A 56508-nucleotide genomic window follows, 5' to 3' on the forward strand; every position below is an offset into this window, starting at 1 on the left:
CGCACCCTCCCCACCCACCCAGAGGTGGTCGCGTCACCGGCGGGAGGGGTTGGGCCGTAGGGACGAAGTCCTGGAGGACCGGCCCCGCACCCACCCCCACGCATCCGCGACCCACCCCACAACCTCCCCCGATCCCGCCGAAGGCGGGCCCAGAACCACCGCACCAACTACGGCGCCGCACCCGGCAACGTGGGGCGACCCCCGAAGGGACCCGGCAACGTGGGGAGAACCCCATCAAGGATCTTCGCCCACTGCGCCACCACCCGGTCCCGCCGGGCCGAGTCGTCCGTCAGCAGGTTGGCGAGCCCCAGACCCCGCGCCATGTCCAGCAGCCCCTGCACGGTCTCCCGTACGCCCGGCACCGTCTCGTCGGCCTCCAGCAGCGCCACCGCCGTACGGTGCGCCTCCCGGCCGACCCGCGCCTCCAGGGCCGTGACCCGGTCGCGCAGCTGCTCCTCGTCCGATGCCGCCACCCACAGATGCAGCGCGGCCCGGAACAGCGGCCCGGTATAGAGGTCGACCAGCTCCTCGACGATGATCCAGGTGCGCGCGATCGACCCGGCCGGCGGCAGCTTGTGCGCGACGGCCTTCAGGGCGCCCTGCCGCTTCTCGGCGACATGCTCGACGGCCGCCGTGAACAGGTCCTCGCGGGTACGGAAATGATGCTGGGCCGCGCCCCGCGACACCCCCGCCCGCTCGGCGACGACGGAGACCGTGCTGCCGCTCCAGCCGCGCTCCGCCAGGCAGGAGATGGCCGCCTCCAGGAGCTTGAGCCGGGTGGCGCGGCTGCGTTCCTGCTGAGGCTCCTTGGGGCCGCGGGCCGGGGTCAGCGCGCCCATGCCGGGGCCCGTCGCTCCAGGAAGGCGGTCATGCCCTCGCGCGCCTCGGGGGAGCCGAAGAGCCGTGCCGACTGCTCGGCGAGCGCCTCGGTGTCGCGGTCGAAGGCGCGCAGCACCTCGGCCGTGACCAGCTTCTTCGACGCGGCCAGGCCCTGTGGCGACCCCTTGCGCAGCCCCTCCAGTACGGGCCCGAGACCGGCGTCCACGTCGTCCGCCGCCAGCGTCACCAGGCCGATCCGGGCCGCCTCCGCCGCGCCGAACTTCTCCCCGGTCAGGTAGTAGCGGCCGGCGGCGCGTGGGTCCAGCCGCGGCAGCAGCGGCATGGAGATGACGGCGGGCGCGAGGCCGAGCCGCGCCTCGGTGAAGGCGAAGGTGGACTCCGGCCCGGCCACCGAGATATCGCAGGCGCCGAGCAGGCCCAGCCCCCCGGCCCGTACGTGCCCACTGACCCGGGCGACGACCGGACGGGGCAGCTCCACGATGGCGCGCAGCAGCCGGGCGAGCCCCAGCGGCCCGTCCTGTGCCGCGCCCGAGGTGGCCTCGGACAGGTCCGCGCCGGCGCAGAAGGTGCCGCCGGTGTGGGCGAGCACCACGGCGCGGGTGGCGTCGTCGGCCGCGGCGTCCGCGAGCCCCTGGTGGAGTTCGGCCACCAGGCGGGCGGAGAGCGCATTGCGGTTGTGGGGCGAGTTCAGGGTGAGGGTGGTGATGCCGCGCTCGTGGGAGCGGGCGACGAGGGGTGACGGGGGTGTTTCGGCAGGCGTGGGTGCGTCTGTCATCGGGCCGTCGAGCTCCTTTCCCTGGCGCGCAGTTCGCGCCGCAGGATCTTGCCGGTGGTGGCGCGCGGCACGCTGTCCAGGAACTCCACGCGGCGCACCTTCTTGTGCGGGGCGACCTGCCCGGCAACGTACGCGATGACGTCCGCCTCGCTCAGCGCGGCCCCCGGCTGCCGTACGACGAACGCCTTGGGCACCTCGTTGCCGTCCGCGTCGACGACGCCTATGACGGCGGCGTCGGCGATGGCCTCATGGGTGAGCAGCAACGCTTCGAGATCGGCGGGCGCGACCTGGTACCCCTTGTATTTGATCAACTCCTTCACCCGGTCGACGACATACAGCCAGCCGTCGCCGTCCACCCGCCCGATGTCCCCGGTGTGCAGCCAGCCGTCAGGGTCGATCATCGCGTCCGTCTCAGCGGGCCGTCCCAGATAGCCCTTCATCACCTGCGGGCCGCGGATGACGATCTCGCCACTGTCCCCCGCCGCCAGGTCGTCGCCGGTCTCCAGGGAGACGATGCGCAGCTCCGTATTGGGGATCAGTTTGCCGACGGCGCCCGGTGGCGGGTTCGGCACGTCCAGCGGTACGGCATGGGTGCCGGGCGAGAGTTCCGTCATCCCGTAGGCCTGCCGGACCGTCGGCAGGCCCAGCCGCCGGGAGCAGGCCGCCGCGAGGTCGGCGTCCAGAGGGGCGGCCGCGCAGACGATGTGCCGGAGGGAGGACAGGTCGTAGTCGTCGACCAGGGGGTGCTTGGCGAGCGCGAGCACGATCGGCGGCGCGACATACACGCTGGTGATGCGGTGTTCGGCGAGGGCGGCCAGGAAGTGGCGCAGGTCGAAGCGGGGCAGCACGACGACGGTGGAGCCGTTGCGCAGCGGGGCGTTCATCAGGGCGGTGAGGCCGTAGATGTGGAAGAACGGCAGCACGGCGAGGATCCGGTCCTCGGGGCCGGTGCTGACCAGCGGTTTCAGCTGGGCGAGGTTGGTGGCGATGTTGCGGTGGGTGAGCATCACCCCTTTGGGGGTGCCGGTGGTTCCGGAGGAATAGGGCAGTACGGCCAGGTCGTTGACCGGGTCGAGGGGGACCGATGGTTCAGGGGCGGTGGAGTCGAGCAGGTCGAGGACCGAGCGGTGGCCCTCGGCGCGATCGCAGACGAAGATCTCGGCGATCCGGCCGTCGGCCTGGCGGGCGGCGGCGCGGGCGGTGTCCAGCAGCGCGGCGACGGTGACGATCCAGCGGGCACCGGAGTCCCGCAGCTGCTTGCCGAACTCGCCCTCGGTGGAGAGCGGATGGACGGTGGTGACCGTCGCCCCGCAGCGGGAGGCGGCGTGGAAGACGGCCGGGAAGATCACGGTGTTCGGGCTGTGCAGGGCGAGCACATCGCCCTTGCGGACCCCGGACGCCGCGAGGGCGGCCGCGATCCGGCGGCTGTAGCGGTCCAGCTGGGCGTAGCCGATCGTGGTGCCGTCGGTGCCGTCGATCAGCGCCGGCCGGTCACCGTACTCTGCCGCCTGCCCGAGGACGGCCTCATGAATCGGCAGGTCCACGGGGGCGACGTCCTCGTACTCGCTGCGGAACACCTGGAACACCATGGTGTGGCCCTCCCCTTCAACGGTTTCCAGCGGTTTCAGCGGCGTGCATGCGCCTGCGCCCGGCGGCGACCGGCGGCGACCGGCGGCGATGGACGGTGACCGGCAAGGATGCCGCCCTCAGTACGACTTGGGCAGCCCCAGCGACTGATGCGACACAAAGTTGAGGATCATCTCGCGGCTGACCGGGGCGATCCGTGCGACCCGGGCGGCCGTGATCATCGAGGCGAGGCCGTATTCGTGGGTGAGGCCGTTGCCGCCGAGGGTGTGGACGGCCTGGTCGACGGAGTGCACCGCCGCCTCGGCCGCCGCGTATTTGGCCATGTTGGCGGCCTCGCCGGCGGCCATGTCGTCCCCGGCGTCGTAGAGGTGTGCCGCCTTCTGCATCATCAGCCGGGCCAGTTCCAGCTCGATATGGGCCTGCGCGAGCGGGTGCGAGAGGGCCTGGTGGGTGCCGATGGGCTCCTTCCAGACCTGGCGGGTACGGGCGTAGTCGACGGCCCGGCCGAGTGCGTAGCGGCCCATCCCGAGCGCGAAGGCGGCGGTCATGATCCGTTCGGGGTTGAGCCCGGCGAAGAGCTGGAGGAGTCCGGCGTCCTCGTCCCCGACCAGGGCCTCGGCGGGCAGCCGCACCTCGTCCAGGGTCAGCTCGAACTGCTTCTCCGGGGCGGCCAGTTCCATGGGGATCGGGCTGCGCCCGAATCCGGGGGTGTCCCGTGGAACGATGAAGAGGCAGGGCTTGAGGCGGCCGGTCCGGGCGTCCTCCGTCCGGCCGACGATCAGCGTCGCCTCGGCGATGTCGACGCCCGAGATGAACACCTTCCGCCCGTTGAGGACCCAGTCCGTCCCGCTGCGCTTCGCTCCGCCTCGGCCCTGTTTCGCGATGACGGATGCCGAGCCCCGGCGCGCGGTGGTCGTGATGCGGTGCGAGTTGGACCCGGCATCCGGCTCGGTGATCCCGAACGCCATTTTGCGGGAGCCGTCCGCCAGCCCCGGCAGCCAGGTCCGCTTCTGTTCCTCGGTGCCGAACCGCGCGATGACCGTGCCGCAGATCGCGGGCGAGACGACCAGCATCAGCAGCGGGCAGCCCGCCGCCCCCAGTTCCTCCAGGACGATGGAGAGTTCGGCTATGCCGCCGCCCCCGCCGCCGTACTCCTGGGGGAGGTTCACGCCGAGGTAGCCGAGCTTGGCGGCCTCCGTCCACAGTTCGTCGGTGTGTGTGCCCTCGGCGACGACCCGGGCGAAGTACTCGCGGCCGTAGCGCCTGCCCAGCGCGGCGACGGCGGCCCGCAGATCGCGGTGTTCCTCGGTCTCGATCACAGGGTTGCTCTTGCCATTGCTCATGACGGCTCCTTGTGCGGTGGGTGAGAGGAGGGTGGTGCGGCTCCCGGTCAGTCCGTGACGACGGCGAGCAGCGCGCCCAGCTCGACCTGCCGGCCCGTACGGACGGGCAGGGAGGTGAGGGTGCCATCGGCCGGCGCGGTGATCTTGTGTTCCATCTTCATGGCCTCCAGCCACAGCAGCGGCTGTCCGGCCTCGACCCGGTCCCCCTCGGCGAGTCCCGCCGCGATCCGTACGACCGTGCCGGGCATCGGCGCCAGCAGGGAGCCGGGTTCGGTGCGGGCGGCGGGGTCGGGGAAGCGGGGGAGGGCGGTGAGGGTGCGGGCGCCGAGCGTGGGGGCAGCCCCGCCGGAGGCAGGGGGAGAGTCGACATGGACCCGGTCGCCGTAGCGGGTGACCGTGAACTTTTGCCGCAGGCCGTCGATTTCGAGCACCGTCTCGCCTGCCGCGAGGCCGACCAGCCGTACGTCCGGGAAGCCCTCGGCGACCAGCCCGTCCCGCCCCAGCCGGTAGCGGACCTCGTGCTCGCTGCCCGCGCAGGCGTACGTCTTGACCTGCGGCCCCGACGGCACGTTGCGGAAGCCCCCGAAGCGGGAGCGGCCGTGCGCGTCGACGAGGGCGGCGGCGAGCGCAAAGACCCCGGCGCCGTCGGCCGGCCCGGCCTTGGTCAGCGCGGCGAGGTTGCGGTCGTAGAAGCCGGTGTCCAGCCCGGTGGCGTCGGCGAACTCCGGGTGCCGCAGGGACCGTACGAGCAGCTCGCGGTTGGTGACCGGGCCGTGGATACGGGCCCGCTCCAGGGCGCCCGCAAGCTTGCGTACGGCCTCGTCGCGGGTCGGCGCCCAGGCGATGACCTTGGCGAGCATCGGGTCGTAGTGGACGGTGACGGTGTCGCCGTCGGTGACGCCCGAGTCGAGGCGCACGCCGTCGGGCAGCGCAAGCCGGTGCAGGGTGCCGGTCTGCGGGCGCCAGCCGGCCGCCGGGTCCTCGGCGTAGAGGCGGGCCTCCACGGCGTGCCCGGAGGGGGCGGGCGGCCGGGCCTCCAGCGCCCGGCCCTCGGCCACCCGTATCTGCTGGGCGACGAGGTCGAGGCCGTAGATCTCCTCGGTGACCGGGTGCTCCACCTGGAGGCGGGTGTTCATCTCCAGGAAGTACGCCCGTCCGTCGGACGGGACCAGGAACTCCACGGTGCCCGCGCCCCGGTAGTCGATGGCGCGGGCCGCCTGGGCCGCGGCCTGGTGCAGGGTGTCGCGCAGCGCGTCGGAGAGTCCGGGGGCCGGGGCCTCCTCGATGACCTTCTGGTGGCGCCGCTGGAGGGAGCAGTCGCGGGTGCCGAGCGTCCAGACCGTCCCGTGCGCATCGGCGAGGATCTGCACCTCGACATGGCGCCCGCCGACCACATACGGCTCGACGAACACCTCCCCGTCCCCGAAGGCGGTGGCCGCCTCGGCCGCGGCTGCCTTCAACTCCTCGCCCAGGTCGGCCAGTTCGGTCACCACGCGCATACCGCGCCCGCCCCCGCCCGCCGCCGCCTTCACCAGCAGCGGCAGCTCGGCCTCGGTGACCGTCGACGGATCGACGGGCGCCAGCAGCGGCACCCCGGCCGCCGCCATCAGCTCCTTGGCGCGGGTCTTGGACGCCATCGCCTCGATGGCGGCGGGTGGCGGCCCGATCCAGACCAGGCCCGCATCGGCCACGGCGGCCGCGAATCCGGCGTTCTCGGAGAGGAAGCCATAGCCGGGGTGAACGGCGTCCGCGCCTGCCGCCAGCGCGGCCCGCACGATCAGCTCGCCCCGCAGATAGGTGTCGGCCGGGGCGTCGCCGGGAAGCCGTACGGCCGCATCCGCCTCGCGGACATGCGGCGCGTCGGCATCGGCGTCCGAGTACACGGCGACGGTGGAAATGCCCAGCTCACGGCACGTACGGAAGACCCGCCGGGCGATCTCGCCCCGGTTGGCAACAAGCACGGAACGCATCACTTCTGCCTTACCTCTCACATCCGGAAGACGCCGAAGCCGCCCCGCGCGCCCTCGACCGGGGCGGTGTGGAGGGCCGACAGACACAGGCCGAGGACGGTGCGGGTGTCGCGCGGGTCGATGACGCCGTCGTCGTAGAGCCGCCCGGACAGAAACATCGGCAGCGACTCCGACTCGATCTGCTGCTCCACCATGGCGCGCAGCCCGGCATCCGCCTCCTCGTCGTACGGCTGCCCCTTGGCGGCGGCCGAGGCGCGGGCGACGATCGACAGCACACCCGCGAGCTGCTGCGGCCCCATGACGGCGGACTTGGCGCTCGGCCAGGCGAACAGGAACCGGGGGTCGTAGGCGCGGCCACACATCCCGTAGTGGCCGGCGCCGTACGAGGCCCCCATGAGGACGGAGAGGTGCGGGACACGGGAATTCGACACCGCATTGATCATCATGGCGCCGTGCTTGATGATGCCGCCCTGCTCGTATTCCTTGCCGACCATGTAGCCGGTGGTGTTGTGGAGAAAGAGGAGCGGAATATCGCGCTGATTGGCCAACTGGATGAACTGGGCGGCCTTCTGGGACTCGGCGCTGAACAGCACACCCTGGGCATTGGCGAGAATTCCCACCGGATAGCCGTGCAGCTCGGCCCAGCCGGTGGCCAGGCTCGGCCCGTACAGCGGTTTGAACTCGTCGAAGTCGGAGCCGTCCACGATCCGGGCGATGACCTCGCGGGGGTCGAAGGGTGCCTTGAGATCGCCGGGGACGATGCCCAGCAGCTCGTCCTCGTCGTACTTGGGCGGGGCGGCCGGCCCCGGATCGGGGTGCGCCTTGCGCCAGTTGAGGCGGGCGACCACCCGCCGTGCCTGCCGCAGCGCATCCAGTTCGTCGAGCGCGAAGTAGTCCGCGAGCCCGGAGGTACGGGCATGCATCTCGGCGCCGCCCAGCGACTCGTCGTCGCTTTCCTCCCCGGTCGCCATTTTCACCAGGGGCGGCCCGCCGAGAAATACCTTCGCCCGTTCCTTGACCATGATGACGTGGTCGGACATTCCGGGGACGTAGGCGCCGCCCGCCGTCGAATTCCCGAAGACCACGGCCACGGTCGGAATTCCCGCCGCCGACAGCCGGGTGAGGTCCTTGAACAGCGCCCCGCCCGGAATGAAGATCTCCTTCTGGCTGGGCAGGTCGGCGCCGCCGGACTCGACGAGTGAGATCACCGGCAGCCGGTTGGCATACGCGATCTCGTTCGCCCGCAGCGCCTTCTTCAGCGTCCAGGGATTGCTGGCGCCGCCGCGCACGGTCGGGTCGTTGGCCGTGACCAGGCACTCCACCCCCTCGATCACCCCGATGCCGGTGACGAGCGACGCCCCGACGGGGTAGTCGCTGCCCCAGGCCGCGAGCGGGGACAGCTCGAGGAAGGGCGTATCGGGGTCCAGGAGGAGTTCGATGCGCTCGCGGGCGAGGAGCTTGCCGCGGCCCCGGTGCCGGGCGACGTACTTCTCGCCGCCCCCCGCGACCGCCTTGCCGTGTTCGGCCTCGGCCTCCGCCAGTTTCGCGAGCATCGCCGCACGACGCTCCGCGTACTCGGCGCCCGTGGGGTCGAGCGCGGTGTTGAGCACGGTCAAAGCAGCACCTCCGGTATCTCCATGTGCCGCGAGCGCAGCCACTCCCCCACGGCCTTGGCCTGCGGATCGAACCGGGCCTGCGCCGCGACGCCCGCGCCGAGCAGGCCGTCGATGACGAAGTTCAGGGCGCGGAGGTGGGGCAGGGCATGACGGTCTATGGGCAACTCGGCGCATTCGGGGAGCAGTTCGCGCAGGCGGTCGGTGGTCAGGGTGTGGGCCAGCCAGCGCCATGCCTCGTCCGTACGGGCCCAGACGCCGACGTTCGCCGAGCCGCCCTTGTCGCCGCTGCGGGCACCGGCGACGAAGCCGAGGGGGGCGCGGCGGGTGGGCAGGGCGGGGTCGAGGGGTGCGGGGAGTTCCGGATCGGCAGCTCGCGCCAACTCCCTCGTCTCCACAGCCGGTTGAATATCGACACGGGTACCGTCCGGAAGTACGGCCACATGCGGCACCTCGGCCGCATCCACCGCCACCGCCTCGAAGACGCCGTACGGCGCGCCCTTCCCCGGCGGCGCGGTCACATGGAAGCCGGGGTAGCTGGCCAGCGCCAGCTCGATCGCCGCGCCGCTGACCACCCGCCCCACCGCGTCCTGGTCGGCGTCCCGCACCACCAGCCGCAGCAGCGCGCTCGCCTCCTCCTGGACGTCGGCGTCCGCCCGGTCGGTACGGGCGAGTGTCCAGCGCACCTCGGCGGGCCGGCGGGCCGCGGCATCGAGAGCCGCGTCCATCTGCCCCCGTACCAGCTCGGCCTTGGCGGCGACATCCAGCCCGGCCAGTACGAACGTGACCTCGTTGCGCCAGCCCCCCAGCCGGGTCAGCCCGGTCTTGAGCGTCGGCGGCGGCGCCTCGCCGCGCACCCCCGCGATCCGGACCCGGTCCGGCCCGTCCTCCGTCAGCCGTACCGTGTCGAGCCTGGCCGTCACATCCGGGCCGGCGTACCGCGCACCGGCCGTCTCGTACAGCAGCTGGGCGGTGACCGTACCGGGGGTGACCGCGCCGCCGGTGTCCGGATGCTTGGTGATCACCGAGCTGCCGTCGGCGGCGATCTCGGCGAGCGGGAAGCCGGGGCGGCGGATGTCGTGCGCCGTGAAGAAGGCGTAGTTCCCGCCCGTGGCCTGGGCGCCGCACTCCAGCACATGCCCGGCGACAACGGCGCCGGCCAGCTGGTCCAGGTCCTGCGGCCGCCAGCCGAAGTGTGCCGCGGCGGCCCCGCTGACCAGGGCCGCGTCGGTCACCCGCCCGGTCACCACCACATCGGCACCGGCCCGCAGACATTCCGCGATGCCCCCGCCGCCCAGATAGGCGTTGGCGGTCAGCACCCCCTCGCCCCACTGCCGCCGACCGATCAGGTCGTCGCCCTCCACATGCGCCACCCGCACGGGGACGCCGGCCTTGTCCGCCAACTCCCGTACAGCATCGGCCAGTCCGGCCGGGTTCAGCCCGCCCGCATTGGCGACGATCCGCACGCCACGCTCGGCGGCGAGCCCCAGCCCGTCCTCCAGCTGCCGCAGAAAGGTCGTGGCGTAGCCGCGCCCGGGGTTCTTGAGGCGGTCCCGGCCGAGGATGAGCATGGTCAGCTCGGCGAGATAGTCGCCGGTCACCACGTCGAGGGGGCCGCCGGTGAGCATCTCGCGCAGGGCGTCGAAGCGATCGCCGTAGAAACCGGAGGCGTTGCCGATACGGAGGGTGGCGGGGTCGGCGCCTATGGGGGGCGCGGGGCCGGTGGCCGTACCTGTCGGGCCGCCGGTCATCGCGTACCGCCCGCCGCCACCGGCTTCCGGCCCTTCCCCGGCGGCCCCGCAAAGGCCTGCGCGATCCCCAGCCACCGTTCCGCGTCCGCCCCTTCGGCCCGTACGGTCGGCAGATCGGCGCGGTGCGCCCGCTGGGTGACCAGCAGACAGAACTCCAGCGCGTCCCCCGTCACCCGCTGCGCCGCGGCCTCCGGTCCGTACGCCCAGACCGTCTGCCCGTCCGGCGCCCGCAGCTCCACCCTGAACTCCTCCTCGGGCGGGGTGAGCTGATGAACGGAGTAGGCGAAGTTACGGGTCCGCACCCCGATGCGGGCGATATGGCGCAGCCGGTCCGTGGGGATACGCGTCGCCCCCAGCGCATCGGCGACATCCTGGCCGTGCGCCCAGGTCTCCATCAGCCGTGCGGTCGCCATCGAGGCGACGCTCATCGGCGGCCCGTACCACGGCAGTTTCTCGCCCGCCGGCCACTCCCCGAGCGCCCGCCACAGCGCCTCGCGGCCGGTGCGCCAGCCCTGGAGAAGTTCGGTGGGCGGCGTCTGCGCCCCGGCCCGCGCGCCCTCGTCGACGAAGGTCAGCGGCGAGGCGAGCGCCTCCGGTACGGCTTCCTGTGCGAAGCGTTCCGGATCGGTGGCGGCGAGCAGCGACTTCCGGTCGGTCCAGGCCAGATGGGCGATCTGGTGGGCGACGGACCAGCCCTCGGCGGGCGTCGGCGTGGCCCACCGCTCGGCCGGGAGCCCGGCGACCAGGGCGTCCAGCTCCTCGCTCTCGTCCCTGAGGTCCGCCAGTACGGCGCCGGCTTCGGACACGCGACACTCCCCTCGTCGCGCCAACTGCCGGGCAGACAGGACGCGTTGACATCGGCATACGGATATACGGGTGGGATGCGGTACAGGTGCTGTGCTGGTGCTGGTGCTGGTGCTGGTGCGCTCCGAGCGTGGCAGCGGCGGCGGAAACAATCAAGCACGCCTGCATGATTTTCTGTCCGGGCGCCGCCGGACGCCGTCACCCCCGTCGGCGAATGCGGTGAATCCGGCACGGCACCCGATGAACACGGCCGAACCCTGGGTATCCGCCCACCGCGAACTCCCCCTCACGCCACCCGGAGGCCCCGTGACCACGCCGCCCGCCGCCCCATCGGCCGTCCCCCTCCGCCCCGTTCGTGGCCCGCGCGGCCTGCCCTGGCTGGGCAATCTCCCCGCCTTCGGCAAGGCCCCGCTCGCCTTCCTGACCCGCCTCCGCGACGACTTCGGGGACGCGGTGACCTGGTCGCTGGGCCCCCTGCGCAGCCTGTTCCTCTCCCACCCACAGCACATCGCCGAGCTGCTGGATGCCCGGGAGCAGACCTTCGACATCCTGGAGATCGGCTGGGCGTTCCGGCAGGTGACCGGCGACAGCGTGATCGTCAGCCAGGGCGCGGACTGGCGCCGCAAGAGGGCCCTGGTCCAGCCGACCGTCCGTCCCCGCCAGGTCCGCACGTACGCCACGACCATGGTCGACTGCGCCCGGCTGGCGGCGGAGCGCTGGCAGGACCACGCGCGCCGGGACGAACTCCTCGAGGTACGCGCCGAGATGGCGCTCCTCACCCAACAGGTCGTGCTCCGCACCCTCTTCGGCAACGGTCTCGGCGATCGGTCCAGGGCGCTGGGCGCGGCAATGGAGATCGCCGGGACGGTGATCGGCGACGAGCTGCGCGGCATCAATCTGTTCCTGCCCGGCTGGGTGCGTACGCCGTCCCGTAAGCGGATGCTCGCGGCCGTTGCCGACCTCGACGGCGAGGTCAACCGGCTGATCGGCGCCCGCCGGGCGGAGGGGGCAGCCGCCGGCGAGCGGGACGATCTGCTGAGCCGGCTGCTGGCCGCCCGCGATGCGGAGGGCCGCCCGCTGTCCCCCAAGGAGGTCCGCGACGAGGCCGTCACCCTCTGGGCGGCCGGCCATGAGACCACGTCCACCGCCCTGACCTGGACCTGGTACCTGCTGGCCCGGTCCCCGGACGCCCGCGCCCGACTCGACGCCGAACTCACCCACGTACTCAACGGCCGGCTCCCGACCATCGACGACTACGACCGCCTCCCCTGGACCCGGCACATCATCAAGGAAGCGCTCCGCCTGTACCCGCCCGTCTGGATCATCCCCGCCACCGCCCGCGCGGGCGCCACCCTGGGCGGGACCGCCATCCCGGCCGGCACCACGGTCTGGTGCAGCCCGTGGACCGCCCACCGCGACCCGCGCTGGTTCCACGACCCCACGGCCTTCCGCCCCGGCCGCTGGTCCTCCGATGCCCCCGACCCCGTTCCCGACCACGCCTGGTTCCCCTTCGGCGGCGGCCGGCGCACCTGCCTCGGAGCCCGCTTCGCCCAGGTGGAGGCGGCGCTGCTCCTGGCGACCCTGGCCCAGTACTGCCACCTGGACATCCCCGCCGGCTCGATGACGCCGAAGGCGGGGCTGCTGCTGCAGCCGGCGACGCCGCTACGGGCGCGGGTGCGGCGGCGCGGTGAGGGTGTGTCCGGGCGCGCCGCTCATGGGGTGGGGCGGTAGTGCTTGCGATAGACCTCTATCGCGTATTCGGGCGGCAGGTTGGGCACGTAGCCGAGTTGGCCGTTGTCCTTGGCGATGACCAGATGGCTGCCGCCTTGAGGCGGGGGCGTCGTGGGGTCGGGGCGTGGGGGGAAGGTGGCATGGATGAGGTAGCCGATGTCGAATTCCTCGACGTGGAGGGGTGCCAGGGTGCCGTCTTCGCAGCGGGGCCGGAAGTGCTTACGGGCCGCGGCCAGCGCTTCCTCGGCGCTGGTGGGCACCGGGCGAACGTACTGGGGCTGATAGGTCTGAGGGGGCTGAGAGGGCTGAGAGGACTGATGGGGCTCTGTCATGGGAACTTTGGCGCCTTTCTGCGGTGGTGTGACACCGCGCAGCCCATCGTCACCGATGCGACGGATCTTCGGACGCACTTGGCAGGACTCCGTCCACGGATGCCTCCGGCGGCCGCCTTGGCGGCAGTCCCAAGGGCGCGCCCCGGCTCTCGTCCGGGCGCTCCGCTCAACCGTGCGCCTTCGCCCCCGCGCTCCGTACCGCCCCCACACTCGCCACCACGACCAGCCCGATCGCCAGCACCTCGGCCCAGCCCAGCGCCTGGTGCAGGACGAGGAACCCTGCGGTGGCGGCCGCGGCCGGCTCCAGGCTCATCATCACGGCGAAGCCGGAGGCCGGAAGCTTGCGCAGGGCGAGCAGCTCCAGCGTGTACGGCAGGACGGACGACATCAGCGCGACAGCCGCGCCCAGCCCCAGCGTGACCGGGTTGAGCAGCGCCGCCCCCGCACTGAAGATCCCGAGCGGCAGGCTGAGCACCGCCGCCACGGTCATCGCCAGCGCCAGCCCGTCCGCCTGCGGGAAGCGCTGTCCCGTACGGGCCGAGAGCAGGATGTACGCGGCCCACAGCGCACCGGCCGCGAGCGCGCAGCCCGCGCCGACCAGGTTGAGCCCGTCGAACCCCTCACGCCCCAGCAACACCACGCCACCCAGCGCCAGCCCCGCCCACACCAGGCTCAGCAGCCGCCGTGAGGTGGCCACCGACAGGATCAGCGGCCCCAGGAATTCCAGGGTGACGGCCGCCCCCAGCGGAATCCGGTCGATCGCCTCGTAGAAGAGCGAGTTCATACCCGCCAGCGCGACGCCAAAGGCGAGCACGGTGGCCCAGTCGCCGCGCGTATAGCCGCGCAGCTTGGGACGGCAGGCGATCAGCAGCACCAGCGAGGCGGCGACGAGGCGCAGCGTGACGACGCCCAGCGCACCGGCCCGCGGAAAGAGCAGCACCGCCACCGAGGCGCCGAACTGCAGAGAGATGATCCCGCCGATCACCAGCGCCACCGACCCGAGCCGCCCGCGCGCTCCCGTGGCCCCGGCGGTCCCGGCCTGGGCCTCGGCCGTCAGCACCTCGGGCGAGGCCGGCACGGGCTGCGGGATACCGCCGTCACCGGGGAGCGCGGATGCGGCGGCCGTGGCGCCGGGGAGATCGGAGTGGCGGGTGGGTGCAGAAGCGGAACCGGCCGATATGGGGCCGTCGGGGCTGCCGGGACTGGGATTCACATCCCCCACGCTAAGGCCCGCCCTTCCGGTCCGTGAAATGCCGTTTCCCCTGTTGTTATGCTCCGCACGCATGAGCGTCGAGCTACGTCATTTCCGCTGCTTTCTCGCCATCGCCGACACGCTCAGCGTGACCCGCGCCGCCGAACGCCTGCATCTCACCCAGCCCGCCGTCTCCCGTACGCTCCGCCAGCTGGAAACGGAACTCGGCGTCCGCCTCGTCGACCGCTCCACCCACCACCTCGCACTCACCCCGGACGGCCTGACCTTCCGCGACCAGGCGGCCATCGCGGTCACCGCCTTCGACCGCGCCCTCGGCCAGGCCCACCGCGCCGCCTGGCCGCTGCGCGTGGGCCACGCCTGGTCGGCCGCCGGTACGTACACCCCCGCCCTGCTCCGCCGCTGGCACGAGGAGCACCCCGACACCCCGCTCGAACTCCTCCGCATCGACGACCGTACGGCCGGTCTCGCCCGCGGCGACGTGGACGCGGCCCTGCTCCGCGGCGAGGTACGGACCCCGGGCCTGCTCACCGAGCAGCTCGCCACGGAACCCCGCGTCGCCGGCCTCCCCGCCGACGACCCCCTCGCCCAGCACCCCACCCTCTCCCTCACCGACCTGGCCGAGCGCACCCTTGCCCTCAACACCGTCTCCGGCACCACCACCCTCGACCTCTGGCCCGCCACCGCCCGACCGTCGACCACGATCACCATCGGCAACACCGACGACTGGATCGCCGCCATCACCGGCGGCCGCGCGGTGGGCGTCACCACCTCCGCCACCGCCGGCATGCACCCCCACCCCGCCATGGCGTACATCCCGATCACCGACGCACCGCCCGTCCCCGTCGTCCTGGCCTGGCGCGACGGCCCCGGGCATCCCCTTGTCCCCGACTTGATCAGGCTGGCCCGCGAGGTCATGGGTGAGCGCCACAGCGGTCCGTGATCGCGATCGGGTTCAGCTCGATCCGCAGTGACGCGGTCGAGGCGGGTCGGAGGGGGTTTCCGTTGCCCGGAGCGTGGGGCTTTCTCCTTCGCCCTTCGCTTTCTCTGCCACCACGACAGCGGCACGCGGGCCCAGCGACCGCCCATCCGCCGCACGTATCCCCAACTGCGACGAGACCACCGCAACCAGCTCCCCGTCCTGCGCGAAGGCGATGAGCTCCTGCCGTTCGGGGTCGTCGACGCCTTCGAAAGGCCGGAGGGCGAAGGACCCGAATTCCTGGTGGAGCGCGTCGAGCGACGGGCCGAAGTAGACCTGGTCCCAGGACACGTTCGTCAGGTCCGCGAGCTTCACCACACCATCCCGGCACAGACCCTGCTCGATCTCAGGGTCGAGCGGGTCGGAGGAGTCGATGCCGGTCATCGACTTCAGCATGAAGTAACCGGCCACGGGCACGGCCACCACCAGCGCTACCAAGCTGCCACAGCCGATTCCGATGGCCTTTCCGGCGCCCATCACAAGTCTCCTGAGGGGGCGTAGTCGTACGACGGGGTGGAGCCGATCTTGTCGGCGTGAGTCGTCTCGCCCGGTCGGACGTCGTCCGACCGCTGGAGTTTCTCGTTACGGTCGACCACGACGACATCGCCCTTACGGACGGCCTGCGCGACGAGCTCCGCCAGCTCGTCGTCGTCGGCATCCGGATGCAGTGCCGCGATATTGCGGCCGACCTCATTGTTGTGGAGGTCCATGGCTTCCGAAACCCGGCCCGCTTGGTCCTTATCGGGGGTGTATTCATGCGCCGTCGCATATTTTTCGGTCCATTCAGAACCAAATCGCCGCACCATCAGCGCATTCCAGTACGTGTGGCGGAAGGCGTCCGCATGCCCTTCGAGCTCGCCCTGGCCACCGAAGCGCTCCCGGCACTGGGACCATGCCGCGTTGGCCGCGAGTTCCCATTGCATCTTCTCGTAGGTGGAAAGTTCGGCCATCATCTTCTGCTCGGTGACCGGCTTCTCCGCGTTGATGCCCGGCACATAGGCCCAGATGCCGTCCTTGTTCTGGACCATCTTCTCGTCGCCGACCTGGTACCGGTCCATGATCTCGTCCATGGACGGGCGCAGGGCCTCCGTGAGCACCCGGCCGGCCTCTTCGGCCTTCTTCCGCGCTCGGGAGAGGATCCGGTCGAACTCCGCGACCAGCTTCTCCACCTGGTCGTCGTCGAGCTCGCTTCCCCAGCCGTGCCCCTTCCACTCCAGCTGGATCTCGCCCCAGAAATTCCTGTCGGCCAGCTCCTCGGGCGCCATCTCGAGTTGCTCGGCGATATCGAGGCACCGCATGGCCTGGCGCTGCGCCTCGTCCAACTCGCCGGCGTAGGTGCGCAGTGCCTTGGCCGCGCCGCTCAGACGTGTCTGCAGGTCCTCGGTGTCCCTGATATTGCGGTCGATCTCCGCGCGGAAGCCGTCCGCCGCCTCGCCCTGCCAGTCCGCCAGCATGTTCTTCGCCTGCGTCAGGTTGCCGTGAGCGCTGTCGACGGCTTCCGCCTCGCGATGCAGATCCGTCGCGAATGCGTCAACGGCCGCCGGATTGCCGGGTATCAGCGCGCGTATCGCCGCGCTCGCGGCGCTCATCCGAACACGCTCTTCGGGCCGCCGTCTGCCGCCGGGGCGACATCGAAAGCTCGGGTCGTCGTCTCTTCCGCCGATGCGTACGCAGCACGATTCTGAGCGAGCTTGGTGGTCGTCGCGGCCACGCTCCTCGTGGTCGCCTCCGCGTCCTTGGCCAACCGCCCCGTCGCCTGGCGCACGGCCAGCGCGACCTCGGCCTCGCCGACGTCCGGCACCCCTGCCTGCACGAGTGCCCTTGTGACCTTGGTCAGCAAGGCTTGCGCTTCAGCCAGGTGGCCTCCGGCCACGGCCATCTGTTCCGGCGTGACGCCGTATCCCCTACTCAACTGTCCCCCTCAGTTCGAGTTGCGGTGACCCTAACAAGATGTCATGCCTCGCTGACACGCAAAGGGGCCAGCTGCGACGGTCACCCCATGCTGGTCGGCGGTGGGTCCGGCGGCAGGAATCCCGTTTGTTCTCACGGCAGTTGACGGGGAGGGAGCGAACGGGGATGGAACCCTGGCCCGCGGGGTCGTGGGTGAGCGCCACAGCGGACCGTGATCCCGATCCGGTTCGGGAACCGGTCGGCAAACCTGGTCCGGCAAGCGAAAAAACGGGCTGCACGCCGTTCCTCTTCCTGACCCGTTGCGGTGTCGGCCGGCCCTGTGTCGTCGACGTCAGAAGACCGCCGCACGGAGGGTGCGACGCTGACGCGCAGGGTGTAGCCCTGACCTCGCCGCACGGCCACGCCGTGGTCGAGCGCGGCCCGCTCGGCGGGCTCCAGCTCGGCGGCGCGGAGGAGGCCCTGTTCTCGTATAGCTACGGCCAGGTGGCGTGTAGCCCTGCGTAAGTGCGCATGTGGTATCCGTGACCCGTGTCGCCGAGGGATTGCCAGGACGGCCGGCGGCGCTGAGTGGCCCCCTCACTTCTGGAGACCCGCGGTCGAGTGATTCACGGCGTCGCCCGAATCGATGCGGACAGTACCTGACCTAAACGGGCCGCACTCTGAGGTTGCCGGCGCACCCGGGCCCCGGAGCAGGGGCGGGAGGTACTCCGGCGTGCCTGATGGCCTTCGGCCGTGCAGGCGTCCACACCCCTATTCGATGGAGAGGCGCGATCATCATGTCCCAGGACATCCAGCTGCTGGAGAAGGCCCTGACCCACACGACGCGGCTGCTCGGCAACGTCACCCCGGACCAGTACGAGCGGCCCACGCCGTGCGACGACTTCGACGTGCGGGCCCTGGCCAACCACCTCATGGCCGGCAACCCCTACTACGTCATCCTCGCCCAGGGCGGCGCCCCCGACTTCTCCCTGTTCGCCCAGGACCACATCGGCGAGCGGCAGCCCGGGGAGGTCTACGCCGAGGGGGCCAAGGAGGTCCTGGCCGCCTGGCAGACCGAGGGCGCGCTAGAGCGGCAGATGCCGCTGCCGGGCGGCGGGCTGGGGCCCCGCCTGGCCGACCTGCACCTGCTGGAGGCCGTCCTGCACGGCTGGGACCTCGCCACCGCCACCGGCCAGGACCGCGCCGGCGACCCAGACGCCGTTGAGGCGGTCTTGCGGACCTGGTATGGCAACTACCCCGACGAGATTCGCCCCCAGACGGGCATGTTCGGCCCGTCCAAGGCCACTGCGCAGGACGCCCCCGCGCTCGACCGGCTCGCCGCCTACTTCGGCCGCACCCTCTGACCGGGCGGCCGGGCTCGCGGGGCACGGTCGTCTGATCGGTCTCGGCCCGATCAGACGACCGTTGGCCTTCGGCCTCTGGGGAGTATCCGAACGGAAGACGCACCACCCGTCCCCGTAGTCCTCACCTGGCGGGACAGCCCCGGGCATCCCCGCATTCCGGACCTGGTCCGGCTGGCGCGCGAGGTCCTGGGGTCGCAGGGACAGGTCACCTACCGCAGCGGGCACCGATAGCCCGTACGCACCCGATGCGGGCTGCAGCCCATCAGATTGAGCGAGAGAAATCGCCCACCCGGCATCCACCACCCGCCGACCCGGTCCTCACCGGCGGACAGGACGCGTACGGTCTCGACGTACGACGAGACCGCCGCATACGAACCGTCGAAGAGCTCGGCGTACCGGGCCAGCTGCCCGACGTACCAGTCAGCCCCCTCCACCGGCTCGTGGAACGTCGCTTCGATCCTCTCGGCCGGCTTCAACAGCCAGTCCGCGCACTCCAGCGGCATCACCTGCGCGGAGCGGAACTCCGGGTACCCCGGGCGCCGATGAGCGTCACCCGGCCTCACGAGCACCTCACCATGGTTCACGCCCTACTGACGGCCACAGCCCTGCCCGTCGCCGCAGCCTCCGTTGGGATTGCCGCCCTGCCCGTCGTCGTCCTCGCCGCCGTGCTTGACCGGGTCGCTGCGGTATCGCATGGTGACCTCCTCGGTGCGGTGTCGGCGCGCGGTCGGTCCGCGCACCGTCGTACGCATGCGAGGGCCCCTTGTGGGCCCGCCCGCTCCGGCCGTGTCCTGCCAGGGAATGGCGGCCGGAGCGGGAGTCTCGGTACGGGACCGCCCAGAGCGCTTGACGACTGCGCCTCGTGCGCCCTGCGATGCCGCGCAATAAGGACGTTGAAGTCAGTCACCTTGCTGAAATCCCGCTCCGCTTCGGACCGTTCCCGTCCGCGCTCAAGGGCCAGGCACTCGGGGCACCGGCGTGTGGTGGGAGCGGTTACAGACGTGGGAGTGGCCATGCGGATGCCTCCGTTAGGGGTCTCCCATCCCGAACGCGACCTGTGCCGGCAGCGGAAGGACGGAGCTGCGCTGGGTGAGCCTCTGGGACAGCAGCCCCGTCAATCCGACGCCTTTCGACGAGGCATCCGGCCCCTGGTCGTGTCGGTCCGCGGTCGCCGAAACATGCGAAATGGCCGAGGCGCCGGGTGGGCGCGGGCTGTTGCTGGTGCGGCTCTGCGCGGATCGCTGGGGCGGGCAGCGGCTCGGTGAGCAGCGGTTCGGGCTGGCGGGCAAGCTGCTCTGGTACGAGCTGGCGCCGCGACGGGAGGCGTACGGGGCCGCCGCCTGAGCTTGTGGGTGGCGGGCTGCGCTGACCGTAGCCGCTGCCTGCCGAACGGGACGCGCCCCGTCAGGCCGTACGCCCATCGACGCCCCATCGCCCAGGCCGTACGCATACCGGCTGTTTGTCAGCACTTCTTTGGGCTCCACCGCACGGAGTTGAAGTGGCTCCGTGTGGAAAGAAGTTGATCTGGCTCCACTCGACGAGACCGATCGCGCGACGTGCCCTCTGTGGAGTGAATGCACTGCTCCGTCCGCTGTGTGGCGGCAGGGCTTGTGAGTCGATCACGGTCATGACGGAGGGCCTGGGCGCCCTTGCCGGCGGAGCCATGGGCGGACAGCTCTACGCCGTGACAGCAGACCACCAAGGACGAGGGACGCCGGTGTTCTGGCTGGTGCTGGCCGCCCAGAGTGCGGCGTTGGCCGCCGGTGCGGCTCTCGCGTCACGACGTGCGTCGATTCCCGGAACCGGCTGACCCCTTCCACGGGCCTGATCGGGCGAGCCCGGGGGCCGGCTCCCGGGCGTTACCGGCTATGGATGACCCGCCGCACGGCCCCGGTCAGGATCCACGAGGGTACGCAGATGGCGGTGGAGGATCGCGCGCGCGGCATCGGGCGCCACCTGATCGGGGTGGAGCACTCCGCCGAGGGTCAGGCCGTCCAGGAGCGCGGCCAGCCGCTGGGTCTCCAGTGCGATGTCGAGATCACCGGGGATACCACCGGACCGCTGGGCCTCGTGCAGTACGCGCGCGATCAGCTCGCGCGCCTCCTCATGCATCCGGTGTGCGCAGGGCCGGAATTCCGGGCGGGTGCGCGCAGCGGTGATGAACGCCAGCCAGAGCACCGCTTCTTCGCGACGGGGCTCGTCGAGGGGGAGGAATTCGGCGAACAGTTCCTCGGTGCGGGTGCGGCGGTCGATGCTCGCGCCCGGGTCGAGGAGCTGCTCGGCATGGCTGCGGATCCGGCCGCCGATGCGCCGCCGCAGCTCCTCCATCGTAAAAATCATCAACTCGGTCTGGCTGGCGAAGTAGTGCCGCACGGAACCGAGGGCCAGCCCGGCCTCCTGGGCGACGTTCCGCAGTGAGGCGCTTTCCAGACCCTCCCTGCCCACGATGCGGAGAACGGCCTGCGCGACATCCTGGCGCCGGGTTTCGGCTACGACGACTCTTGGCATGCTGGCTTTTATAGCACAGGCGCGCTAAATTAACTTCACGCCCTGCGGGGGCACGGACAGGCCGGGAACAAAGGGGTGCAGTGGTGGACACATGGTTGCTCATAACGATCATCGCGGTCGGGGCGGTCGCTGTGGTGATCAAGCGACTGATGGGTGAACCCCTCAACGCCCGGGATCTGTTCGCACCACCGCTGGTGCTCACCGGCCTCGGGATCTGGGCTCTGACCGAGGTGAAGGGACTGACCGGTACGGACCTTGGCTGGGTCATCGTCGGTTCGGTGCTCGGTATCGGGCTCGGCGCCGTGCGTGGCGCCACCATCCAGGTCTACCCCAAGGACGGGATCCTCTCTCAGCGCTACACCGGTAAGACGTTCCTCGTCATCATCGGGTCCCTTGCGGCGATGGCCGCCTTCGGCTTCCTCGCGGTGCACCTGGGCATGCAGGCGGAGGCACGGCCCATCAACCTCTCCATCGGCGTCGGATTCCTGGGCGAGGCGCTGGTCGTCGGCGCCCGGGGACTGTCCACGGGAGTCCCCTTCGCGCCCGAGAAGCCGCGCTTCGAGAGGCCGCGCATCTGACGGCCACTCACCTCGACAGCATCACGATGGGCCCGGAGACAGTGACTGTCTCCGGGCCCATCGTCATGGCGGTGTAAGGCGACCGGGGATCGCGCGCGTTACGCGTAGAGCTCCGGGCATCGGCCGCGCAGATCAGCCCGTCCACCGACCGACACCCACCACTCAGCCCCTACGTCTCCCCGCACCCGTCACCCCCGGACTACCCCAACCCCTCCGCCAGCACCTCCGCCAGATGCCGCCCCCGCCGCTCCCCCAGCTGCTCGAGCTGGGTGCGGCAGGAGAACCCATCGGCAAGGATCGCCACATCCGGGTCCGACTCCCTCACGGCGGGCAGGAGTTGGTCCTCGGCGCAGGCGACGGAGACGTCGTAGTGGCCGCGTTCGAAGCCGAAGTTGCCGGCCAGGCCGCAGCAGCCGCCGCTCAACTGGCCGGTGAGGCCCGCTCGTTCGCGGAGTTGGCGGTCGGGGGCGTCGCCGAGGACGGCGTGCTGGTGGCAGTGGGTCTGGCCGGCGACGCGGCGGTCGATGCGGGGCGGCTGCCAGTCGGGGGCCAGGGTCACCAGGGCCTCGGCGAAGGTCATGACGGAGGAGGCCAGGGCGGCGGCGCGTGGGTCGCCGGAGAGGAGTTCCGGCAGGTCTGTGCGGAGGGCGGCGGCGCAGCTGGGTTCGAGGACGATGAGGGGGTGACCGGTCCGCACCAGGGGGGTCAGGACCTCAACGGTACGGCGCATGACGGCGCGGGCCTGGTCGAGCTGGCCGGTGGAGACGTAGGTCAGGCCGCAGCAGAGGGGACGGTGGCGGCGGGGCAGCCGTCCGGCAGGGCGCAGGGGGGCGGTCGGGGGGAGGAGGGGGCGGAGGCCGGCTGCCTCCAGGACGCGCACCGCCGCTCGGCCGACCTCTGGGGAGAGGTAGTTGGTGAAGGTGTCGGGCCAGAGGATCACGGTGCGGCCGGTCGCCGGGGTCCGGCGGCGCCACCACCAGCGGGTGAAGGGTTCGGTGGCCAGGTGCGGGATGGTGCGCTCGGGGGCGATGCCACCGAGGCGTTTGGCGACGGCGGCCAGCGGCGTACGGGCGAGGGCGTTGAGGACGGGGGCGGCCGGGGCCGCGGCGTGCAGCCACTGGGGCAGGCGGCCCATGGAGTAGTGGGCGGCGGGGCGGATCCGGCCCTCGTAGTGGTGGTGCAGGAATTCCGCCTTGTACGTGGCCATGTCGACGCCGACCGGGCAGTCGCTGCGGCAGCCCTTGCAGGACAGGCAGAGGTCGAGGGCATCGTGGACCTCGGGCGAGCGCCAGCCGTCGGTGATCACCTCGCCGGCGAGCATTTCGTGCAGGAGGCGGGCGCGGCCGCGGGTGGAGTGCTGTTCCTCGCCGGTGGCGCGGAAGGAGGGGCACATGACGTCCGTGGAGGTGGGCCCCAGGGTGGCCGTACGGCATTTGGCCACGCCCACGCAGCGGCGTACGGCGGCGGAGAAGTCGCCGTCGTCGTCCGGATAGCCGAATTCCACCGGGACGGGGCGCCTGGGCAGGACGTCGAAGCGGAGGTTCTCGTCGAGGCGGGCGGGGCGTACGAGCATGCCGGGATTGAGGCCGCCCGCCGGGTCCCATACGTCCTTGAAACGCCCGAAGAGGTCCACCAGTTCCCGGCCGTACATCTTCGGCAGGAGTTCGGCGCGGGCCTGGCCGTCGCCGTGTTCGCCGGAGAGGGAGCCGCCGTGGGAGACCACCAGCTCGCCCAGGTCGTAGGAGAATTCGCGGAAGCGGCGGATTCCGGGCGCGGTGAGAAGGTCGAAGTCGATACGGATGTGGATGCAGCCGTCACCGAAGTGGCCGTAGGGGGTGCCGCGCAGGCCGTATTGGGCGAGGAGGGCGCGGAAGTCCCTCAGGTACGGCCCCAGTTGGGCGGGCGGCACGGCGCAGTCCTCCCATCCGGGCCAGGCCTCGCCCCCGTCCGGCGTACGGGTCGCCGTACCGGAGGCGTCCTCGCGGATCCGCCACAGGGCGCGTTGACCGGCCGGGTCGGTGACGACGGTGTGGTCGGTGGTGGCGCCGGCCGCCGCCCGGCACAGCGCCTCGGCGCGGGCGGCGGCATCCCCGGGGCTCTCGCCGCCCGTCTCCACGAAGAGCCAGGCACCGCCCTTGGGGAGCCCGGCCGCGCCGCCGACCAGGTCGGCGGCCATGCCCTCGACGGTGAGCGGCTGATGCGGGAGGAGGGTGTGGGCCGCCTCGGCCGCCGCGCTCTCGTCGGGGTAGCCGAGGACGGCGAGCGCCCGCGCCGCCGGGGTCTCCACCAGACGCACGACCGCCTCGGTCAGCACGCCGAGGGTGCCCTCGCTGCCGGTGAGGGCGCGGGCGAGGTCGGTGCCCGCCTCCGGCAGCAGGGCGTCCAGGGCGTAGCCGGAGATACGGCGGGGGAGGTCGGTGGGGTAGCCGGTGCGCAGCAGCGCCAACTCCTGGTCGATCAGGGCCTTGACGCCGTCGCGGAGGCGGGGCGGGAGGCCGGTCGGCGCGCCCGTGGCGTCCGTGCCGCGGCCTGCCCGTACCCGCTCGCCGCCGTACGTCAGCAGCTCCAGCTCGTGCACGCTGTCGGCGGTGGTGCCCCAGGCCACCGAGTGGGAGCCGCAGGAGTTGTTGCCGATCATGCCGCCGAGGGTGCAGCGGCTGTGGGTGGAGGGGTCGGGGCCGAAGGTCAGGCCGTGGGGGGCCGCGGCGGCCCGTAGGTCGTCCAGGATGACGCCGGGTTGGACGACGGCGGTGCGGGCTTCGGGGTCGAGGGACACGATGCGGCGCATATGGCGGGTGAAGTCGAGGACGACGCCGACGCCGGTCGCCTGTCCGGCGATGCTGGTGCCGGCGCCGCGCGGCACCACCGGGACGCCGTGCTCCCGGCACACCCGCAGCGCCGCCGCGACATCCTCGGCGTCCCGGGGCGCGACCACCGCCCGGGGCACCCGGCGGTAGTTGGACGCGTCCATCGTCATCAGCGCCCGGTCGGCCGCGGCGAACGAGACCTCCCCTCGTACCGCGGCCGACAGCTCCTTCTCCAGATCCCGCTTCTCCGTCTCCGTGCGATCAGCCATGTCCCCAGCCTGCCCACTGAGGCGGGGTCATGCGACGGTCGGCTCGGGGAGCGGCGTGGCGGCGCCGGACGGATGGAAGCGGAAGACGTTCTCCGGGTCGTGGACGGCCTTGAGCCCGGCCAGCCGCCGGTGCTCCTCGGCGTCGTGCATGCTGCCCGCCACCTCCGCCGCATCCGGCCGCGCCCCGTGGCCGCCGAAAAGGAAGTTCACGCTCCGGCCGAGCCGCCAGGGCTCGACGGCCGCGAACGCCTCGGCGTGCAGGGCCTGTACGAGGGGGGTACCTCCCGCTCGAGCGGAGCCGAGAGTGGGGGAGGGATCCGTACCGTCCAGCGGCGACAGCAGCCGCAGCGCATACCGGGCGTCCCGGTGGCCGACGGCGCCCGCTCCGCTGGTCATCGCGCCCCCGAGGTGGTTGAGCTGCACCACGGTCATCGTCGGCGCCGCCGGCCCGGTCAGCGCGGCGACCCGGCGCAGCGCGGCCGCGTCCAGCCCGCTGAGCAGCGCGTTGTCGCCGTTGTAGGCGTGCGGATCGCTCGGGTCCTGGTGGATGGTGTGGGACTCGGCGTACGGCATCTCGCGCAGGTCGTCGCGGAACCGCGGGCCGACCGCGCGCAGCGGGGCCACCAGCCGCTCGCCCTCCTCCGCGCTCCCGGTGTACGCGATCCGGATCTGGGCGAGATAGCGGCCGCGCAGCGCCTCGGGCAGCTGGGGGATGTCGGGGTAGGCGATCAGGCCGACCGACGAGGTCAGTTCGTCCGGGACGGTCTCGGTCCAGCGGAGATAGGCGGCCAGCGCGTCGTCGATCCGCTCGCCGTCGAACACCAGCTGACCGCCGTACAGCCGCGCCACCGGCACCAGGGCGAACTCCATGGCGGTCACGATGCCCAGGCCGTGGCCGCCGCCGAGCAGCGCCCGGAAGAGCTCGGGGTCGCTGTCGGCGGTGAGGTGGCGCTGCTCGGCGTCGGCGGTGACGAGGTCGACGGCGCGGACCTGGTCGGCGGCGAAGCCGTAGGTGCGGGCCATGATGCCGACGCCGCCGCCGAGGGTGTACGAGATGACGCCGACGCCCGGGGAGGAGCCGTTGAGCGGGGCGAGGCCGTGCGGGGCCGCCGCCTCGATGACCTGGCCCCAGACGACACCGGCCGCGACCCGTGCGGTGCGGGCCGCCGGGTCCACCCGTACGCCGGACATCCGCCGGGTGGTGATCAGCAGCCCGCCGTCGGTGGCCGCGGAGAGCCCATGGCCGGTGGCCTGGACGGCGACCGGGAGACCGTGGGTGCGGGCGAAGGCGACGGCGGCGGCCACGTCGTCGGCGTGGGCGGCTCCGACGATGACGGCCGGGCGGTGGCGGTAGGCGGTCTGGAAACCGGACCGCTCGGCGTCGTAGCCGGCGTCGGCGGGGAGGAGGACGGGGCCCCGCACCTGCCGTACGAGGGCCGCGAAGGCGGCGGGGTCGAGGGCCGACGCGGGGTGCGGCTGTGGGGCGGTGGGCTGCGCGAGGTCGTTGCTCTTCATGCCCCGCACACTGCGGCAATAACTTGACACCCGCCGTCATATATAAAAACGGGTGTGAAGTCCGACCGGCTCCTGTCCATCCTCCTGTTGCTCCAGACCCGCGGGCGGGTCCCGGCCTCCGAGCTCGCCGAGCGGCTGGAGGTCTCCACCCGGACCGTCTACCGCGACATCGAGTCGCTGTCGGCGGCGGGGGTGCCGGTCTACGCCGAGCGCGGGCGGCACGGCGGCATCGCGCTGCTGCCCGGATTCCGTACGGATGTAACGGGGATGACGACCGACGAGGCCCGCGCCCTGTTCATCCTGGCCGCGCAGGGCGCCCACACCGCCCTCGGCCTGGACGACGCGCTCGGTTCCGCACTGCGCAAGGTGATGGCGGCGCTGCCCGCACCGCACCGCCCGGCCGCCGAGCTGGCGGGCCGCCGGATCCTCGTCGACCCGGACAAGTGGCTGTCCGGCCCCCGCCCCACCGTGGACCTGGATCAGCTGAACACCGCCGTCTTCACCGACCTCCGGCTGCGCATCCGTTACCGCCACAGCGGCGAGACCTGCCTGCGGACCTACACCGTCGACCCTTACGGCCTGGTGGCGAAGGCAGGCACCTGGTACCTGGTCGCCGACCGGCGCGGCAGGCCGCAGCTCTTCCGGGCCGACCGGGTGATGTCGGCGACCCTCACCGACGCCCCGGTGCGGCGCCGGGCGGGCGTGGAGCTGGCGGAGGTGTGGCAGCAGCTGCGGCGCGGGGTGGAGGAGCGGCCACGTGTGACTGTGGCCCGAAGGGCCTCCACTCGGGGCGGTGGCGGGAGACGGGCGGGCGTACGGGTGACCGCCCGGATCCGCCGCGACCGGCTGGATCTGGCCGTACGCATCCTGGGGCCGGCGCTGACCGGCCCGCCGCGAGTGGAGGAGGGGGACGACGGCTGGGCCGTCATCGAGCTGGCGTACCCGGTGGTCGAGGCCGTGCGCCAACTGCTCCAGTTCAGCGACACGCTGGAGGTGCTGGATCCGCCGGAGGCCCGGCAGGTGATGGCGCGGGCGGCGGCGGGCATCGGCGATATCTACGGCGGGGACACGGCGCGCCAGTAGGGCAAGAGTCCAAGGGACCGGCCGCCCGCTCTCCGTCTCACCACACGACTCGCCGTCATCTCATCCGGTGGACGCGCCGCAGGACGCCGCACCGTGACGGATTAGGCTGCGTCCGTGGCTGATATCCAGATTCCCGCTGACATCAAGCCCGCCGACGGACGCTTCGGCGCGGGCCCCTCCAAGGTGCGTACGGAGGCGCTCGGCGCCCTGGCCGCCACCGGTTCCTCTCTTCTCGGTACGTCCCACCGCCAGGCCCCGGTCAAGAACCTGGTCGGCAAGGTGCGCGACGGCGTACGCGACCTCTTCCAGCTCCCCGAGGGCTACGAGGTCGTCCTCGGCAACGGCGGTTCCACCGCGTTCTGGGACATCGCGACGCACGGCCTGATCGAGAACAAGTCCCAGCACCTCTCCTTCGGCGAGTTCTCCTCCAAGTTCGCCAAGGCCGCCAAGCTGGCGCCGTGGCTGGCGGAGCCCACCGTCATCGCGTCCGAGCCCGGTACGCACCCGGAGCCCGCGGCCGAGGCGGGCGTGGACGTCTACGCGTTCACCCACAACGAGACCTCGACCGGTGTCGCCGCCCCCATCCAGCGCGTCGCGGGCGCCGACTCCGGCTCCCTCGTCCTGGTCGACGCCACCTCCGGCGCCGGCGGCCTGCCCGTGGACATCGCCGAGACCGATGTCTACTACTTCGCCCCGCAGAAGTCCTTCGCCTCCGACGGCGGCCTGTGGCTGGCGGCGTTCTCCCCGGCCGCCCTGGAGCGCGCCCGCGCGATCCACGCGTCCGGCCGCCACATCCCGGAGTTCTTCTCGCTCCCCACGGCGATCGACAACTCCCTCAAGAACCAGACGTACAACACCCCCTCCCTGTCCACCCTCTTCCTGCTCAATGAGCAGCTGGAGTGGCTCAACGGCCAGGGCGGCCTGGACTGGGCGGTCCGCCGCACCGCGACCTCCGCGCGCACCCTCTACGGCTGGGCCGAGGACGCCAAGTACGCCACCCCGTTCGTCACCGACCCCGCCAAGCGCTCGGCGGTCATCGGCACGATCGACTTCAACGACGACATCGACGCGTCCGCCATCGCCAAGGCCCTGCGCGCCAACGGCATCGTCGACACCGAGCCGTACCGCAAGCTCGGCCGCAACCAGCTGCGCGTCGCGATGTTCCCGGCCATCGACCCGGCGGACGTCGAGGCACTGACGGCCTGCATCGACTACGTCATCGAGAAGCTGTAACGGTCACGCCTTCCGCGTATTCCTGGGCCCCGGCGGGCAACACCGCCGGGGCCTACGCCTTTTCCCCGGCGATTCGGCGCTCCCCCGATCCACACCCCCCCCACTCCCCCTTCACACCCCTCACTCCCCCATCCACACCTCCTCCAGATCGCCTTCGGTCTGCTCCGTGCGGCGGACGCGGAAGACGGAAACCTGACGGCCATCGGCGTCATCGCTGGAGAACCCCCCGAGGGCGAGACTTCCGAGCTGCCGCCAAAGGCGTTCCCTGGGCTCCGCGTCGAGGTCGAAGCCCGCGTCCACCGCCACCGCGCGGTCGACGCCCAGGACACGCAGCATCTCCGCCGGGTCGCCGTGGACCCGCCACGCATCGGGGTCGCTGGAGTCCCACCGCACGGCACTGACCCGCCCGCCGCCGGGCAGTTGCACCGTGTCCTCCTCGTGGCCGACCCCGAGTTCAAGGCAGATCGACGCGACGATCCGAGCCTCTGGGTGCCGTTTGCGCTGCCGCGCGATCTCCTCGTCCATCGCGAGTACGGTGAAGCTGCTGCCCAGCGCCGGATCGACGATCCGCACGAGACGGCCCCAGCACCCGACCGCGACGAGATCGAGGTCGGCCCGTGTCTCCGGCTCCGGCAGGTCCTCCCAGCTGCGGTCCGGCAGCCGCGCCACGATCTCCTCGACCGTTCCCAGCGCCTCGACGACCTGCCGGGCACGCACCGGGTCGTGCAGCGCAAGGACCGGACCGCCGGCCTCACCCGGAGCGGGGAACGGCGGGAAGAGCAAGGTCAGCTCGACCGTGCCCCAGGCTTGCAGCTCCTCATCAGGGTCGGTCCCGGTCGGGGCGTCATGGTCGTGTGCGCTCGTCATGCATGGCACGTTAACTCCTGGCACCGACAACACAGTTGGGATGTCCGGCTCAGCCGGCCCCTCACCGGCTCAGCCGCTGGAACCTCCGCACCGCCAGCGGCAGAAACACCGCCGTGAGGACCACCGGCCACACCACCGCCATCAGCACCGCATGCGACTCCACCCAGCTCCCGCCCGAGGCGACCGGGTTACCGAACAGTGCGCGGATGGCGTTGGCGGTGGACGAGACCGGGTTCCACCGGGCAACGGCGCCCAGCCAGTCCGGCATCTTCGACGGTGGGGTGAAGACGCTGGAGATCATGGCGAAGGGGTAGGCGAGGGCGTAGAGGCCGCCCGCCATCTCCTGGTTGGGGACCAGGAGGCCGAGGAAGACGCCGATCCAGGTGAGGGCGAAGCGCAGCAGGAGGAGCAGGCCGAAGGCGGCGAGGGTGGCGGCGGGGCTGCCGCCGGAGCGCCAGCCGACGACCACGGCGATGGCGGCCAGGACCGCCAGGTCGAGGGCGGCGTTGAGGACGTCGGCGACGCCACGCCCGCTCACCACGGCCGACGGCGCCATCGGCATGGACCGGAACCGGTCGGTCACCCCGCGGCCCCGGTCGATGACGACGACCATGGCGGTGTTCATAAAGCCGAAGGAGATCGTCATCGCGAAGATCCCGGGCATTGCGTACGTCGTGTAGTCGACGCCGTCGCCGACGACCATCGCGCTGCCCAGGACGTACACGAAGAGAAGGACGGAGACGATCGGGAAGCCCAGCTGCCAGGCGATGTTGACGGGTTGTTTGAGGAGGTGGGTGAGGTCGCGGCGGACGACGGTCCAGCAGTCGGCGAACGCCCAGTAGAGGCGGCGGCCGAACGGCCCGGCGCCGTCCGGGGCCGGGGCGTGCGGCCCTCCCTCTCCGTGCGGGATGTGCAGCACCGTTCCGGCGCTCATCGGGCCGCCACCTCCTCCTTTGTCTTCGCGTTCCCGGGCGTACGGTGTCCGGTCAGCCGGAGGAAGACCTCGTCCAGCGTGGGGCGGCGCAGGGCGATGTCCTCGACGGCGAGACCCTCGTCCTGCACCGTGCGGGCGACCTCGGTCAGCGCCGCGACGCCGTTGGCCACCGGCACCGCGACCCGCAGCTCCGCCACGTCCGTCGTCGGCCGGGCGCCCGGCGCGGCGACCCGCGCCAGGACGCGTTCGGCCCGCGGCAGGTCGGCGGCCGTGCGCAGCACCAGCTGGACGCCGGCCCCGCCGGCCTGCCGCTTGAGCTCGGCGGGGGTGTCGTCGGCGATCGTCCGGCCCTGGTCGATGACGGCGATCCGGTCGGCCAGCCGGTCGGCCTCGTCGAGGTATTGGGTGGTCAGCAGCACGGTGGTGCCGTGGGCGACGAGGGAGCGGACCGCCTCCCAGACCTCGTTGCGGCTGCGCGGATCGAGGCCGGTGGTGGGTTCGTCGAGGAAGAGGACGTCGGGGGCGAGGATCAGGCTGGCGGCGAGGTCGAGCCGGCGCCGCATACCGCCGCTGTAGGCCTTGACCTGCGCCCCCGCGGCCTCGGTCAGCGCGAACTGCTCCAGGAGTTCGCTCGCGCGGGCGCGTGCCCGGTGCGCGCCGAGATGGAAGAGGCGGCCGAACATCTCCAGATTCTGACGGCCGGTCAGAATCTCGTCCACGGCGGCGTACTGGCCCGCCAGACCGATGCGCCGCCGCACCCGGAAGGGTTCGCGGGCCACGTCGCACCCGGCCACCGTCGCCCGGCCGCCGTCCGGCCGCAGCAGGGTGGCCAGGATGCGGACGGCCGTGGTCTTGCCCGCCCCGTTCGGCCCGAGCAGGCCGTGCACGGTGCCGCGGCGCACGGCGAGATCGAGCCCGTCCAGTGCCCGCTTGCGCCCGTATTGCTTGCTCACCCCCTCCGCCAAGACCGCGTCGGCCGATTCCGCCCGCGCGCGTGGCGCGCCGCCCGCCCTCGTCATCACGTCGCCTCTCATGCCTCATCGCCTCTCGGTCCAGCAAAACTGGGTACACCGTACTCGATTACGCGTACGTCGTACCCAGTTTTTGCGCGGGCCGCATAGGATGACGGCACGATGACGACAGAACACAGCGGCGGCGGCGACCTCTCGCGCAGCCTGGAGCTTCTCTGGGGTACCGGCGAGCGGCCCAGCCGCGGCCCCAAGCCGGGCCTGACCCTCGACCGGATCGTCACCGCCGCGGTGGCGGTCGCCGACGCGGAGGGGCTCGGCGCGCTCTCCATGCGCCGGGTTGCCGCCGAGCTCGGCGGGGGCACCATGTCGCTCTACCGCTATGTACCGGGCAAGGCCGAACTCCTGGACCTGATGCTCGACAAGGTCGTGGAGTTCGACGCCGAGGCGCACCCCGACCCCGCCGCCGGCTGGCGCCCCGTCCTCGACGCCGTCGCCCGCACCAACTGGCGACTGCACCACCGGCACCCCTGGCTGCTTCAGGTCGACCAGTCGCATCCGCTGCTCGGGCCCAACGCCCTGGACGTATTCGAGTACGCGCTGCGCGCCCTGGCCGGCACGGGACTGGCCGACCGCGAAAAGGTGCATGTCATGGTCGCCCTCGACGGCTTCGTCGGCGGCACCGCCCGTACCCAGCTCAACTCCGCCCACGCCGAGCAGCGCACCGGCATCAGCGCCGAGGAATTCTGGCGGGTGCAGGAGCCGATCCTGTCCCAGGCGATGCGCAGCGGGCGCTATCCGACCCTGGCCGGACTCGACGAGGACGCGTTCTCCGGCGGCGACAACCCCGTCTTCGAACTGGGGCTGTCCGCACTGCTGGACGGCTTCGCGGCGGTCATCGCCGCCCGTTCCCGTCCGAACGGACCCGCGAAGGGACACCCGAACGGACGCATCACGGCGGACGAAGGCATCACGGAGTGACGAAACGGGCCGGATGTGCCTGTATGGAGGCATGACGACTCCTCCGAGCCCCGGTCTCGCCGAGTTCGAACGTCAGGGGGCGATCCTGCTCACCACGTACAAGCGGGACGGCACCGGCGTCGGCACACCGGTCAATATCGCCGTCGACGGCGACCACGCCTATATCCGCACCTACAGCAGCGCCTGGAAGACCAAGCGGATGCGGAACTTTCCGGACGTGGAGATCTGCGCCGCCACCTGGCGCGGCCGTCCGACCGGCCCCGCGCACAGGGCGCGGGTGCGGCTGCTCGACCCGCAGACCCGCGAGTACCGGCGCGCCGAGCGTTCCCTGACCCGTAAGTACCCGCTGATCCACGGGCTGCTGATGCCGCTGGCGCACCGCCTCAAGAAGGAGAAGACGCTGCATTACGAGCTGCGGCTGACGGAGGGTGAGGGCCAGGGGCCCGGCGGGACGCCGTGACGCCGTGACGCCGCCGCCCTGATCACCTACCGCCTGCGCCGGCTACTTCCTGCGCAGCATCCGCCGCACCCCGATCACCACGACCGTGGCCAGCCCGAGCACCAGGGCCCCCTTCACGAAACCGGGCTCGGCCGCCCCGGAGGTCCCCGAACTCCCTTCCCCTGACTGCCCGTTGCTGTCCGCCCCGCTCTCCGCCGGACGGTCGCCCTTCGCCGACTCCGGCAGCTGCTTCCCGCTCAGCCCGACCGGCTTGACCTCGCTGTCGCTGCCCTCCGACCCGTACATCAGCGTCCGGCCGTCGCGGGTGAAGGTCACCGACTCCCCCTGCTGCTGGATCGGCACGCCCACGCTGCCGATGTCGTCCTTCGGCCGGCCGTTCTGCCAGCGGTAGATCCGGGCGCCGAAATAGCTGCGCATGACCAGCCGCGTACCGTCCGGCGAGAACGCCCCGTCGGTCACCCACAGATCGATCGGCGCGACCTTGCGGAAGGTGTTGGTGCCGGTGGCCGTCAGCCGCCGCGGGCCCTCGTAGAGCGCGCCGCCGCCGTCCTGCTTCTTGCTGGCGAGATAGACCCGGCCTGTCTTGGGGTGCACCATCAGCGCCTCGGCGTCGCGCGGCCCGTCCGCATACTTCACGGTGAACTGGGTGGCGGTGACGGTCGCATCGCGCAGCCGCTTGGGCTCGGGGAGGCGGTAGATCCAGACGTGGTCCCAGGTGCCGCCCAGGTTGTCGCCGATGTCGCCGACGTAGATGTTCCCGTCGGGGCCGACGGAGATGGCCTCCACGTCCCGCGGCGCGCCGATGCCGCGCAGCGTGAGCCGGGCGACCGTACGGCCGGACCTGCTGTCGACGGCGTAGAGGTAGGGGCCGTCGTCGCTGTCGTTGTGGGTCCAGTAGATGCCGGGGTGCGCGCGGCTGGCGGCCAGCCCGCTGGACTCGGTGATCCGCGAGTCGCCGATCGTGAAGCCGTCGGGCTCATCGGCAGCCGCGGCCGGCCCTACGGCCGCCGCGCAGAGGATCCCCGCGGCACCGGCCGCGCACAGAAGCGAACGCATGGGGACAGAGTGTCATCCCGGGGCGGCGCGGTGGAGGGGGTGTCCGGCGTCACGTACTCGACAGTAGGGTTTCTCGGCGATTCTCGGCCATCATGACCGGATGAGGATCATGTGCGTCGGTGATTCGATGACCATCGGCACCGCCGGCGATTTCACCTGGCGCTATCGCATGTGGCAGCACCTGAAGGCGACATACGACGGCCCGTACCGCATCGTCGGACCGCGCCGCGCGCTGCATGACACCCTCCAGGACGCGCCCACCTCGTACGCCTACGGGGACCCGGACTTCCCCGAGGAGGCGCGGGGGCATCTCGCCGGCTGGGGCGAGGGCTGGCTGCACATGGCGCCGCTGATCGGGGACGCGGTCCGGCGGCACGAGGCCGACACCCTGCTGGTTTCGCTCGGGCTGATAGACCTCGGGTTCTATACGAATGCCGAGCAGACCGCGGAGAATGTGCGGCGCTTCGTGACGGCGGCACGGGAGGCGGCGCCGCGGGTACGGGCGGTGCTGATGCCCGTCATACGCAATGTGCGGGCCGCCGACGACGCCGCGTTCGGGGCGGCGCGCGAGCGCTTCAACGAACTGCTGGGCAAGGCGGTTGCCGATCTCTCCACCCCCGGCTCGCCGTTGCTGCTGGCCTCCGAGCCGGCCGGGTGGGAGATCGAGAGCGCCACGTTCGACGGGACGCATCCCTCTGCCCTGGGCGAGCACCTGCTGGCGGCGGCCTTCGCCGATGCGATGCACCAGGGGTGGGGGGTCGGGGGACGGTACGCGTACGGGGACGGTACGCGTACGGTCCCCGGGACGGCTGATCCGGGACGGCCTTAGGACCTTTCCGGCCCTGACGCATCGGACCGGCCCCGGCCAGCCAGGCCGCGCGGCATCGCCAAGCCGTCTATAGCGATCGTGGCCTATGAGTTGGGACTGAAGCGCGAGACCGGGATCCTCGAAATTGCCGTCCTGAATCGCCTGCTCGTATTCGATATACGGCGACCCCCACGCCGGCTCGTCCCAGTCAACCTTCGCCATTGCCCCCTTGGCGGTCTCTAGCGCCTCGGCGGCCTCCTTCATGGTCCCCGAGGCCTTCTTCGCGTACGTCGCGCCGCGCTCGGTATCCTCAACGATCTTCTGGGCCTGTTCGGAGAACTTCTCGGCGGACTTGCCGTGCCAGGTCTCCCGTATCTTCTTCACGGCCTTGGCCAGTCTCCCCCGGACACCGGCCTCGTCGTATCCTTCCTCGCCCACCAGGTCGTTGTGGACGTCCAGCCAGTTCTGCGCGACGTCATAGACGTTGTCCACATCGGCCTCGTAGACCATCCAGTAGAGATCCAGCCCCGACTTCCTGTTGAACTCCGTGTCCCAGGGCCTGAGGCTCTTTCTCCGAACCCGACATTCCCATCCCCGTCCCGCTCTTTTACCTGCCCCTGTTCCCGTACCGCGCCCGTCGCTACGTCACGGAATTTTCGGCCTCGGCGTCGTCGTACGCCTCTTTGACTTGCTTGGTCTTCTGCCCGAAGTCATCGATCAGCTTCTCCAGCGGGCCGATGGCATCGTGCTGGAGATGGGCGACCATCGTGCCGTGCGCGTCGTACAACTCCTGCTGCTCGGAAAAATTCACTCCCAGCGCTCCCGGAGCCAGATAGGTGTTGTTCTCCGCCCTGTGTTTCGGACCGCCCATATCGCGCAGAATTTCGTTGAGTTCCCGCACGACCTGGTCCAAAGCGTCCAGATCGACTCGGTACTGTTCCTTGGCCATGGAAGGCCCCCCGTCCCGCTTCCCGTGGTGGTGCGACATCAGCGCCTTCCCGCGGCCCGGGCACCCCGGAATCCTCCCGAAGCACGAACCCCCTCCGCCGCGCGGCGGAGGACGCTTGATTCGAGCGCACTCGAAGGCGTTGGCTGGGCAACCATGAAGTACACACAGCTCGGACGCACCGGACTCCAGGTCAGCCGACTGGTCCTCGGCACCATGAACTTCGGCCCCCAGACGGACGAGGCCGACAGCCACACGATCATGGATGCCGCGCTCGAAGCGGGCGTCAACTTCTTCGACACCGCCAATGTCTACGGCTGGGGCGCCGAGAAGGGCCGTACGGAAGAAATCGTCGGCTCCTGGTTCGCCAAGGGCGGCCGGCGCGACAAGACCGTGCTGGCCACCAAGGTCTACGGCAACATGGGCACCGACGGCGATCCGGTCTGGCCCAACCACCACAAGCTCTCCGCGCTCAACATCCGGCGCGCGGTCGACGCCAGCCTCCAGCGGCTGGGCACCGATTACCTCGACCTCTACCAGTTCCACCACGTCGACCGGAACACGCCCTGGGACGAGATCTGGCAGGCCATGGACGTCCTCGTCCAGCAGGGCAAGATCCTCTACGTCGGGTCGTCCAACCACGCCGGCTGGGACCTCGCCCGCGCCAACGAGACGGCCGCCCGCCGCGGTTCGCTGGGCCTGGTCAGCGAGCAGTGCCTGTACAACCTGGCCGAGCGTCGCGCCGAGATGGAGGTCATCCCGGCCGCTGAGGGGTACGGCCTCGGGGTCATCCCCTGGTCGCCGCTGCACGGCGGGCTGCTCGGCGGCGCCCTCCGCAAGGAACGGGAGGGCGGCGCGTCGCGTACGCACTCCGGGCGCTCCGCCGACGCGCTGGCCAACTCCACGATCCGCGCGCAGATCCAGGCGTACGAGGACCTGGCCGACAAGCACGGCCTGCAGCCCGGCGAGGTCGCGCTGGCCTGGCTGCTCACCCGGCCCGCGGTGACCGGCCCGATCGTCGGCCCGCGCACCACCGAACAGCTCGCGTCCGCGCTGCGCGCCGTCGAGCTGACGCTGCCGGAGGAGCTGCTGGCCTCCCTCGACGAGATCTTCCCGGGGCCCGGCCCGTCGCCGGAGGCCTTCGCCTGGTGAGTCGGGTGGGCGCCACCCGGTGAGCGGTGCGCGCCCGGTGGCCGGCCCTGGTCGGCCGCCGGGCGGTGTGCCGTACGGCCGCCGGGGGCCTCAGGGCGGTCGTCAGCGCAGGGCAGCCGCCACGATCACCACGACCAGCAGCACGGCAAAAAGACCGGACATGATCCGGTTACGCGTTTTGGGATCCACCCAATGAGCGTAACCGGCCCGGATCCGGGCACCTCGGCGGCCCGTGCCCGGTCAGCGCCCCAGCGGCCAGGACACCAGCTTCTCGTAGTGCGGCTGGCTGCCCGCGACGCCCGGCACCGGCGGATGGCTGCGCATCAGCGCCAGCTCCCGGACGGTCCACGGAGTGCCCTCGAAGCCCTCCATCCCGGCGGCGAAGGGGGCCAGGCGGAGGTGCTCGGTACGGTTCCGGGCGAGCGTGAGATGCGGGTGGTACGGGCGGTAGGTGTGGTGCGCCGCCATCGTCACTCCTGCCCGCCGCCCCCCGGCATCCGCCGAGTCCGCCAGCTTCCGCATCACGGCCAGCTCGCCCACGGCCCCCGCCCACACGACCCGGTCGTCGAACCGCCCGCCGCCCGCGATCCGCAGCTCGTACGGCACCTGCCGCCGCGCGGCGCGCGCCAGCCGCTCCTGCAGATCGGGCAGCACGTCCTCGGCCACCTCCCCGTAGAACGCGAGCGTGAAGTGCCACCCGTCCTGCCCGGTCCACCGCAGCCGGTCCGCCCCCGGCAGCGCCTTCAACTGCGCCATCTCATCGGCCAGTTCGGCGATGGCGGTTCCCGACGGCAGCACGGCGGCAAAGAGTCTCATACGGTCCAGTCTCGCCCATCCGCTGCGCTTTGCCGGTGCCCCACGTTGTCGGCCGCCCCGCCGTGATTGGTTCCTCGCCGTAGCGCCTGCGGCCCCTCCGCTGCGCTTTACCCAGGCCCCACCTTGTCGGCCGCCCCGCCATGGCTGGATCCTCGCCATAGCGCCTACAGCGGGCCCCTCCGCTGCGCTTTACCCAGGCCCCACGTTGTCGACCGCCCCGCCATGGCTGGTTCCCCGCCGTAGCGCCTGCGGCCCCTCCGCTGCGCTTTACCCAGGCCCCACCTTGTCGACCGCCCCGCCATGGCTGGTTCCCCGCCATAGCGCCTGCGGCGGGCGTGGGTTTGTCGGGTGCGGGGCCGGGCCGCAGGACGGAGTCCGGAGGCCCGGTCCCGCAGCCGAACAGCCCCGCGCAAGCGGCAACAGCCCGCCGCAGGCGAAACGGCGGGAAACCCCGACACGTCGGCCCAGGCAAAGCGCAGCGGACGGGCAGCGAACGGTCAGGCCGTCACAGCGACCCGCCGCTCGGGGGAATCCCCGGACTCGCCGGAATCCCCGGCTCCGCCGGGTCGGGCGGCCCGTGCGGCCACCACGGCAGCCGTGGCTCCCGCAGCGGGCACACCAGAAGCAGCCGACGCACCCGAGGCACCGGCCGTACCCGCGGCACCCGAAGCCCCCGGCACCCCCCGCGCCACAAACGCGACATGCTGCCGTCCCCGCCGCAGATCGATCTTCAGCCGCAGGCCGCCCACCCGGGCGAGGATCAGGCCGATGGCCGCCGCGGCGCCGGCGGAGATCACGCCGCCGGCCACGAAACCGATCCGGGCGCCGAAGGTGTCGGTGACCCAGCCGACCAGCGGGGCGCCGAGTGGGGTACCGCCCATGAAGACCATCATGAACAGGCTCATCACCCGGCCACGCATCAGCGGATCGGTGGCCATCTGGACGCTGGAGTTGGCGGTGACATTGATCGTCAGGCCGGCCATGCCGATGGGGGCCAGCAGCACCGCGAAGATCCAGAAGGACGGGGCGAGCGCGGCCGCGATCTCCAGGACGCCGAAGACCATCGCCGCGCCGACCAGCAGCCGCAGCCGGGAGCCGGCGCGCCGGGCCGCGAGCAGGGCGCCGATCAGGGAGCCGGCCGCCAGCAGGCCGTTGAACAGGGCATACGTACCGGCGCCGGCATGGAAGACGTGGTAGACGAAGGCGGTCAGCCAGATCGGGAAGTTGAAGCCGAAGGTGCCGATGAAGCCGACCAGGACGATGGGCCAGATCAGCTCGGGGCGCCCGGAGACATACCGCAGGCCCTCCCGGAGCTGGCCCTTGCCGCGTGCGACGGGGGTGACCTTGTGCAGCTCGGACGTGCGCATCATCAGCAGGCCGATGACCGGCGCCACGAAGGACAGGCCGTTGAAGAGGAACGCCCAGCCGCTGCCCAGGGCGGTGATCAGCACACCCGCGACCGCCGGGCCGATCAGCCGGGCGGACTGGAAGTTGGCGGAGTTGAGGCTGACGGCGTTGCGGAGGTCGTCCTGGCCGACCATCTCGGAGACGAACGCCTGCCGGGCGGGGTTGTCGACGACGGTGGCCAGGCCGAGTACGAAGGCGACCAGATAGACGTGCCACACCTGCACCTGACCGCTGAGGGTGAGGACGGCGAGGGCCAGGCCGGTCAGCCCCATCGCGGACTGGGTGACGAGCAGCAGCTTGCGCTTGGCGAAGCGGTCGGCGATCACGCCGCCGTACAGCCCGAAGAGCAGCATCGGAAGGAATTGCAGCGCCGTGGTGATGCCGACCGCTGCGGACGAGCCGGTCAGGCTCAGGACCAGCCAGTCCTGGGCGATGCGCTGCATCCAGGTGCCGGTGTTGGACACCACCTGGCCGGTGGCGAAGAGTCGGTAGTTGCGTATGCGGAGCGAACTGAACGTGCCCGTGCGCGGTGTGGCGGCGGGGCCTGCGGCGATACCCGGGGCGGGGATGGTGCCCGGGGTGGTCGCGGTCGCGTCGTCGGAAACCGTGTCGTGGTCGGAGTTCGGTGCGGGGGCGGAGTGTGCTCCGGATCCCGTACTCAAAGTGGGTTCGCCTCCTCGGCCTGGGTTTTTACAGCTGTGCGAGTTTCTCCAGTACGGGAGCCGCGGCCCGGACCTTCGCCCACTCGTCGTCGTCCAGCCCGGAGGCCAGCTCGGCGAGCCAGGCATTGCGCTTGCGGCGGCTCTCTTCGAGCATCGCCTCGGCCTGTTCCGTCTGTGTGACGACCTTCTGGCGCCGGTCGTCGGGGTGCGGCTCCAGCCGGACCAGTCCCTTGGCCTCCAGCATGGCCACGATGCGCGTCATCGACGGCGGCTGCACATGCTCCTTACGGGCCAGCTCCCCCGGCGTGGCGCGGCCGCACCGGGCCAGGGTGCCCAGCACCGACATCTCGGTAGGGCTCAGCGACTCGTCGACCCGCTGATTCTTGAGCCGACGGGACAGGCGCATGACGGCGCCCCGCAGCTCGCTCACGGCAGCAGCATCGGCGCCGCTGGACAGTTCCGGCATGGTCGTTAGCATAACTCATTACCTTTTCTAAGTAAAGCCGCGAGCGGCTCCCCGCGCTCTCGCCCAGGAGATCCCCCTCACTCACCCATATGGGTGAGGACGCAGCCGAAAGCGGCCCGCCTGACCGGCTCGTACCGGGAGCGTGTCCCTATGGGATCGAGAGTGCTCAGTCTGCGCGTCGACGGGGAGCTGCTGGAGCGCATTCGGCAGCACGCCGCAAAACGCGGAATGAGCGTCCAGGACTACGTGGTCCGGACGCTCATCCGCGATGACTTCGACGAACGCTTCAAGACGTCGGTCGACGAGACGGAGCGCTTCTACGAGGCGCCGCCGTTGTAGCCGTAACGGCCGTTCGTGCGGGTCACTTCACGCCCAGCGCCTGCTCGATGGGATGCAGCAGGAAGTAGACGAGGAAGCAGAGTCCGACCGCGTCCAGCAGCCACGGGATCTGCTTGAACCGGCCGGTCGCCGTGCGCAGCAGGATGTACGACAGCACGCCGATGCCGATGCCGTTGGTGATGCTGTACGTGAACGGCATCGAGATCATCGTCAGGAACGCCGGGATGCCGACGGTGAAGTCGCCCCAGTCGATGTCCTTGACGTTCGAGGCCAGGATCAGGAAGCCGACGACGAGCAGTGCGGGCGTCGCGGCCTGGGACGGGACGACCGTCGCCAGCGGAGTGAAGATCAGCGCGAGCAGGAAGAGCCCGCCGGTCATCAGGTTGGCGAGGCCCGTACGCGCGCCCTCGCCCACACCGGCCGTGGACTCCACGAAGCAGGTGTTGGCGGAGGCGGAACCGGCGCCGCCGGCCGCGACCGCGATGCCGTCCACCATCAGGATCCGGCCCATGCCCGGCAGATTGCCGTCCTTGTCGGTCAGCCCGGCCTCCTCGCCGACGCCGATGATGGTGCCCATCGCGTCGAAGAAGCCGGACAGCAGCACCGTGAAGACGAACAGGCAGCCGGTCAGCACGCCGACTTCCTTGAAGCCGCCGAAGAGGCTGATGTGGCCGATCAGGCCGAAGTCCGGCGCACCGATGACCTGGTCCGGGAGGTTGGGGACGGCCAGTCCCCATGCCGCGTCCGGGATGTCGACGAGGGCGTTGATGATGATCGCGACCACCGCCATCGTCACCATGCCGATGAGGATCGCGCCCTTGGTCTTCCGTACGGTCAGGAAGAACATCAGCGCCACGCCGAGCACGAACACCAGCACCGGCCAGCCCTGGAGCTGGCCGCCCTGGCCCAGGCTCATCGGCACGGTGGTGTGTGCGGCGTCCGGGTTACGGGTCACAAAGCCGGCGTCGACCAGGCCGACCAGCGAAATGAACATGCCGATGCCGATGGCGATGGCCCGGCGCAGCCCGTTGGGGATCGCGTCCATCACCCGCTGCCGCAGCCCCGAGGCGACCAGGATCATCAGCACCAGACCGGCGAGGACGACCATGCCCATCGCGTCCGGCCAGCTCATCTTGGGGGCGAGCTGGAGCGAGACGACGGCATTGATGCCGAGGCCGGCGGCGATGGCGATCGGGACGTTGCCGATCAAGCCCATCAGCACGGTGGTCAGCCCGGCCATCAGCGCGGTGGCGGTGACCAGCTGGCCGTTGTCGAGGTGGTGGCCGAACTTGTCGACTCCGGCGCCGAGGATGATCGGGTTCAGCACGATGATGTAGGCCATCGCGAAGAATGTCGCCAGGCCGCCGCGGAGTTCGCGGCTCACCGTCGACCCCCGCTCGGAAATCTTGAAGAAACGGTCGAAGCCGTTCTTGGGCGGCTTCGGAGCCGGGTCTTTAAGGGCGTCGACCGGCGTGGTGGCCGAGGGGGGCATGCGGGACCTCAGTCGTACGGGCCTTGGATCAGGCGCAGGGGCCCACGAGCCCGGAACACGAACGGGGACAGGGCCAGGGACACGAACACAGACACAAACACGAGCACAAACACAATCAACCGGATCAGATTGGATGAATCAACGATCCAAACCCGCCAGATCCAGAAAGGTTCAGTATGAATAAACAATCCGTTGATCGCTATCTCCGCGCGTAGAACCGTGCGGCGTACGGCCTCGGGCGCACCCCCACCACCCGGGAGGGGAGGCACGGAGGCCGCCGGCGACGGCCCCGTAAGCTGACCCTCATGTGGAAGAAGTCCGAACTGCGCGCGGCCCCGGCGCCCCTCGAAGGACCCGTCGTCGGCACGATCATCGGCGGCACCGTCATCTGGTTCGCGCTCTTCCTGGCCCAGATCCCCTTCTACAGCTGGTTCGCCGACCACGACCTGACCAAGTGGGTCTGGACCTGCCTGGCCGGCGGCGGCCTCGGCCTGCTCGGCATCTGGTACGTCCGCAGGCGCGACGCGGCCATCAAGCGGGACGCCGCCCTCAAGCAGACCGCGGCGAACGATCCCGCCTAGGCCTTCCCGCCCTGAGCCACCGGGCCCTGATCCACCGGACAGGGCCCAAGAGTCGCCGGCGGGTGCCGAACCCGTTCCCCCCGTACCGTCGAGGCATGACGCATCGGGCGCAGACCGAGGTCAACGACCCCGGACCGGGTGACAGGCGGCCCGTCCCCGAAGCGGCCCACCCCGGCCTGACCTCCGCCGAGGTCGCCGAGCGGGTGGCCCGGGGCGAGGTCAACGACGTCCCCGTACGCTCCTCCCGCTCCACTGTCGACATCATCCGGGCCAATGTCTTCACCCGCTTCAACGCGATCATCGGCGTCCTCTTCGCGATCATCCTGGTCGTCGGCCCGATCCAGGACGGCCTGTTCGGCTTCGTCATCGTCGCCAACACGGGCATCGGCATCGTCCAGGAGCTGCGCGCCAAGCGGACCCTGGACAACCTGGCGGTAATCGGCGAGGCCCGCCCGACCGTACGCCGCGACGGGACGGCGGCCGAGATCGCCACCTCCGAGGTGGTCCTCTCCGACGTCATCGAGCTCGGCCCCGGCGACAAGGTCATCGTCGATGGCGAGGTCCTGGAGACCGACGGCCTGGAGATCGACGAGTCCCTCCTGACCGGCGAGGCCGACCCGCTCCTCAAGAAGCCCGGCGAGCGGATGATGTCCGGCAGCTTCGTCGTCGCGGGCAGCGGCGCCTTCACCGCCACCAAGGTCGGCCGCGAGGCCTACGCCGCCCAGCTCGCCGAGGAGGCCAGCCGGTTCACGCTCGTCCACTCCGAACTGCGCACCGGCATCAGCCAGATCCTCAAATACGTGACCTGGATGATGGTCCCCACCGCCCTCGGCCTCATCCTCAGCCACCTGTTCACCCTCGGGCTTCCGGGCGACGAAGCGATCCGCCGCATGGTCGCCGGCATCGTCCCGATGATCCCCGAGGGCCTGGTGCTCCTCACGTCCGTGGCCTTCGCCATCGGCGTCATCCGCCTCGGCCGTAAGCAGTGCCTGGTCCAGGAGCTTCCCGCCATCGAGGGCCTGGCCAGGGTCGATGTGGTCTGCCTCGACAAGACCGGCACCCTGACCGAGGGCGGCATGGACGTCCGCGAGCTCCGCCCGCGCAACAGCGCCGAGGAGCCGTACATCCGTCACGTACTGGCCGCCCTGGGCGCCTGCGACCCCCGCCCCAACGCCTCGCTCCAGGCCATCATCAACGCCTACCCCGCGTCCCCGGACGGGCCCTGGACCTGCACGTCAACGCTCCCCTTCTCCTCCGCCCGCAAATACAGCGGCGCCTCCCTCACCGCCCCCGACGGCGACCACACCACCTGGCTCCTGGGCGCCCCGGACGTCCTCCTGCCACCGGGCGACCACACCCTGGCCGAGATCGACGACCTCAACGCCCAGGGCCTGCGCGTCCTCCTCCTCGCCGGCACCGACCAGGCCCTGGACGACCCCGAGGTCGCCCGCGAGGTCCGCCCGGCCGCCCTCGTCGTCCTCGAACAGCGCCTGCGCCCCGATGCCTCCGACACCCTGCGCTACTTCGCCGACCAGGGCGTCCACGCCAAGGTCATCTCCGGCGACAACGCGGTGTCGGTCGGCGCGGTGGCCGCCCACCTGGGCCTCCCCGGTTCCGACGCCCCCGTGGACGCCCGCACCCTCCCCACCGAGCCCGCCGCCATGTCCACCGCCCTCGACGCCGGCACGGTCTTCGGCCGGGTCACCCCGCAGCAGAAACGGGACATGGTCACCGCCCTCCAGTCCCGCGGCCACAACGTCGCGATGACCGGCGACGGCGTCAACGACGTCCTCGCCCTCAAGGACGCGGACATCGGCGTCTCCATGGGCGCGGGCTCCGAGGCGACCCGCGCCGTGGCCCAGATCGTCCTCCTGAACAACAGCTTCGCCACCCTCCCCTCGGTCGTCGCCGAGGGCCGCCGCGTCATCGGCAACATCACCCGGGTAGCCACCCTCTTCCTCACCAAGACCGTCTACTCGGTCCTCCTCGCCGTCCTGGTCGCCTGCTGGCAGATCCCGTACCCGTACCTACCGCGCCACCTGACGCTGTTGTCGACATTGACCATCGGCGTCCCGGCCTTCTTCCTGGCCCTGGCCCCCAACAAGGAACGCGCCCGCCCCCACTTCGTCCGCCGCGTCATGCGCTACGCCATCCCCTCCGGCCTCATCACCGGCACCGCCGCCTTCACCACCTACCTCCTGGCCCGCCACTACTACACCGGCCCTGGCGCCCTCCCCGCCGAAACCAGCGCCGCCACCCTGACTCTCTTCCTCGCCGCCATCTGGGTCCTCACGATCATCGCCCGCCCGTACACCTGGTGGCGGATCGCCCTGGTCCTGACGATGGGTCTGGGCTTCGTGATCGTCCTGGCCACCCCCTGGCTGCAACGCTTCTTCGACCTCCGCCTGGTCGGCACGACCATGCCCTGGGCCGCCGTGGCCATCGCCGCCCTCGCCGCCGTACTGCTGGAGATCACCTGGCGCTGGGTGGGAAGCAGGTTCCCCGCCTGAAGAATTGGCAGTTCCGCCCGCTTCCCCCTACGCTCCATGCCCATGACATCTCTCGCGGGGGACCTGAAGTACGAAATCCTGGCCAGGGGCCACCACGGCGGCGGCCACTACGGCGGCAGCGGCGACGGCAGCAGCGGCCCGATGGAATGGTGGATGTGGGTGATCCTCGCCATCGGCGTGATCGCCATCCTCTGGAGCTTCGTGAAGAAGTTCACCAACTGACCTGAGAAACCACCCGTTTAACCTGGGCGCCGGCTGGCTCGTCATGAGCGGACCGGCGCCCTTCGGCTGGGCGCGGCCGACGCTTACGGCAGGGCTACGCCGCTCCGGATCGGAGCGGGTCGTCGATATCCACGGTGATCGACACACCGGAAGTGGAACGGAATACGGTGGTGCTTCCCGACAGGGAGATCTCCCTGAGAGGGTTTGACACCTGAAGGAAGATCGCCCAGACGAGGGTGAGATCGGCATTCAGCCGTGCGCAGAAGCCGTTCGATCCATGAGGCCCATCGCCTCCCCAGAGAACTCCGCCATCCTCCAAAGGGACCACGGTCTGCCCATCGACCCGGCTTACCCCCCAGTCCGGGTCCTCCGCGAACACCTCTTCGAGATCGAAGGCCTCCTCGATCCGCATACCGGCTGGCACATCGGAATCGAGGAAGACGTCGTAGGAGCGCCCATCAGCGAAATGCAGCGCGTCCAGGTCCGGCATGGTGTAGTCCGCCCAGAGGCGTTCAATCGCGCTCATTTCTTCCTGCACCTTCTCCTTTTTCTCGGCGACTCATACGTAGGCGGGCGACCCCTCCTGAAGCCCCTGGGGAGGAACCGGAACCCCGCTTGCATCCCTGTTTTCTGGCTTATTCCTTCGACGGTAAACTCTTCACTCCACGTACAACCCTTGCTCGATGCAGGGTATGGGTCATTGGATTGACCCTGTTAATCGTAACGGGCTCCCCAACTTCACGTGCCGCATCAAGCCGCCGGTTGTCATGACCGATGAGCTGACCGTCGACTTCCATTACGTTGAGCACTGCCTCCGGACGGGTCCAGTCCCATCAACAGCGGCAGCCTTATAGGCCGTGCTATCGGTGGCCAACCCAGCCGAAACGGCCCGCCAGATGAACTGGCGAGCCGTCACAAAACATTGAGGCTGAGGAAGGCTAAACAGCTCCCGAACGCAGTGGATCATCGATATCCACGGTGATCGATACCCCGGAAGTGGAACGAAATACGGCGGTGCTTCCCGACAGGGAGATCTCTGTGAGCGGGTTTGACACGTGGAGGAAGATCGCCCAGACGAGAGTGCGATCGGCATTCACTCTCGCGCAGAAGCCATTCGATCCATGGGGCCCATCTCCCCCCCATAGAAATCCTCCATCCCCCAACGGGACCACCGTATGCCAATCGACATCGCTTACCGCATCCGGGTCCTCCGCAAGATCCTCTTCGAGATCAAAAGCCTCCTCGATCCGCATGCCGGCTGGCGCATCAGAATCGAGGGCGATGTCGTATGAGCGCCCATCGGCGAAATGCAGCGCATCACCGTCGGGCATGTTGTAGTCCGCCCAAAGACGTTCGATAGCGCTCATTTCTTCTTGCACCTTTTCTTTTTTCTGGGCGACTCATACGTATCTGCCGGCCTCTCCTGAAGTCCCTGGGGAGGAACCGGAACACCATTTTCATCCCTATTTGCGGCCCTATGCCTTCGGCGGTGGAACTCTTCACCCCACGTGAGGCCCTTGCCCGATGGAGGATATGGATCATTGGGATTGACCCTGTTAATCGTAACAGGCTTCCCAGCTTCACGCGCCGCATCAAGCCGCCGATTGTCATGACTGATGAGCTGACCGTCGACTTCCATTACGTTGAGCGCCGTCCCGGGGCGTTCCCAGTCCCATTCCCCCGACCGCATTTGGTCGGCGTAGTCGTGCTTGGAAATCGTACGCTGAGAGAAATTAATATCTGCCGGATCGGCCCACTCGTGCTCGCCCTCCGGGGAAAGTCCGAACGGGTCACTCCAAGTATGGGGGTTGATGACGTATGTCGCCGGGTTGGGAGCAGGTCCGAGCCCGAGGGGGTCTGGAGTGAGGTAGCGGGCGGTTTCGGGGTCGTAGGTCCGGAAGTAGTTGTGGTGGAGTTGGGTTTCGGGGTCGAAGTACTGCCCGGGGAAGCGGAGCGGAGTGTGGGCGGTCGCGTCAGCGCTCCACGCCGTGGAGCCCCACAGCGTGGTTCGGGTGCGGGCGACTATGTGGCCCTGTTCATCGAGAAGCTCGGTGGGCGTACCGACAAGGTCGGTGACAATCGCGAAAAAGCGTTCGGCGACCTCTGTGTCGGAGAGGTGTTTGCGTTCCCGCTGGATCAGTGGGACGAACCCTTGGTGATCCCAGGTGAGGGTCATACCGCCTGTGGTGGTCTGTTCACAGAGGACGGCCCCGTCCCAGGTGAAGTCCACCTGCTCCACGACGGTTTGCTGGTCGTCGGCGAGACGCTGTTTCGACGAGCGGCGGCCGAGGGGATCGTAGGTGTACCTCCAGCTGGTGCCGTCGGGGGTGGTACAGCCGATCAGACGGTCGCACGCATCCCAGGTGTAGCGCCAGGTATCAGGCTTGCGGGAAAGGCGGGTCTTCTGGCGCAGGGTGGTGCGGCCAGCTGCGTCGTATTCGTAGCGGATATCCCCCGCGCGGTTCAGTCGGGTGCCGGTGTAGGTACGCTCGCCCCGGGCCTCGGAAGCCGGGTGGCGGTCGGGCCAGGTGGCGTGGGTCTGGTTGCCGGCCGCGTCGTAGGCGTAGGTCTCGGCCCAGTTGTGGGCAGAGACGGCGGTGACCCGACCGGCGGTGTCGAGTTCGAAGCGGCGGGGCCCGTTGAGATGGTCGTCGATGCCGATGAGGTTGCCGTCAGCGCGGTAGGCGTACGCGCGATGCTGGATGGATTCAGCGGCCGAGGTGACCTGCCGGCCGGTGATGCGGCCGCAGGCGTCGTAGGTGTGGGCGAACGTGATGTCGCCGAGGTTCCGCGAGATTTCCTGGCCGAGCGCGTCGTGCGTGAAGGCCATAGTCCGGCCGGAGACATCAAGTCCCGTACATTGCCCTGCCGCATCGTAGGTCCACTGACTCACCACGCCGGTGGGAGTGGTGCGGGATATTCGACGGCCCAAGGCATCGTGTCTGAATGTGGTGGTGCGGCCGTTCACCGTCTCGGCGACAACCCGTCCGAACTCGTCGTGGCTGTAGATGAGTTCGCTGTCCGGGGCGATGATCTGGGTCGTGCGCCCGGCAGCGTCGTACCGGTAGGTGGTCACCTCACCGTCGACGTCCGTGGTGACAGTGCGTCCCAATGCGTCGTAGGTGAAGCGGATCGTGTGGCCGAGTGCCGTGGTCCGTGAGATCAGCCGGCCGGCCGCATCGTGGGTGTACGCCTGAGTACGGCCGTCAAAGTCCGTCTCCGAGATCAGGTGGCCCGCTGCGTCGTACTCATATCGCCAGGTAAGGCCCTGGGGATTGGTGACCTTCATCAGCTGCAGCTCGGTGTCGTGCACGAACTGATAGCGCGCCCCGTCCGGGTCGGTACGCGCCTTCAACCGGTCGAAGTGCCCGTACTCGAGTGTGGTGATCCGACCCATGGGGTCGGTGTGCGAGGTGCAGTTGCCCTCACCGTCGTAGACCCAGGCTTCCTGAGTGGCGTCCGGGTTGATACGGGTCGCGAGATGGCCCTCGGGGGTCCACTGGTAGCGGGTGATGTGGCCGAGCGGGTCGGTGACGGAGGTGGTGCGGCCGGACCGGTCACGGCCGAAGCGCGTGACAGCACCGAGAGGGTCGGTGACGGCGAGAGGGAGCCCTGCTTGGTCGCACTCGATGCGAGTGGTGTTTCCTAGCGGGTCGGTGACCGAGGTGACGTGCCCCTGCCCGTCGTAGACGAAGCGGGTGGTGTGGCCCGCTGGGTCGGTAACAGCAGTCCGGTTGCCCTGGGCGTCGTACTCCTGACGGACGGTCTGGCCGTCCGCACTGGTGACCTCCGCCGGAAGGCCGAGGTCGGTGTAGGTGGCAGAGGTGGTGGAGCCGTCCGGACGGATGACGTGGAGAAGGTGACCGTGCTCATCATGCGTCAGGTGCGTGATACCGCCCAGCGGGTCGGTGATCTGCACGGGGTTGTCGTGCATGTCATACGCGGTGCGCGAGGTGTTGCCGAGCGGGTCGCTGATCGCCACGACCTCGAGCCGCTCATTGAAGACGTACCGGGTGACACCACCCTGTCCGTCGGTGAGCGTGTTGATGCGGTGACCGGTCTCCGCATCGGGCTCGCCGTAAGTGAACCGGTTCGCCACGTGCCCCTCAGTGCCGGACTGAGTGGTGCAGCGGTGGCGGTGATCGTAGGTGTACTCGTAACGGAAGTCGTTGGAATCGACCCAGGCGGTCATCCGGTGGTCGGTATCGTACTCGAACCGGGTCACGGCGCCCGTGGAGTTGGTGACGGTGGTGAGGTCGCCGTCGTCGTCGTGTTCGAATGACCTGATGAGCTGGTCCGTGCCGTCGTCAGCAGCACCGGTCAAGTGCAAGGCGGTGAGGCGGCCATCTTCGTCGCAGGTCAGCTTGAGTTCGTAGCCGGAGCTGTGGCGGATGGCGAACGGGATGCCGGTCTCGTCGGCGTAGTCGAAGGTGATGCGGTGGCCGTTGCGATCCGTGATCTCGTCGGGCAGGGCGATGCCCGGGGCATGCAGGGCGTCGCTGAAGTAGCGGGTGTGACCGGTCTCGGGTTCGTTGACGGCCCAGTCGCCCTGGAGGGTGCGCATCAGTGGCCAGCGCGGGCCGTGCTGCGGCAATACCCGCTCACCTGTCTCCGGAGTGGGGTAGCGCAGCAGCATGCCGGTCTCGGTGACGAAGACGATGCCCTCGTCGTCAATCTCCAGATGTTGGTCGACCGTGGAGGACCACGACGGTCCGATGTGCCGTCCGATACGGGTCGAGGACTCGTATTTACGCGTGAACGTCAGCGGCAAGGCACCGGGCAGGGAGATATCGGTCTGGGGCAGGAACACCCTGCCCGTGGCCAGGTCGACCGGGTCAGTGCCATTGGTGCACATGCCCTCGTGCTGGCGGGTGCCGTCGTTGTCGTGCCCGGCCTCGGACTCCGCGCGAGCCCCGCCGGACCGGCCACCACCCGCCGGTCGGCCACCGCCGCCACCCGTGCCGTGCGGCGCGTGCGGCATGTCCTCCTTGCGGCCCTTGAGGAGCTTGTCGAGTTCCGCGGCGTGTTTGGCGTCGTTCTCGGAGTGGTTGCGGGCGACCTTCTTCAGGCGGTCGCCCGCCCCGTGATACACGTCCTGGACGGCCTTGCTGGCGTCCTTGGCCAGGGCCTTGCCCAGCTTCTGCGCGCCGTTCTCCAGCGCCTTGACGATCGGATTGCTCATTCGAAGCTGACCCCCGCAGCCTTCGTTTCGAATTCGGAGGCGTGCGACGCCACCTTCTCCGCATGCCCCCGCAGCCGTTCAGCGCGTGCGTGCAGCTGCTCCGGATGGATGGAGAAGCCCTGCCCCCCACCGCCGGCGGAGACGCCGAGCGCGGACTCGGCGGCCTGGAAGACCATGCCGCTGACGGCCTTGCTGACCGTCTCCACCAGCGGGTCGATCGCCGCCTCGATGACCTGGGCGATGATGTACTGCTCCAGCTGCTGCACCAGGAAGTCCATGAGCTTCTCGGCCGCCGCCACGATCAGCGCCATGGCCGCCTCCGCAGCACCGAGAGTGGCGACCGCGGCGGCCTGGTCGGCCACGAACGTGATCGCCAGCACGGTCAGCTCGGCGATCGCCTCCAGCTTCATCGCCACGATCGTGTCCGCCGCAATGTCCAGCGCGGACGCCACCGTGTGACAAGCGTTGACCAGCTCCGTCATGTGGCCGTCGGACATCTGCGCCCACTTGGCCAGCAGCGCCTCGTACGACGCGCCCTGATACACGTCTTCCAGCTGCTTGATCGTCGCGGTGGAGTCCTTGTGGGTGTCATCCACCTTCTGCGCGAAATCCCGGACATGGGAGGCGAATTCCCGGACCTTGTCCTCGTTGACGTTCGGCCAGTTCACCCCGATGAACTGGAGGAACGTCACTACCTGTTCAGGCAGCTCAATAGCCATACTGATCCCCCCTCAGCGCTAGCTGCGCCAGCCCATCAGACGCGGTTAAAGGGAGAGCAAGGGAGGGGCAAACGTATGCCCTAATTATCGTCATCAGTGGGCCCGGTGGCGAGGAACCCGGCCCGCCGGTTACGGCGCGGCTATGACGTGCGTGGCGCTACCCGTCCCTCTGCGCGCTTGTCCGCACCGGCAGCCGCGCGCCCCGGCTCTCAGTGATGCGGCGCACGTCACGCAGCACGTCGGTCAACCCACGGGCCAGGAAGCGCAGTTCCCTGGTTGTGGCGGCGTGGTGGTCGGCGAGCAGGTAGTCCGCGTGGTCGAGAAGGTCGTCCGCCATGGTGAGCTGGAGCCGCTCGATGTCGTCGGCGATACGGGACACGTAACCGGCGCCGTCGCCGCCGAGGAGATAGCAGGGCTTCCCGTCGACGCCCGCCCAGGGCAACAGTCGGGCGTCGTCGGACTGCGGAGCGCGAATGGCGGCTGTGGTGGTCGTCGGCATCGGCGTGATCGCCACCCTGAGGCCCTGACGGTGCCTCAAGGACGAGTACACGGCTTCGCGAGCCGGGGTCTGTCATGGGGTCTTCTTACGACGCGCCTTCCCGCATACCGCCTTCACCGCGTCCGTCGCCGGCTCGAGGAAGTCCCGGAGCCTCAACAAGCGGCCCTCCACGGTGTCGCGTACCGACAGCCACAGATTCAGACGCCGCATCCACCACGGCAACTGCCGCCGGGGGATGAACGTCAGCGTGTCCCTGATGGCGTCTTCAGCAACGCCACCGAGCCCTTCCGCACGCAGCGCCGCATAAATCCCTGGGCTGAGCGTGAAGTACAGGCGGGCCATGTCGCCCGCCGCCACGAACCCCAGCTGGCGCACCTTCGGATCCGGTGAGAGCATCGCGCGCTCCACCCGGGGTGCGAGCACGGCGACATCATCGCCGTGCAGCACCATTCCGATGACGGCCGTGCCCACATGCCGCTCGCCCCGGTCGAAGGCGGCGTCGATCTGGGCCGGATCACGGATGTCGATCACCCCGTCACCGGTCTCCCAGTCGGGCTCATTCGGCACGTCGGTTCCCCTCTTCGCATGACTTCAGCCGCAGGGCGGCGGCGACACCCGCTGCTTTGGGGGCTGACCGCCCGTCCGTAAGGGTGGCGCGGCGGCCGGACTCCCCCGATGGTCCCTCCCCATGAAGCTGATGTCGGGGGATGTGACGTACGAAATCCTGGCCCGCGGCCACCACCACTCGCACCACTACGGCGGCAGTCACGGGACCAGCGACGGCGTCATGGACTGGTGGGAGTGGCTGATCCTGGGTGTCGGCGTGATCGTCGTCATCTGGGCGCTGGTGAAGAAGTTCAGCTCGGACTGACGCCCGCATCGAACAAGAAGAGGCTCCCTGGCACACCGCGACGGGGCCTCCGGACAAGCCGGTTGCCCGCCGGTCAGTCGAACCACCGCGCCTCCGCCAGCTCCTCCCCCCGCTCCGGGTCCTCCAGCAGTGCCGCGACCTCGAAGCGGCGGGGCCACTGGGCGGCGGCCCAGGAGAGGCCGGCGGCGACGCCCTCCAGGGTGGCGGCGTGCAGGGTGGCGTCCGGGGTCCAGCGCCAGTCCAGTTCCGTGCCGTCCGCCAGCGTCAGCGCCTCGTGCTCGAGGTACGAGGCGGGGGTGGCGGGGCCGAGCAGGACCCGTACCGCTTCGGGGACTTCGTGCTCCACACCCGTCGAGCGGACCTCGGCGGTGACCGCCTCGCTCAGGCGGCGGACCTGGAGGAGTTCGGCCAGCTCGGCGGCGTGGGAGGGGCGGACCGGGAGGAGGGGCAGGCGGGTGGCGAGGGGCATCAGGTCGGGGGCGTCGGCGACCACCGCGGTGCCGGCGTCCACCACCTGGATCTCGCCGTCGAGGACGACCCGCAGCTCGTCGGGAAGGGTGACACCGTCGGGGTCGAGATCCGTCAACGCGCCGTAGAGGGCGTGGAGTTGGGCGGCTCCGACGGTCACGTCCGGGTCGGCGAGGCGGGCGAGGAGTTCCGCCGCGCCGCCGGGCTCGTCCAGCAGCGCCGCCAACGAGGTGCGCACGCCGAGGGCGCGCAGGACCTGGGCGTCGACCTCACCCGCGTCGGCGGACTCGTACAGACCGGCCAGGAGCGGGTCGCCGCCGGCCGAGCGCAGGCCGGCGGGGCGGCGGCCGTCCAGTACGGGGTGGCCGCGCAGCCACCAGGCCGTGTAGGGGCGTACGGATTCCGTGGTGCCGTCGGGAAGGAGGACCCGTACGGGAGTGGTGAGGGCATCGCGGAGGGGCGGCTGGGAGAGCATGGCGAGGACCTGCGGCCAGCAGTCGTCGTCGACCAGGTCCAGGTCGCGGACCGCGATCAGTTCCGTCACCACGGGCGGTACGGGGGTGTCGGGCAGCGCGTCGAGGATGTCCTCGCACCAGACGTCCACGGCGTCGAGGAGCCCCGGGTCGTCGGGCTCGGCGAAGTCCCCGTCGCGCGGCTCGAGTTCGTCCGGGTCGAGGACGACGTCGGCGGCGCGGACCAGGGCGAAGTCGGCCAGGACGCCGACGGCCGTCAGGGGCTGTTCGCCCCAGCGCTCGGCCAACTCGGCGTCGCAGGCGGCCAGTTCGCCCTCACGAATGACGCGCTCGAAGGGGCTGCCGGGGTACACCAGCTCGCCGGCGGGGGCCAGCTCCCCCTCGTCGTCCGGCAGCGCGAGAGCACCCAGCCACGGCTCGTCGCCGGGGGCGAGGCTGGCGTCGCGGACCAGGCCGAGGACCGCCTCGGCCAGTTCCTCGGCGCCCAGCGGCGCGCCGAGGCCACCGCCGAGCTCCTCCGCGAAGACGTCGTAGGCGTCCTCGTCGGCATCGAGGGAATTCTCCACGGCCGCCCGCACCTGGGGCGTGATGAGGACCGCGCGCGGGGAGGCCGGCGTGGCGCCGAGCTTCTCCAGCAGCGGGTGGACGGCGTCCGGGTGCGCGACCTTCAGGCCGAGGCGGGCGAGGGTGCGGTGGCGGGCCTCGGTGTCACCGTTCTCGTACGGGCCGCCGCCGGGCAGCGGCAGCAGCACCTGACGCGGGCCGATCGTGGTGCGTACGGTGCCACTCGCCCCGCCGGGGCCCTGACCCGCCGCGCCCGCCAGCGGCACCGGCAGTCCGCTCAGCCGGTCCGGGTCCGTACCGGCCAGCGCGTCGTACAGGCGCCACCACCAGCCGGGCGCCCGCTCCACGCCCGCCAGCCGGTCGACCATCTCGCCGAGCGGCACCCGCTCCACGCCCAACGCCCGCAGCTCCGGCCGCCGTTCCAGGCCGGCCGGCAGCAGGCTGGGGAAGAGCTCCGCCAGGACGGCCACGGTGGCCGCGCCGGCGCCCTCCAGCAGTTCCGCGTCCACCGGGCGCAGGACGAAGCGCTCGGCGGCGGCCTCGACGTCCTCGTCCCACTCGGACGGCTTCTCCGGCTCGCCGGGCGTGCCGGCACTCGGCAGGAAACGGACCTGGGGCAGCAGCTCCAGCACCTGGCGGCGCAGTTCGCCGTCCAGGCCGCCCTTGCCCAGGGGGCCCGGAACCAGGTCGAGGGTGCCGACGGAGACCGGCTGCCAGTCGCGCAGCAGCGTCGCGTACGCGGCGGCCGCGCGGCCCACCAGGAAGTCGGTCAGCGGGCCCGGCGCGACATGCCGGCGCGTCGGCTCCAGCGGGAACGACGCGATCAGCAGCGCGGGCAGGCCCAGGGGCTCGTCCGTCGGCGTCGGCGCATGCACCACCGCAGCGGTCGACGGCCGTACCGGCGCGCCCTCCTTGTCCACCGGCACCGCCCAGGTCACCGACCACGCCGGGCGCAGCCGCTCCTCGACGGGCCGGTCCGCGAGCAGCGCCGGCTCCAGCGGGCCGCCGTCCGTGACCACCCGCCAGCGGGTGGCGCCGCGCTCGCTGTCCTCGATCAGGACGTGGTCACCGTCCTGACGGCGCCTCAGTTCGCGTACGCCCTCCGGGGTCTCGATGACGACCTCGGCCAGGCCCGGCAGGGTGAGCAGCAGCGCCGCGTCGATTCCGGCCAGCAGCCGCTCGGCGAGATCCTGCGCCGCGCCGTCGCGCAACGGCAGCACGACCGCGGTGTCGTAGCCTTCCGGCGCGCTGCCCTCCGCGGGCAGCGGGAGCCGCAGCAGCGGTACATGGCCGTCGCGGCGGCGCAGCTCACCACCCAGGCCGGGGCTGTGCGCGGCCACCTCCTGGGCCAGCCCGCGGGCCTCGGCGAGCGACCAGCGGACGCCGCCGGTACGGCCCACCAGCGCGGGCTCGTCGCTGACGGACAGCACCGCGGCGAACCCGACCCCGAACCGGCCGACCGCGCCCGCCGCCACGCTCGGCTCCCGCTTCGCGGAGGCACGCAGGGTGGAGAGGGACTCGACGCCGGTGGCGTCCAGGGGGGAACCGGTGTTGGACGCGACGAGTACGGCGGCGCCGGTGTCGTCGGCCGGGTGCAGGGTCAGCCGCAGCCGGCCGGGGACGCCGGCACGTGCCGCCGCGTCGGCGGCGTTCTGCGCCAGCTCGACGGCGAGGCGGTCGCGGTAGCCGCCCAGCGCCAGGTCCTCCTCGGCGTTGGCATCCTCCCGGAACCGGGCGGGCGACGCCGCCCAGGCGTCCAGTACGCCGCGGCGTAGCCGCCCCGTTCCGAACGGGTCAGCCCCTTCGGCGGTGCCCCGTACCCACGACGTACCAGCCACGTATCCGTCTCCCTTTGTCTCGTCTGTGGCTGACGTTACCCTCCGGGATGCGCCCCACGTTGCCGGGTGCGGCGCCGTGCCTCGTCCGTTGTTCTGGGCCCGCCTGCGGCGGGAGCGGGGGAGGTTGTGGGGTGGGTCGCGAACGTGTGGGGGTGGGTGCGGGGCCGGTCCTCCAGGACTTCGTCCCTACGGCCCGGCTCCTCCCGCCGGTTTCGCGACCATCCCTGAGTGGGGGACTTGACCTCGGGTTGCGCCGGAGTTGCGCCCGGCGGCCGTCGTTTGTACCTACCTCCCACCGGCCGTAGGGCGACTACGGACGGGAGGCGGCAGGCCGTAGCGACGAAGTCGTGCAGGCCTGTCGCCGCACCCCCGCTACGGAATGCCGACCGCAACGACCAACCCCCACCCCGCCCGCCGAAGGCGTGCAAACCCACCACGGCGCCGCACCCGGCAACGGGGGAAACCCGCAACGCGGCCTAGCTGTGGCCCAGCTCCTCAGCGGGCCCGGCCTCAGACACGGACCCGCCCGGCTCAGGCCGCAAAGACACCGGCTCCACGACGGTCTCGTCCAGCACCGGCGCGGCCGGCCGCGGCGGCGCCGGCATGACGGCGGCCTCGGAGTGCGCCCCACACCCGTAGGTGAGGGAGACGACGCGTCCGTCCGCCGGCGCGAACTCGTTGGCGCACACCCCGAAGGCCTGCCGCAGCGAGCCGGCGAGCGGGGTCAGGAAGCCGCAGGTCATGCAGGTGGCGGGGGCCGCCTGGGCCATCGGGGTCTTGGCGCCGTACGCCTCCTCCCAGCGGTCGGCGGCGGCGTGCAGGCCGTAGCGGGAGAGCACGCGGGCGCGCCGCATGCCCAGCTCTTCGGCGAGGTCGGCGATTCCCCCGCGCGCGGGGGCCGGCTGGACGGCGGGCGAGCCCGCGACGACGTCCGCCTCCTCGGAGTCGGCGACCTCGGCGGCCATCCCCTCGGCCACCACCGAGTTCGGCGGCGGCACGTCCTCGCCGGAGAACCCCGGCTCCAGCCGCAGATCCTCGGCCTCGG

At 70.8% G+C, this 56508-nt stretch carries 52 protein-coding genes (1 of these 52 only partly in view); 17 read left to right on the plus strand and 35 right to left on the minus strand.

Annotated features, from left to right (window positions below):
• Positions 1-167 precede the first annotated feature (167 nt).
• The 8 genes from AB0D04_RS22395 to AB0D04_RS22430 form a co-directional block, all read right to left on the minus strand.
• The gene (locus AB0D04_RS22395) at positions 168-839 is read right to left on the minus strand and encodes a TetR/AcrR family transcriptional regulator (RefSeq protein WP_362706000.1); all 672 of its coding nucleotides are present in this window, start codon (positions 837-839) and stop codon (positions 168-170) included.
• A complete protein-coding gene (locus tag AB0D04_RS22400; RefSeq protein WP_362706003.1) occupies positions 827-1615 on the minus strand; it encodes an enoyl-CoA hydratase family protein in 789 nt (262 codons plus the stop codon). Before AB0D04_RS22400 ends, AB0D04_RS22395 begins: the two co-directional genes overlap by 13 nt.
• A complete protein-coding gene (locus tag AB0D04_RS22405) occupies positions 1612-3204 on the minus strand; it encodes a 4-coumarate--CoA ligase family protein (protein WP_362706005.1) in 1593 nt (530 codons plus the stop codon). The genes AB0D04_RS22400 and AB0D04_RS22405 overlap by 4 nt, the downstream gene beginning before the upstream one ends.
• 117 nt (positions 3205-3321) lie before the next feature.
• Complete coding sequence (locus tag AB0D04_RS22410) at positions 3322-4545, minus strand: acyl-CoA dehydrogenase family protein (protein ID WP_362706007.1); 1224 nt, start codon at positions 4543-4545, stop codon at positions 3322-3324.
• 47 nt (positions 4546-4592) lie between these two features.
• A complete protein-coding gene (locus tag AB0D04_RS22415) occupies positions 4593-6518 on the minus strand; it encodes a biotin carboxylase N-terminal domain-containing protein (RefSeq protein WP_362706009.1) in 1926 nt (641 codons plus the stop codon).
• A gap of 14 nt (positions 6519-6532) precedes the next feature.
• Positions 6533-8131, minus strand: a complete 1599-nt coding sequence (locus tag AB0D04_RS22420; RefSeq protein ID WP_362706012.1) for a carboxyl transferase domain-containing protein — start codon at positions 8129-8131, stop codon at positions 6533-6535.
• Complete coding sequence (locus tag AB0D04_RS22425) at positions 8128-9879, minus strand: acyclic terpene utilization AtuA family protein (RefSeq protein ID WP_362706015.1); 1752 nt, start codon at positions 9877-9879, stop codon at positions 8128-8130. Before AB0D04_RS22425 ends, AB0D04_RS22420 begins: the two co-directional genes overlap by 4 nt.
• A complete protein-coding gene (locus AB0D04_RS22430) occupies positions 9876-10685 on the minus strand; it encodes a TIGR03084 family metal-binding protein (RefSeq protein WP_362706018.1) in 810 nt (269 codons plus the stop codon). The genes AB0D04_RS22425 and AB0D04_RS22430 overlap by 4 nt, the downstream gene beginning before the upstream one ends.
• A 304-nt stretch (positions 10686-10989) precedes the next feature.
• Between AB0D04_RS22430 and AB0D04_RS22435 the strand changes: the two genes are divergently transcribed.
• The gene (locus AB0D04_RS22435) at positions 10990-12414 is read left to right on the plus strand and encodes a cytochrome P450 (protein WP_362706020.1); all 1425 of its coding nucleotides are present in this window, start codon (positions 10990-10992) and stop codon (positions 12412-12414) included.
• Here the strand turns inward: AB0D04_RS22435 and AB0D04_RS22440 are convergent.
• Together AB0D04_RS22440 and AB0D04_RS22445 are read right to left on the minus strand one after the other, a co-directional pair.
• Entirely contained in the window at positions 12396-12674 is a 279-nt protein-coding gene (locus AB0D04_RS22440) for a hypothetical protein (protein ID WP_362706023.1), read from the minus strand. The genes AB0D04_RS22435 and AB0D04_RS22440 overlap by 19 nt on opposite strands.
• Positions 12675-12912: 238 nt before the next feature.
• Complete coding sequence (locus tag AB0D04_RS22445; RefSeq protein ID WP_362706135.1) at positions 12913-13806, minus strand: EamA family transporter; 894 nt, start codon at positions 13804-13806, stop codon at positions 12913-12915.
• Positions 13807-14029: 223 nt separating this feature from the next.
• Between AB0D04_RS22445 and AB0D04_RS22450 the strand changes: the two genes are divergently transcribed.
• Positions 14030-14899, plus strand: coding sequence for a LysR family transcriptional regulator (locus tag AB0D04_RS22450; RefSeq protein ID WP_362706026.1), 870 nt, complete (start codon positions 14030-14032; stop codon positions 14897-14899).
• 12 nt (positions 14900-14911) lie between these two features.
• Here the strand turns inward: AB0D04_RS22450 and AB0D04_RS22455 are convergent, their stop codons facing one another.
• The 3 genes from AB0D04_RS22455 to AB0D04_RS22465 are packed head-to-tail and all read right to left on the minus strand — an operon-like array spanning position 14912 to position 16847.
• Positions 14912-15412, minus strand: coding sequence for a hypothetical protein (locus AB0D04_RS22455; RefSeq protein WP_362706028.1), 501 nt, complete (start codon positions 15410-15412; stop codon positions 14912-14914).
• The gene (locus AB0D04_RS22460; protein WP_362706031.1) at positions 15412-16524 is read right to left on the minus strand and encodes a putative T7SS-secreted protein; all 1113 of its coding nucleotides are present in this window, start codon (positions 16522-16524) and stop codon (positions 15412-15414) included. The genes AB0D04_RS22455 and AB0D04_RS22460 overlap by 1 nt, the downstream gene beginning before the upstream one ends.
• Entirely contained in the window at positions 16521-16847 is a 327-nt protein-coding gene (locus AB0D04_RS22465; protein WP_362706033.1) for a hypothetical protein, read from the minus strand. The genes AB0D04_RS22460 and AB0D04_RS22465 overlap by 4 nt, the downstream gene beginning before the upstream one ends.
• Before the next feature lie 775 nt (positions 16848-17622).
• Here AB0D04_RS22465 and AB0D04_RS22470 point away from each other — a divergent pair.
• Positions 17623-18189: a TIGR03086 family metal-binding protein gene (locus AB0D04_RS22470; RefSeq protein ID WP_362706036.1), complete on the plus strand. Its 567-nt coding sequence runs from the start codon at positions 17623-17625 to the stop codon at positions 18187-18189.
• A gap of 209 nt (positions 18190-18398) precedes the next feature.
• On the opposite strand, the gene AB0D04_RS22475 is transcribed toward AB0D04_RS22470, so the two are convergent.
• The gene (locus tag AB0D04_RS22475; protein ID WP_362706038.1) at positions 18399-18758 is read right to left on the minus strand and encodes a hypothetical protein; all 360 of its coding nucleotides are present in this window, start codon (positions 18756-18758) and stop codon (positions 18399-18401) included.
• An 18-nt stretch (positions 18759-18776) separates the two neighbouring features.
• Positions 18777-18941, minus strand: a complete 165-nt coding sequence (locus tag AB0D04_RS22480; protein ID WP_362706041.1) for a hypothetical protein — start codon at positions 18939-18941, stop codon at positions 18777-18779.
• Between the two features lie 337 nt (positions 18942-19278).
• On the opposite strand from AB0D04_RS22480, the gene AB0D04_RS22485 reads away from it, so the two are divergent.
• Both AB0D04_RS22485 and AB0D04_RS22490 read left to right on the plus strand, forming a co-directional pair.
• On the plus strand, positions 19279-19533 hold the full coding sequence (locus AB0D04_RS22485; RefSeq protein WP_362706044.1) for a hypothetical protein: 255 nt from the start codon (positions 19279-19281) through the stop codon (positions 19531-19533).
• A 283-nt stretch (positions 19534-19816) separates the two neighbouring features.
• Positions 19817-19999, plus strand: coding sequence for a hypothetical protein (locus AB0D04_RS22490; RefSeq protein ID WP_362706047.1), 183 nt, complete (start codon positions 19817-19819; stop codon positions 19997-19999).
• A 56-nt stretch (positions 20000-20055) separates the two neighbouring features.
• Here the strand turns inward: AB0D04_RS22490 and AB0D04_RS22495 are convergent, their stop codons facing one another.
• Complete coding sequence (locus tag AB0D04_RS22495; RefSeq protein WP_362706050.1) at positions 20056-20697, minus strand: TetR family transcriptional regulator C-terminal domain-containing protein; 642 nt, start codon at positions 20695-20697, stop codon at positions 20056-20058.
• Between the two features lie 83 nt (positions 20698-20780).
• Between AB0D04_RS22495 and AB0D04_RS22500 the strand changes: the two genes are divergently transcribed.
• On the plus strand, positions 20781-21275 hold the full coding sequence (locus AB0D04_RS22500; RefSeq protein WP_362706052.1) for a DUF1453 domain-containing protein: 495 nt from the start codon (positions 20781-20783) through the stop codon (positions 21273-21275).
• A 199-nt stretch (positions 21276-21474) separates the two neighbouring features.
• On the opposite strand, the gene AB0D04_RS22505 is transcribed toward AB0D04_RS22500, so the two are convergent.
• Positions 21475-24351 carry an FAD-binding and (Fe-S)-binding domain-containing protein gene (locus tag AB0D04_RS22505; RefSeq protein ID WP_362706055.1) on the minus strand — a complete coding sequence of 959 codons (2877 nt, stop codon included), beginning with the start codon at positions 24349-24351 and terminating at the stop codon, positions 21475-21477.
• A gap of 27 nt (positions 24352-24378) precedes the next feature.
• A complete protein-coding gene (locus AB0D04_RS22510) occupies positions 24379-25866 on the minus strand; it encodes an FAD-binding protein (protein WP_362706057.1) in 1488 nt (495 codons plus the stop codon).
• A 54-nt stretch (positions 25867-25920) separates the two neighbouring features.
• Here AB0D04_RS22510 and AB0D04_RS22515 point away from each other — a divergent pair, with 54 nt between their 5' ends.
• Together AB0D04_RS22515 and serC are read left to right on the plus strand one after the other, a co-directional pair.
• Positions 25921-26949 carry a WYL domain-containing protein gene (locus tag AB0D04_RS22515; RefSeq protein ID WP_362706060.1) on the plus strand — a complete coding sequence of 343 codons (1029 nt, stop codon included), beginning with the start codon at positions 25921-25923 and terminating at the stop codon, positions 26947-26949.
• A gap of 114 nt (positions 26950-27063) precedes the next feature.
• Positions 27064-28182: a phosphoserine transaminase gene (gene serC / locus AB0D04_RS22520; protein ID WP_362706063.1), complete on the plus strand. Its 1119-nt coding sequence runs from the start codon at positions 27064-27066 to the stop codon at positions 28180-28182.
• A gap of 120 nt (positions 28183-28302) precedes the next feature.
• Here the strand turns inward: serC and AB0D04_RS22525 are convergent, their stop codons facing one another.
• From AB0D04_RS22525 to AB0D04_RS22535, 3 genes are all read right to left on the minus strand, one after another.
• Entirely contained in the window at positions 28303-29049 is a 747-nt protein-coding gene (locus tag AB0D04_RS22525) for a DUF6333 family protein (protein ID WP_362706066.1), read from the minus strand.
• 61 nt (positions 29050-29110) lie between these two features.
• Complete coding sequence (locus tag AB0D04_RS22530; protein ID WP_362706069.1) at positions 29111-29983, minus strand: ABC transporter permease; 873 nt, start codon at positions 29981-29983, stop codon at positions 29111-29113.
• Positions 29980-31002: an ATP-binding cassette domain-containing protein gene (locus AB0D04_RS22535; protein WP_362706137.1), complete on the minus strand. Its 1023-nt coding sequence runs from the start codon at positions 31000-31002 to the stop codon at positions 29980-29982. The genes AB0D04_RS22530 and AB0D04_RS22535 overlap by 4 nt, the downstream gene beginning before the upstream one ends.
• A gap of 114 nt (positions 31003-31116) precedes the next feature.
• On the opposite strand from AB0D04_RS22535, the gene AB0D04_RS22540 reads away from it, so the two are divergent.
• Both AB0D04_RS22540 and AB0D04_RS22545 read left to right on the plus strand, forming a co-directional pair.
• The gene (locus AB0D04_RS22540; protein WP_362706072.1) at positions 31117-31932 is read left to right on the plus strand and encodes a TetR/AcrR family transcriptional regulator C-terminal domain-containing protein; all 816 of its coding nucleotides are present in this window, start codon (positions 31117-31119) and stop codon (positions 31930-31932) included.
• 31 nt (positions 31933-31963) lie between these two features.
• On the plus strand, positions 31964-32392 hold the full coding sequence (locus AB0D04_RS22545) for a PPOX class F420-dependent oxidoreductase (RefSeq protein ID WP_362706075.1): 429 nt from the start codon (positions 31964-31966) through the stop codon (positions 32390-32392).
• Between the two features lie 42 nt (positions 32393-32434).
• Here the strand turns inward: AB0D04_RS22545 and AB0D04_RS22550 are convergent, their stop codons facing one another.
• On the minus strand, positions 32435-33448 hold the full coding sequence (locus AB0D04_RS22550; protein ID WP_362706078.1) for a hypothetical protein: 1014 nt from the start codon (positions 33446-33448) through the stop codon (positions 32435-32437).
• A gap of 109 nt (positions 33449-33557) precedes the next feature.
• On the opposite strand from AB0D04_RS22550, the gene AB0D04_RS22555 reads away from it, so the two are divergent.
• The gene (locus tag AB0D04_RS22555) at positions 33558-34277 is read left to right on the plus strand and encodes a GDSL-type esterase/lipase family protein (protein WP_362706140.1); all 720 of its coding nucleotides are present in this window, start codon (positions 33558-33560) and stop codon (positions 34275-34277) included.
• Positions 34278-34896: 619 nt separating this feature from the next.
• On the opposite strand, the gene AB0D04_RS22560 is transcribed toward AB0D04_RS22555, so the two are convergent.
• A complete protein-coding gene (locus AB0D04_RS22560) occupies positions 34897-35205 on the minus strand; it encodes a hypothetical protein (RefSeq protein WP_362706081.1) in 309 nt (102 codons plus the stop codon).
• A 153-nt stretch (positions 35206-35358) separates the two neighbouring features.
• Between AB0D04_RS22560 and AB0D04_RS22565 the strand changes: the two genes are divergently transcribed.
• A complete protein-coding gene (locus tag AB0D04_RS22565) occupies positions 35359-36354 on the plus strand; it encodes an aldo/keto reductase (protein WP_362706084.1) in 996 nt (331 codons plus the stop codon).
• 240 nt (positions 36355-36594) lie between these two features.
• Here AB0D04_RS22565 and thpR read toward each other — a convergent pair whose 3' ends face one another.
• The 3 genes from thpR to AB0D04_RS22580 form a co-directional block, all read right to left on the minus strand.
• Complete coding sequence (thpR, locus tag AB0D04_RS22570; protein WP_362706086.1) at positions 36595-37170, minus strand: RNA 2',3'-cyclic phosphodiesterase; 576 nt, start codon at positions 37168-37170, stop codon at positions 36595-36597.
• A gap of 497 nt (positions 37171-37667) precedes the next feature.
• Positions 37668-39239, minus strand: a complete 1572-nt coding sequence (locus AB0D04_RS22575) for an MFS transporter (protein ID WP_362706088.1) — start codon at positions 39237-39239, stop codon at positions 37668-37670.
• Between the two features lie 28 nt (positions 39240-39267).
• Positions 39268-39705 (minus strand): MarR family transcriptional regulator, encoded by a 438-nt coding sequence (locus AB0D04_RS22580; RefSeq protein WP_362706090.1) that lies wholly within the window; start codon positions 39703-39705, stop codon positions 39268-39270.
• Positions 39706-39855: 150 nt separating this feature from the next.
• Between AB0D04_RS22580 and AB0D04_RS22585 the strand changes: the two genes are divergently transcribed.
• Positions 39856-40044, plus strand: a complete 189-nt coding sequence (locus AB0D04_RS22585) for a ribbon-helix-helix protein, CopG family (RefSeq protein ID WP_362706092.1) — start codon at positions 39856-39858, stop codon at positions 40042-40044.
• Positions 40045-40066: 22 nt separating this feature from the next.
• Here the strand turns inward: AB0D04_RS22585 and AB0D04_RS22590 are convergent, their stop codons facing one another.
• Positions 40067-41536: an NCS2 family permease gene (locus AB0D04_RS22590; RefSeq protein WP_362706095.1), complete on the minus strand. Its 1470-nt coding sequence runs from the start codon at positions 41534-41536 to the stop codon at positions 40067-40069.
• Positions 41537-41841: 305 nt separating this feature from the next.
• Between AB0D04_RS22590 and AB0D04_RS22595 the strand changes: the two genes are divergently transcribed.
• The 3 genes from AB0D04_RS22595 (at position 41842) to AB0D04_RS22605 (ending at position 44849) form a co-directional block, all read left to right on the plus strand.
• Positions 41842-42117 carry a DUF2530 domain-containing protein gene (locus tag AB0D04_RS22595; RefSeq protein WP_362706097.1) on the plus strand — a complete coding sequence of 92 codons (276 nt, stop codon included), beginning with the start codon at positions 41842-41844 and terminating at the stop codon, positions 42115-42117.
• Positions 42118-42212: 95 nt separating this feature from the next.
• On the plus strand, positions 42213-44627 hold the full coding sequence (locus AB0D04_RS22600; protein ID WP_362706099.1) for an HAD-IC family P-type ATPase: 2415 nt from the start codon (positions 42213-42215) through the stop codon (positions 44625-44627).
• A 42-nt stretch (positions 44628-44669) separates the two neighbouring features.
• On the plus strand, positions 44670-44849 hold the full coding sequence (locus AB0D04_RS22605) for a hypothetical protein (protein ID WP_362706102.1): 180 nt from the start codon (positions 44670-44672) through the stop codon (positions 44847-44849).
• 94 nt (positions 44850-44943) lie between these two features.
• Here AB0D04_RS22605 and AB0D04_RS22610 read toward each other — a convergent pair whose 3' ends face one another.
• The 6 genes from AB0D04_RS22610 to AB0D04_RS22635 all read right to left on the minus strand — a co-directional run bounded on the left by AB0D04_RS22610 (position 44944) and on the right by AB0D04_RS22635 (position 51816).
• Entirely contained in the window at positions 44944-45375 is a 432-nt protein-coding gene (locus AB0D04_RS22610) for a hypothetical protein (RefSeq protein ID WP_362706104.1), read from the minus strand.
• Between the two features lie 412 nt (positions 45376-45787).
• Positions 45788-46216 (minus strand): hypothetical protein, encoded by a 429-nt coding sequence (locus AB0D04_RS22615; protein ID WP_362706107.1) that lies wholly within the window; start codon positions 46214-46216, stop codon positions 45788-45790.
• Positions 46213-49830 carry a DUF6531 domain-containing protein gene (locus AB0D04_RS22620; protein ID WP_362706109.1) on the minus strand — a complete coding sequence of 1206 codons (3618 nt, stop codon included), beginning with the start codon at positions 49828-49830 and terminating at the stop codon, positions 46213-46215. The genes AB0D04_RS22615 and AB0D04_RS22620 overlap by 4 nt, the downstream gene beginning before the upstream one ends.
• A gap of 197 nt (positions 49831-50027) precedes the next feature.
• The gene (locus AB0D04_RS22625) at positions 50028-50750 is read right to left on the minus strand and encodes a WXG100 family type VII secretion target (protein ID WP_362706112.1); all 723 of its coding nucleotides are present in this window, start codon (positions 50748-50750) and stop codon (positions 50028-50030) included.
• A gap of 157 nt (positions 50751-50907) precedes the next feature.
• Positions 50908-51249: a hypothetical protein gene (locus AB0D04_RS22630; protein ID WP_362706115.1), complete on the minus strand. Its 342-nt coding sequence runs from the start codon at positions 51247-51249 to the stop codon at positions 50908-50910.
• Between the two features lie 72 nt (positions 51250-51321).
• A complete protein-coding gene (locus tag AB0D04_RS22635) occupies positions 51322-51816 on the minus strand; it encodes a hypothetical protein (RefSeq protein ID WP_362706117.1) in 495 nt (164 codons plus the stop codon).
• Positions 51817-51937: 121 nt separating this feature from the next.
• On the opposite strand from AB0D04_RS22635, the gene AB0D04_RS22640 reads away from it, so the two are divergent.
• Complete coding sequence (locus AB0D04_RS22640; protein WP_362706119.1) at positions 51938-52120, plus strand: hypothetical protein; 183 nt, start codon at positions 51938-51940, stop codon at positions 52118-52120.
• 73 nt (positions 52121-52193) lie between these two features.
• On the opposite strand, the gene AB0D04_RS22645 is transcribed toward AB0D04_RS22640, so the two are convergent.
• Entirely contained in the window at positions 52194-55463 is a 3270-nt protein-coding gene (locus tag AB0D04_RS22645) for a molecular chaperone Hsp90 (RefSeq protein ID WP_362706122.1), read from the minus strand.
• A gap of 476 nt (positions 55464-55939) precedes the next feature.
• Positions 55940-56508: the 3' portion of a DUF3027 domain-containing protein gene (locus tag AB0D04_RS22650; RefSeq protein ID WP_362706125.1), read on the minus strand. Its footprint extends 334 nt past the window's final position; only the last 569 of its 903 coding nucleotides appear in the window; its start codon lies off the right edge, out of view; it ends in the stop codon at positions 55940-55942.

It is taken from the genome of Streptomyces sp. NPDC048483, assembly GCF_040651455.1.
Classification (GTDB): domain Bacteria; phylum Actinomycetota; class Actinomycetes; order Streptomycetales; family Streptomycetaceae; genus Streptomyces.

Coding starts and splice junctions, on each gene's coding strand:
- AB0D04_RS22395 (WP_362706000.1), bottom strand. CDS start 839: ATGGGCGCGCTGACCCCGGCCCGCGGCCCCAAGGAGCCTCAGCAGGAA.
- AB0D04_RS22400 (WP_362706003.1), bottom strand. CDS start 1,615: ATGACAGACGCACCCACGCCTGCCGAAACACCCCCGTCACCCCTCGTC.
- AB0D04_RS22405 (WP_362706005.1), bottom strand. CDS start 3,204: ATGGTGTTCCAGGTGTTCCGCAGCGAGTACGAGGACGTCGCCCCCGTG.
- AB0D04_RS22410 (WP_362706007.1), bottom strand. CDS start 4,545: ATGAGCAATGGCAAGAGCAACCCTGTGATCGAGACCGAGGAACACCGC.
- AB0D04_RS22425 (WP_362706015.1), bottom strand. CDS start 9,879: ATGACCGGCGGCCCGACAGGTACGGCCACCGGCCCCGCGCCCCCCATA.
- AB0D04_RS22450 (WP_362706026.1), top strand. CDS start 14,030: ATGAGCGTCGAGCTACGTCATTTCCGCTGCTTTCTCGCCATCGCCGAC.
- AB0D04_RS22455 (WP_362706028.1), bottom strand. CDS start 15,412: ATGGGCGCCGGAAAGGCCATCGGAATCGGCTGTGGCAGCTTGGTAGCG.
- AB0D04_RS22460 (WP_362706031.1), bottom strand. CDS start 16,524: ATGAGCGCCGCGAGCGCGGCGATACGCGCGCTGATACCCGGCAATCCG.
- AB0D04_RS22470 (WP_362706036.1), top strand. CDS start 17,623: ATGTCCCAGGACATCCAGCTGCTGGAGAAGGCCCTGACCCACACGACG.
- AB0D04_RS22480 (WP_362706041.1), bottom strand. CDS start 18,941: ATGCGTACGACGGTGCGCGGACCGACCGCGCGCCGACACCGCACCGAG.
- AB0D04_RS22490 (WP_362706047.1), top strand. CDS start 19,817: ATGACGGAGGGCCTGGGCGCCCTTGCCGGCGGAGCCATGGGCGGACAG.
- AB0D04_RS22495 (WP_362706050.1), bottom strand. CDS start 20,697: ATGCCAAGAGTCGTCGTAGCCGAAACCCGGCGCCAGGATGTCGCGCAG.
- AB0D04_RS22505 (WP_362706055.1), bottom strand. CDS start 24,351: ATGGCTGATCGCACGGAGACGGAGAAGCGGGATCTGGAGAAGGAGCTG.
- AB0D04_RS22510 (WP_362706057.1), bottom strand. CDS start 25,866: ATGAAGAGCAACGACCTCGCGCAGCCCACCGCCCCACAGCCGCACCCC.
- AB0D04_RS22525 (WP_362706066.1), bottom strand. CDS start 29,049: ATGACGAGCGCACACGACCATGACGCCCCGACCGGGACCGACCCTGAT.
- AB0D04_RS22530 (WP_362706069.1), bottom strand. CDS start 29,983: ATGAGCGCCGGAACGGTGCTGCACATCCCGCACGGAGAGGGAGGGCCG.
- AB0D04_RS22535 (WP_362706137.1), bottom strand. CDS start 31,002: ATGACGAGGGCGGGCGGCGCGCCACGCGCGCGGGCGGAATCGGCCGAC.
- AB0D04_RS22540 (WP_362706072.1), top strand. CDS start 31,117: ATGACGACAGAACACAGCGGCGGCGGCGACCTCTCGCGCAGCCTGGAG.
- AB0D04_RS22545 (WP_362706075.1), top strand. CDS start 31,964: ATGACGACTCCTCCGAGCCCCGGTCTCGCCGAGTTCGAACGTCAGGGG.
- AB0D04_RS22550 (WP_362706078.1), bottom strand. CDS start 33,448: ATGCGTTCGCTTCTGTGCGCGGCCGGTGCCGCGGGGATCCTCTGCGCG.
- AB0D04_RS22555 (WP_362706140.1), top strand. CDS start 33,558: ATGTGCGTCGGTGATTCGATGACCATCGGCACCGCCGGCGATTTCACC.
- AB0D04_RS22560 (WP_362706081.1), bottom strand. CDS start 35,205: ATGGCCAAGGAACAGTACCGAGTCGATCTGGACGCTTTGGACCAGGTC.
- AB0D04_RS22565 (WP_362706084.1), top strand. CDS start 35,359: ATGAAGTACACACAGCTCGGACGCACCGGACTCCAGGTCAGCCGACTG.
- thpR (WP_362706086.1), bottom strand. CDS start 37,170: ATGAGACTCTTTGCCGCCGTGCTGCCGTCGGGAACCGCCATCGCCGAA.
- AB0D04_RS22580 (WP_362706090.1), bottom strand. CDS start 39,705: ATGCCGGAACTGTCCAGCGGCGCCGATGCTGCTGCCGTGAGCGAGCTG.
- AB0D04_RS22585 (WP_362706092.1), top strand. CDS start 39,856: ATGGGATCGAGAGTGCTCAGTCTGCGCGTCGACGGGGAGCTGCTGGAG.
- AB0D04_RS22590 (WP_362706095.1), bottom strand. CDS start 41,536: ATGCCCCCCTCGGCCACCACGCCGGTCGACGCCCTTAAAGACCCGGCT.
- AB0D04_RS22595 (WP_362706097.1), top strand. CDS start 41,842: ATGTGGAAGAAGTCCGAACTGCGCGCGGCCCCGGCGCCCCTCGAAGGA.
- AB0D04_RS22600 (WP_362706099.1), top strand. CDS start 42,213: ATGACGCATCGGGCGCAGACCGAGGTCAACGACCCCGGACCGGGTGAC.
- AB0D04_RS22605 (WP_362706102.1), top strand. CDS start 44,670: ATGACATCTCTCGCGGGGGACCTGAAGTACGAAATCCTGGCCAGGGGC.
- AB0D04_RS22610 (WP_362706104.1), bottom strand. CDS start 45,375: ATGAGCGCGATTGAACGCCTCTGGGCGGACTACACCATGCCGGACCTG.
- AB0D04_RS22615 (WP_362706107.1), bottom strand. CDS start 46,216: ATGAGCGCTATCGAACGTCTTTGGGCGGACTACAACATGCCCGACGGT.
- AB0D04_RS22620 (WP_362706109.1), bottom strand. CDS start 49,830: ATGCCGCACGCGCCGCACGGCACGGGTGGCGGCGGTGGCCGACCGGCG.
- AB0D04_RS22625 (WP_362706112.1), bottom strand. CDS start 50,750: ATGGCTATTGAGCTGCCTGAACAGGTAGTGACGTTCCTCCAGTTCATC.
- AB0D04_RS22630 (WP_362706115.1), bottom strand. CDS start 51,249: ATGCCGACGACCACCACAGCCGCCATTCGCGCTCCGCAGTCCGACGAC.
- AB0D04_RS22640 (WP_362706119.1), top strand. CDS start 51,938: ATGAAGCTGATGTCGGGGGATGTGACGTACGAAATCCTGGCCCGCGGC.